This window comes from Roseateles sp. GW823-FHT07B05 (genome assembly GCF_058794515.1).
The window spans coordinates 56,327-113,001 of the sequence record NZ_JBXAGX010000006.1 but is presented as its reverse complement, the minus strand read 5'-3'; the positions used below and the strand labels follow the sequence as shown (position 1 = coordinate 113,001).

Genomic DNA, 56,675 nt, shown 5'->3' with positions numbered 1-56,675 from the left:
CCTCCTCGCCGCCGCGGCCGAAGACGAACGGGTCGCCGCCCTTGAGGCGCACGACGCGGTGGCCGGCTTTCGCCTCACGGATCATCAGTGCGTGGATGAAGTGCTGGTCCGTCGAGATGCAGCCGCCGCGCTTGCCGACGCGCAGCAGCCGGCCCTTCACCAGCGCCAGCATGCGTGGATCGATGAGGTCGTCGGCCAGCACGACGTCGGCCGCCTCGATGCGCTTCACGGCGCGTACGGTCAGCAGTTCCGGGTCGCCGGGGCCGGCACCCACCAGCGAGACGACGTGGCTCATGCCGGCACCTCCTCGGGTGTCGTGGCAACCAGGCGCCGCAGCGCCGGCAGGCAGGAGCCGCATTGCGTGCCGCACTTCTTCTCGCCCTGCAACTGCGCCAGCCGCTCGGCCGGCGTGCCGCTGCAGCGCTGCAGCGTGAAGCGGATGACGTCCTCGCGCACGTCGAAGCAGTTGCAGACCTGCGGGCTGGCGGCCGCCGTCGTGGCGGGCGGCGCATCGGGCGACAGCAGCCAGCGGCCGGCGGCGCTGGCGGCCGCGCGCTCGCGCCACAGGTCCACCAGCCAGGCGCCTTCATGCTGCAGGCCCACGCGCAGCAGTGCCCGCAGCGGTGCGGCCTGCGGCTCGCCCGCGTCCAGCGCCAGCAGGCGCAGGCGGCGGCGCTGCGCGTCGGCATAGCGCAGCACGTCGGCGCCGGTCAGGCCCAGCAGCGCGGCCAGTTCGTCGACCAGCGCCGGCGCGGGCGCGTCGGCGCTGGCGGCCTCGAAGGCCCAGCCGACCCGTCCATCCCCGCCCGGCTCGGGCAGACAGTGCGCGTAGCCGAATCGCGGCATCAGCGCGCGCAGCCGCTCGCGCAGGCGCGGGCCGTCTTCGGGTGCCACCCAGGCGCAGGCGCTGACCCGCCACGGCAGCGCGGCTGGCTCGATGGCGACGGCGCTGAACTTCAGCTCGGGCTGCTTGGAGTCGGGGCAGAAGGCACCCTGCGTGACGGCGTTGATGCCCAGCTGCGCGCCGAGGAACTCGTCGCCCCAGTGCATTGCGATGTCGGCGCCGCCCGGCGCGATGTTGGCGTCCAGTCGCACCGGCAGCACCACCTCGCCGCGCACGGAGCGCACGCGGGCCAGCGCGCCATCGGCCAGCCGGGCGTGCTCGGCGTCGTCGGGGTGGATGCGCACCAGCGGCCGGCCCTCGTGCGCGAACAGCCGCGGCACGCTGCCGCTGCGGCTCATGCCGTGCCACTGGTCGCGCAGCCGGCCGGTGGTCAGGCCGAAGGGGCGGTCGGGCGCGGTGGCTTCGGCGGTGGGCAGGTAAGGCTTGGCGATGAAGCGGGCCCGGCCGTCGGCGGTCGCGAAGCGGCCGTCGGTGTACAGCCGCGGTGTGCTGCCGGTGACGAAGGGCCATTGCTGCGGGCCGTCCGCGTCCAGCGTGGCCCAGCTGAGGCCGGTGATGTCGAGGTCGCGCCCGCGCGTGGCGGCGCGGTGCTCCAGCCACAGGTCTTCGGCGTTGCCGGCGTTGAGGCGCGTGGCGTGGCCCAGGCCGGCGTCGATCAGCGCGGCGATGTCGCGGGCGATGCGCCAGTCGGCACGGGCCTCGCCGGCGGCCGGCACGGCGGCGCGCACGCGGCTGATGCGGCGCTCGCTGTTCGTGACGGTGCCGTCCTTCTCGCCCCAGGTGGCGGCGGGCAGCAGGTAGTCGGCGTACCGGGCCGTGGCCGTGTGGGCGAAGGCCTCCTGCAGGATGACCAGCTCGCAGCGCTCCAGCGCCGCACGCACGGTGGCCTGGTCGGGCATGGACTGCGCGGGGTTGGTGCAGGCAATCCACAGCGCCTTGATCTCCCCGCGCGCGGCGGCCTCGAACATCTCGACGGCCGTGTGGCCCCGTTTGCCGGGCAAGCCAGGAACGCCCCACAGCGCCTCGATCTCGGCCCAGTCTGCGGCCTGGCCCGGGTCGCGGTGGCCGGGCAGCAGCGTGGCCATGCCGCCGCTCTCGCGGCCGCCCATCGCGTTGGGCTGGCCGGTCAGCGAGAACGGGCCGGCACCGGCGCGGCCGATCTGGCCGGTGGCCAGGTGCAGGTTGATGAGCGCGGTGTTCTTGGCCGTGCCGGCGCTGCTCTGGTTCAGGCCCTGGCAGTACAGGCTCAGCGAGGCGGGCGACGTGGCGAACCATTCGGCGGCCTGCCAGATGTCGGCCTCGGCCACGCCGCAGACCTCGGCCGCGCGGGCGGGCGGCCAGTCGGCCACCAGCGCCTGCAGCGCATCGAAGCCGGTGGTGGACGCCGCGATGAAGGCCTCGTCCACCCAGCCCCGCGCGATGACGGCGTGCAGCAGCGCGTGGCTCAGCGCCACGTCGGTGCCGTGGCGGAGTTGCAGGTGCAGGTCTGCCAGCTCGGCGGTCTCGGTGCGGCGCGGGTCGATGACGATGAGCTTGTGCGCGGGCTTGCCGTTGCGCGCGGCTTCGAGCCGGCGGAACAGGATGGGGTGGGCCCAGGCCGGGTTGGCGCCGCTGACGAGGATGCAGTCCGCCAGCTCGATGTCTTCGTAGCTGCAGGGCGGCGCATCGGCACCCAGCGACTGCTTGTAGCCGACGACGGCCGAGCTCATGCACAGCCGCGAGTTGGAGTCGATGTGCGGCGTGCCGATGACGGCGCGGGCCAGCTTGTTGAACGCGTGGTAGTCCTCGGTCAGCAGCTGTCCGGAGATGTAGACGCCGATGGCCTCGGGGCCGTGCTGTGCGCGGATGGCCAGTAGCCGGTCGGCGATCTCGCGGTTGGCCTGGTCCCAGCTGATGACTTCGGGCGTGGCGCCGCGGGCCGCGCGCCTGGCCGGCTCGCGCAGGCGCTGGTGCTGCAGCACCACCGGCGTGGCCGTCAGGTGCAGGTTGGTGCCCTTGGTGCACAGCCGGCCGAAGTTGGCCGGGTGGTCGGGGTCGCCGCGCACGCCGGTGATCTGCGCGCCGTCATGCTCGATGACAACGCCGCAGCCGACGCCGCAGTAGGGGCAGGTGGAGCGGGTCTCGCTCATGGCCGCGCTCCCGCGGCCAGGCCTGAGCTCAGGCGGCCAGGCGCAGGCAGTGCTCGGTCATCGCGTCCATGACGGTCAGCAACTGCTCGCTGGCCATGAACACCGGCACCGCGCGGCGTGTGCTGGCACCGTCCTTCAGCGGCTCCCAGGCGGCCTCGGCCTGCGCCAGGCCGGCGCGCAGCGTGGGGCTGCCGGCGCTGCGCAGCGTCTGCAGGCCGGCCTCGAACTCGTAGATGGCCGACTGGCGCTCGCGGCGCACCGTCTCGGCCCCGGGGCTCAGCAGCCCCAGCAGCGCCACGCGTTGCGACAGCAGCCGCTGGCGCGAGGCCATGCGTGCCTGCCAGGGCAGGTCGGCCCGCGAGCCGTTGGCCAGCATGGCCAGCGTCAGCATCTCGTTGGCCACCGACAGCAGCGCCCGGTGCGCCTCGACGCTGGGCGTGCCGGCCAGCAGGGCCTGGTAGTCCTCGTAGCGGCGCGCCAGTGCGCGCAGGCTGCCGGCCTGCTCCGGCGTGCCCGGATTCAGGCTCATCTGCGCCAGCTGCTGCCCAAAGGCGGTGCAGCTGGCGGCCAGCGTGTCCCGTGCCGGTGCTTCCAGCGCCGGGTCGGCCATGCACAGCCAGGCCTTGCCCATGCGCTGGCTCAGCGCGGCGAGGCTGGGGGGCGTGCGTGTGGCGGGCTGACACAGGGCGGAGAGCGGGGTGGTGGCACCGACGGCGCTGATGGCGCGGAGGAACAGGCGACGCGAGGCTGGCATGCGGGCTGGGGTGAGCTGCGGGGGGCGAGCCGAAGGGTGTCGGCTCCTCCCTCACATAGCAGGGTTCGTACCAGGTAGGCATCGCCGTCCTCATGCCGCCACCTCGCCGAACATCAGCCGGTCGCGGATGTCGTCGATGCGGCGGCCTTCGCGCAGCAGCCGGAAGTACCAGGGGCCGTCCGCCGTGTCGCCGTACAGGCAGGCGCCCACCAGCCGGCCGTCCTGGATCACCAGCTTCTTGTAGACCTTGGCCGGCGGGTTGCTCAGCACGATCTCCTCCGTGCCCGCGCCGCCCGTGAAGTTGCCGGCGCTGAACAGGTCGATGCCGGTCACCTTGAGCTTGGTGCTGATGTCCGAGCCGCGGTAGCGGCCGGTGCCGACCTGCGCCAGGTGCGTGGCCAGCACGCGGCCCTGCTCGAACAGCGGCGCCACCAGCCCGTAGGCCACGCCGCGGTGCGCGGCGCATTCGCCCACCGCGTAGATGCGCGGGTCGGTGACGGTCTGCATCGTGTCGGTGACGACGATGCCGCGCTGGCACAGCAGCCCGGCGCGCTCGGCCAGCGCGGTGTTGGGGCGGATGCCCGCGGCCATGACGACGAGATCGGCCGGCACCTCGAAGCCGCGGCCCTGCGCGTCCTGCAACTGCACGGCGCGCACGCGGCCCTCGTCGCCGGCCAGCAGCGCCTGCGTCTGCGCGGCCAGCTCGAAGCGCAGGCCGCGCTCCACCAGCGTCTGGCGCAGCAGGTCGCCGGCCGCGGCGTCCAGCTGCCGCTCCATCAGCGTCCCGCCCAGATGCACGACGGTCACCTGCATGCCGCGCAGCAGCAGCCCGTGGGCGGCCTCCAGGCCCAGCACGCCGCCGCCGATGACGACGGCATGCCGGTACTTCGCGGCCGCCTCGATCATGGCCGTGGTGTCGGCGATGTCGCGGTAGCTGATGACGCCGGCCAGCGCGCGGCCCGGCACCGGCGGCACGAACGGCGTGGAGCCGGTGGCGACGAGCAGGCGGTCGTAGTCGGCCGTCACCGGGCGGCCGTCAGCGTCCGTCGCGTGGACTCGGCGGTGCACGCGGTCGATGTCGGTCACCGTGGTGCCCAGGTGCAGCGTGATGCCGTGCGCCTCGTACCAGGAGCGCGGGTTCAGGATGATCTCGTCCAGCGTCTGCTCGCCCGCCAGCACCGGCGACAGCAGGATGCGGTTGTAGTTCGGGTGCGGTTCGGCGCCGAAGACGGTGATGTCGTAGAGGCCCGGGTTGATCTTCAGCAGCTCCTCGAGCGTGCGCACGCCGGCCATGCCGTTGCCCACCATCACGAGCTTCATCTTCTTCACGCGAGTCCCCTTGCTGCAAAAGCTGGTCTGACCCTTGCATCGCAAGCGATGTGCCAGCGAAGAAGCTGGCCTCCAGACGGCCGCAGCGTGAAAAACGCCTGGCGGCGCCCCACGCCGAAGCCCAATTCAGCCCGGTGCGGGTGCACTCATCCCAAAAATGGTGCCCCTCGCTCAGCCCGCGCCTGCTGAACGCAGGCGGGCTGATCGGTCCCCCGAGGGGACGGCGATGCTTGTGGCGTTGAGCCGCAAGCACATCGCCTGAGCGGGCCGGCTTGGGAGCGGCCCGGCGCTCGGCCCGCACAACGCAGAGACCATCCACACCCATGCGCTTCGAACTCGATACCGGCCTGTCCAGCCTGCAGGGCAAACGCGCGCGCAACGAAGATTTCGCGGGCGTGCAGGCGCCCGCCGCGCACGAGGCCGAGCGTGGCTGGGTGGCGGCGCTGGCCGACGGCGTCAGCGGCGGCGAGGGCACCGCGGGCGATGGCCTGATGGCCGCGCAGACCTCGGTGATGAGCCTGCTGCGCGACTTCCACGGCGTGCCGGCCGACTGGGACACCAGCGTTGCGCTGGACCGGCTGCTGGGCCACCAGAACGCCTGGCTGGCCTCGCACAACCGCCGCCCCGGCCCCGACGGCCAGCCGCGCGAGGCGCTGACGACGCTGACCGCCGTGGCGTTGCGCGGCCGCCGCTACGCGCTGGCCCACATCGGCGACAGCCGCGCCTGGCTGCTGCGCGATGGCCAGTGCCTGCTGCTGACGCAGGACCACCGCCTGGAGCGGCGCGACTTCGCCGGCCTGACGCGCGCGCTGGGCCTGGACGATGCGCTGCGGCTGGACCACAGCGAGGGCGAGCTCAAGGTGGGCGACCGCCTGCTGCTGACCAGCGACGGCGTGCACGGCGCGCTGCGCAGTCGCCAGATCGCCGACCTGCTGCGCGCCACGCCCGGCGCACAGGCGGCCGCCGACGCGCTGACCGCCGCGGCGCTGGCCGCCGGCAGCCACGACAACGCCACCGCGCTGGTGCTGGACGTCAAGGATCTGGCCGACCCCGGGCTCAACGACCTGGCCGCGCTGGGCCGCACGCTGCCCAGCCCCGGCCCGCTGGGCGTGGGCGCCCAGCTGGACGGCTACCAGGTCACTGCGCTGGTGGCCGACAACGGCGTGCACCGGCTGCTGCAGGCGCGCGAGCTGGCCACGGGCCGGCTGGTGGCGCTGAAGATGCTGCGCCCGGGCCGCGCCGACGACCCCGAGGAGCGCGCCATGCTGGCCCACGAGATCTGGCTGGGCCTGCGGCTGGCCGAGGCACCGCGCAACCGGCGCGGTGGCGGCGGTGCCGGCAGCGGCTTCGTGCGCGTGCACGCGCCGGCCGATGGCGCCACGCACTTCTACGCCGTGTTCGACTGGCACCAGGGCCACACGCTGGAGCAGTTGCTGGCCAAGGGCCCGCTGGACGCCGGCCAGGCACTGGCGCTGGGCACGGCGGTGGCGCGGTCCCTGAGTCTGCTGCACGCAGCCGGCGTCGTGCACCGCGACTTGAAGCCGGCCAACCTGCACCTGGGCGACGACGGCCAGTGGCGTGTGCTGGACCTGGGCGTGGCGCTGAGCCGCCGCTCGTCGGCCGCCGCGCGCGAGCTGCATGCCGGCACGCCCAGCTACATCAACCCCGAGCAGTGGCAGGACCCGCCGGCGCCGCCGGACGCGGGTTCGGACCTGTTCGCGCTGGGCGTCACGCTGTACCAGGCGCTGACCGGCCGGCTGCCCTATGGCGAGATCGAGCCCTACCAGCTGGGCCGCTACCGGCGCGAGCCGCCCAGCGTCAGCCGGCTGCAGCCCAGCGTGCCCATGCCGCTGGACCGCGTCGTCATGCGCGCCATCGCGCGCGAGGCCCGGGCGCGCTTCGAGACGGCCGAGGAGCTGCTGCTGGCGCTGGAGCGGCTGGCTGCGCGCGACCAGCCGGCGGACCCGCCGCGGGCAACCCGCGCCGCGCGCGAGGTTGTGTCGGGCTGGCAGATCGCGTTCGGCGTGTCGGTGCTGTTCAACCTGCTGCTGATCGCGTGGCTGGTGTTCCTGCCGCGCTGAACTGCGCGGGGCTCAGACCTCAGACGCGCTGGTAGTGCGTCGGCTCGGCGTCGGCGGCCACTGCCGCGCGGCGGGCGCGGCCGCCCTTCTCGGCCCAGGTGCGCGTCCAGCGGATCTGCATCACGCGCATGACGCCCAGCATCGCCACGGCCAGCACGGCGAAGATGACGAAGCCCCACAGGTAAGTGCCGGCGTGCTGCTTGGACAGGCCCATCAGGTTGGGCACCAGGCCGCCGCCCAGGGCGCCGATCTCGCCGATCATCGAACCCGCCACGGCCGTGGCCGCGGGCCAGCGCAGCGGCACCAGCTGGAACAGCGCGCCATTGCCGGCGCCGAGGGCCGCGAAGCAGACGATGAGCAACAGCGTCGTCAGCACCAGCGAGCCGCTGGCCAGGCCCACACCGGTCAGGCTGATGGCGACGACGACGAGCACCAGCGTCAGCACGTTGACGCCGCCCAGGCGGTCCGACAGCGCGCCGCCGACGACGCGCACCGCCGCGCCCATGAACGCCGCCAGCATCGTCAACTGGCCGGCCTGCACCTTGGAGACACCGAACTGGTCGTAGTAGTAGGTGGGCAGGAAGGTCGTCAGGCCGATGAAGCCGCCGAACGTCACGCCGTAGATCAGGCTGAAGGCCCAGCCGTCCTTCTCGAACAGGCAGGCGACGTGCTCGCGCATGGAGGCGTGGGCGTCGACGTCGGGCGGCTCCTTGGCGAACACGATCATGACGATCATCGGCAGCAGGATGGCCGCGGCCGCGATGGCGTAGACGGTCTGCCAGCCATAGGCCTGCGCCAGCGGCGGCGCCACCAGCACCGACACCGCCGTGCCCACGTTGCCCGCGCCCACCAGCCCCATCGCCAGGCCCTTGTACTGCGGCGGGTACCAGCCGGAGCCCAGGCTCAAAGCGACGCCGAAGCTGGCACCGGCGATGCCCAGCAGCACGCCCATGGCCAGCAGGTCGTCGTAGCTCTTCACCATGAAGAAGCCGTACAGCATGGCCACGGCGATCATGCCCATCTCCACCAGCGTCGCGTTCTTGCGGCCGATGTACTGCGACAGCAGCCCCAGCGGGAAGCGCATCAGCGCGCCGGCCATGATGGGGATCGACAGCATCAGCCCCTTCTGGGCCGGCGTCAGGTTGTAGGCCTCGCTGATGAAGGGCGCGAGCGCGCCGTTGAGCACCCAGATGCAGCAGGAGAACGCGAAATACAGGAAGGCGGCGAACAGCGTGGGGCTGTGGCCGGCATTTTTGAAACTCAGCGGTGCGGACATCTTGGGCTCTTCGGGCTGGCTGCCACGCGAGCCTGCCCCGCAGTCGTGCCAGGGCGGCAGGACGGTGCAGCGGGAAGGCGGCCTGCACCATTGCAGGCGCCACGACCGCTACTCGCAAACCTCATGCCTGAGGGCTGGCAGCGACGCTGGCCTGTTTCTTGCGCCGTTTTGGGGCGTGAACCCCGAAGCCATGTCCGAACCGTCTTCCGCCCCTGCGCTGCCACTGCTGCTCTGCAGCCCCGAACCCCCGCCGCAAGCTGCGTCCCTGCAGACCTTGGGCTGGGCCACGTGCACCGTTTCAGAGCCTGCGCCGCCCGACCAAGGGTCGGCGCTGGGCCTGCTGTGGTGCCCCGACCGCACCGCCTTGGCGCAGTTTCTGCACTCCGAACGGGCTTTCGGCCTGCCGGTGGTGCTGCTGTCGCCGGCACCCGGCGCCGCCGAGCGCCAGAAGCTGCTGGCCCGCGGCGTGCTGCAGTGGCTGCCGCCCGAGGCCGACGCGGCTGCGCTGGAACAGGCGCTGTTGTGGGCCCGTGACCTCGCCGCCCAGCTGCAGGCGCGCGACAGCGCCGCGCAGGCCAGGCTCGACGAGCGCAAGTGGACCGAGCGCGCCAAGGGGCTGCTGATGCAGGCGCGCGGCATCGACGAGGCCGCCGCCTTCGCGCTGCTGCGCAACACGGCGATGCAGACGCAGTCCAAGCTGCCCGAGGTGGCGCGGGGCGTGGTGCACACCAGCGAGCTGGCCGAGGCGCTGGAGCGCGCCGGCGCGCAGCGCATGCTGAGCCAGCGCCTCGTCAAGCTGCAGGCGCTGCGGGCCTGGCCCAAGCTGGCGCCGCCGGAGCGCCGCGAGGCTCAGGCGCTGCTGGACGCCTCCGCCGAGCGTGTGGCCGCCAACCTGGCGCGGCTGAACGAGCTGCTGCGCAACGACCTGGTGGAGGAGCTGGCCGCCGTGTCGGGCGCCTGGGCGCAGCTGGACGCGGCGCTGTCCGCCCGCCAGCCCGACCTGGCCCGCAGCGACCGCGCCGCGCAGCGCCTGCTGGAGAGCAGCGAGACGCTGGTGGCGCGCCTGTCCGAGCGCGCCGGCCAGCGGCCCGTGGGGCTGCTGGCGCAGGTCACACGGCTGCGGCTGCTGAGCCAGCGGCTGGCCAAGGAGGGCCTGCTGGCGCAGGTGATGCCGGGGCATGACGCCAGCGGCCTGGCCGCGGGGCTGGACGAGTTCATCAAGGCCTACGACGAGGTGCGCGCGGCGCCGCTGGCCGGCCCGGCGCTGCAGCCGGCGTTCGCGGCGGTGGACGAGGCCTGGCTGGTGCTGCTGCGCGGCCTGCGCGTGGAGCAGGGCGATGCGGTGCAGCGCATGCACCAGGGCAGCGAGCGGCTGCTGCAGGCGCTGGAGGCGCTGATCCGGGCGTTGCAGGGGTCGCTGCAGCTGATCCTCGGGTGACGGGCCGCGCTTGCCGTTGCTGCAGCGGGCGCGTCCCGCGAACAGCGCGCGTCACCGCCGCTCGACATAGCTCTCCCCATCCAGCCACAGCGCGCCGCCCGGCTTGTCCGGGTCGGTGATCAGCACGCGTTGCTCGCGCGTGCCGTCGTCGTAGTCGATGCGCAGCAGCAGCCCGTCCACGCGGTAGCGGCCTGAGCGCTCGCCGGGCCCGCCGCGGGTGGCGACCGATGTGTCGCCCGCCGCCGCCGTGCTGCCCACTGCGCCGCTGCGCACCACGCGGCCGTCGGCGCCGAAGCGGTATTCGTCCACCACGGTCACCGACTGCGCACCGCCCACGGCGACGTTGCCGGTGCCGCCGACGCTGCGAAAGCGCCCGGCCAGGCGCAGGTCGGCCGGCAGCGTGGCGTAGGTCTGCTTGAACGGCAGGTTGGCCCACTGGCCCGCCTTCAGCTGCTGCAGCTGGCCGCCGTCGCGGCGCCAGCGGGTCCAGGCGCCGGGCTGCGCCGCACGGTGCGCGTCCAGCCCGCCGGCAAAGCGCAGGCCGCGCACGTCGGTCAGCAGCTCGCCGTTCCTGAACAGCACGACCGGGTAGATGTCCAGCGCGATGAAGCCGCCCAGGCCCATCTTCGGGCGGGTGGCGAACGCGAAGCTGTCGATCTGCTGCAGCGTCGCCGCGGGCACCGGCGCGGGCGCTGCCACGGCGGGCTCGCGTGGCGACGGCGACGCGTGCGCCGTGGTGCGGGTCAGCGCGAGCCGACCGAACTGCGCGTCCGGCAGCTTCGTCAGCGAGGCCGCGGCCGCGCAGTCGCTGGCGCCCTTGCTGCGGGCGACCTGCACGATCTGCTGCGCGGAGCGGTCCAGCTTGGCGGCCAGTGCCGCATCGGCGCGCAGCTCGGGCAGTTTGGCCCGCAGCGCGTCGACATCGTTGGCGGCCTGCCAGCGCTGCAGCTGTTCGCGCTGTTCGTCGCTGTAGCGGCCGGCGCAGCCGCCGTCCAGCCGGTCGAAGATGGTGAGGATGACGGCCGCCTGCGCGAGCGCGGCGGGGGTGTCGTCGGCGGCCGCGGCCAGGGGCAGCAGCAGGGTGGGCAGGGCCATCAGCCAGGGGCGCATCGTCGGGCGGCAGGGGTCACGGCAAGGCCGCCAGTGAACCGCCGCGGCTGCACAGCGGCAAGCCCTAGTTCGGGAACACCGCCTTCAGCACGAAGGCCAGCCGCGCGCCGGCCTGCGTGAGCTGCTGGCGCTTGATGGCATCGGCCTTGGCGCTGTAGCCGCTGGGCAGCACGACGGTCCAGTGGCTGCCCTGCTTGGGCCCGAACTTCAGGCCGTCGAACACGGGGCCGCGCGCCAGCTCCAGCGACTGCGTGGCCCAGCGGGCTGGCCAGTCGAGCGGGTCGCCCTGGTTGGTGCGCACCTTGCGCGCCTCGGCCAGCCAGGCGACGTTGACGCGCTCGGGCCTGAACTTGTCGGGCACGCCGTCCCAGATGGTGTGCAGCTTCACGGGGCCGAAGCCGGCCGTCACGGGCTCGCCCGGGCCGCCGGCGGGCCCGGTGACTGGCGCCGGTGTGGGCGCTGGCGGCTTGGGCGCGCCCACCACCCACAGGCTGTTGCCGCCGACGGTGAAGGTGGCGGGGTCGAAGCCCCTCTTGTCGGGGTCCACGCGCTGGCCCTGCGCGTCGAGGTAGGGCGCGGCGATGTGCAGCGGCTGGTGGATGTCGCCCACCAGGTGCGTCAGCACGATGAGCGCCTCGCGCGGGCTCTTGAAGTGCGGCGGCCCGTCGGCGGGCTTGCCCTGCAGCACCAGGATGGCGGTGCGCAGCGCGCCGACGACGTCGTCGTCGCGCGTGCCGACGAAGCCGCGCAGGTAGCGGCTGCGCTGTGGTGCGATGTCGGCGTAGTGCGTCTGCCGGTGGCAGCTGTCCTCGTCCTCGCCGATCTCGCACTGGCGGTCGTTGCGCTTCACGTAGTCGGCCATCTCGGCGATGCGCGCGGGTGTTTCCAGCGGCGCGCATTCGGCGTACTTGCCGGGCGACGGGTAGGTGTAGCCCTTGCTCGGCACGATGCCCTTGGCGCAGTCGGCCCACAGCGCGGCCTGCGCCAGCGTCATGTCGCCCAGCAGCGCGGCCACGCGTGCCTCGGCGGGCGTGCCCTTGATGAGGCCGGCCGCAATCGTGGCGACGGTCTGGTGGCCGTCGGCCCCCCAGGCGTGGGCGGCCACGGGCAGTACGGTCAACGCGGCGATGAGCAGTCTGCGCATGGCAGTTCCTTCAATCGATCAATGCCGCGATCTTGCCCGGTTGGAAGTGCAGGTCAATGAAATCCGCGAGGCCGTCGAACACCGCGTCCAGCGGCCGGCCTGCCTGGCCGAACAGCGCCTGCAGCACGGCCGGCTGCTCGAACAGGCCGTGCGCGTACACGCCCAGCACACGGCCGGCCTGCCAGCCGATGGCGTCACCGGCGGCGTTGCGCAGTGCCACCTGCGGCGCCGGCAGGCCCGGGTGCGGCTGCGTGCGGCCGTGGCGGATCTCGTAGCCCTCGGTGCGCACGCCGGCCAGCGCGGCCCACGGGCCGTCGACGGCGTCGAAGCGCAGCGCCGTGTTGCTGAGCAGCTTCTCGGGCTCGAACACGGTGACCAGCGGCAGCAGGCCCAGGCCCGGCGCGTTGCCGTCCACGCCGTGCGTGTCGATGAGCGCCTCGCCCAGCATCTGCAGTCCGCCGCAGATGCCCAGGATCCGGCCGCGGTGGGCGCTGATGGCCAGGTCCAGCTTCTGCGCGCGCAGCCAGGCCAGGTCGGCCGCGGTGGCCTTGCTGCCGGGCAGGATGACCCAGTCGGCGCCCGCCAGGTCGCGCGGTTCGCGCGCCCAGCTCAGCCGCACGCCGGGCAGCTGGCGCAGCGGCTGGAACTCGTCGAGGTTGGACAGCCGCGGGTAGGCGATGACGGCGATGTGCAGCCCGCCGCCGCTGCCGGTGCTGGCGTCGTCGAACACGCCGTCCTCCTCGGGCAGCCCGTGGCCGCGCCACATGGGCAGCGTGGCGATGGTGGGCACGCCGGTCAGCCGCTCCAGCTGCTCGGGGCCCGGCGCCAGCAGGCCGGCGTCGCCGCGGAAGCGGTTCAGCACGAAGCCCTGGACCTGCGCGCGCACGTCCTCGGGCATCAGCTGGTGCGTGCCGTACAGGTGGGCGAAGGCACCGCCGCGGTCGATGTCCGTCACCAGCAGGCAGGCCGCGCGGGCGTCGCGCGCCGTGCCCAGGTTCACGTAGTCGCTGGGCGCCAGGTTGATCTCGGCCGGCGAGCCCGCGCCCTCGATGACGACGACGTCGTTCTCGCTCAGCAGCTCGTGCAGCGCGGCGCGGGCGCGGGGCTTCAGCAGCGCGCTGCGCTCGCGCCACGGCATGCGGGAGAGCTGCGCATCCACCTCGCCCAGCACGACCACCTGGCTCTGCGTGTCGGCCTCGGGCTTGAGCAGCACAGGGTTCATGCGCACCTCGGGCACGCGCTTGGCGGCCAGCGCCTGGAAGTACTGCGCGCTGCCGATCTCGCCCATCAGGCCGTTCAGCCCAGGGACGACACGCGCGTTGTTGCTCATGTTCTGCGCCTTGAACGGCGCCACCTTCAGGCCTTGCCGCGCGTACCAGCGGCACAGCGCCGTGGCCAGCCAGCTCTTGCCTGCGCCGCTGGTGGTGCCCAGCACCATGACTGCCTTGCCTCGGCTCATGCGTCTTCTCCCTCGATCTCCAGCAGCGCCTGCTGCAGGGCTTGTTGTGCGGTCGGTGGCAGGGCCGCGATGCGCACCCAGCCGGGCAGGCCGAAGCTGGTGGCGTCGCGCACGCGCAATCCGCGCTCACGCAGCCGCAGCGCGTAGTCCGCACGTGGTGGGCGGGCCAGCCAGAAGTTGGTGGTGCTGGGCTGCTGATGCCAGTCCACATCGGCGAGCAGCGCCCGTTGCGCGGCGGTCCAGTCGCGCAGCGTGGCGCGGGCCTGGGCCAGCCAGGCCTGCGTGTCGTCGTCCAGCCAGTGCGTCAGCATCGCGACGCCTTCTGCCGACAGCACCCAGCTGGGTGCCAGCGACAGCGCGTGGCGCCACACGTCGTCGGCCGCCGGCGCCACCGCGTAGCCGGCGCGGATGCCGGTCAGCCCCAGCGCCTTGTTGGGGCAGTGCAGCTGCCACGCGCCGGGCGGCAGCGCGGGCGTGTCGCCCTGCAGCCGCAGCGGCTCGTAGGCGCGGTCGACGATGACGAGGTGCCCGCCCAGGTCGGGCCACGCGGCCACGCTCGCGCCGGTCGGGTTGCAGGGCTCGCAGATCCACACGAGCGCTGGTGCCGTGGGTGCGATGTCCGCGGGCTGCGCGTAGGGCTTCACGGCCAGGCCCAGCGCCTGTGCGGCCAGCGCGTAGTCGCCGAAGCCCGGTTGCGGCACCCACACCTCGCGGCGGCCGGCCAGCAGCGCGGCCAGCGTCAGCCGGCGTATGCCCTCGGCGCCGCCTGCCGTGGGCAGCACCAGCTCGTCATGGCCCAGCCGGCGGCGCAGCGCGCGGTAGGCCGGGTCGGGATAGGCGCGCCGGTCGGCGGCCTGCACGGCGGCCAGCAGCGCGGGCGGCGGGCCCAGCGGGCTGGCGTTGGTGGAGAAGTCGAAGGTCGCCGCCGGCCCGTCGTCGGGGCCGCCGTGTTCGGGCAGCAGGGGAGGGTTCATGACCGCAATGTCCAGGCGAGCAGGGCGATCAATGCGGCGCCCAGGGCCACAGCGTGCCACGCCGCCGTGCGCGCGGCGTGCAGGTCATCGGGCGCGGGCTGCCGGCCGTCGGCGTTCAGCGTGTAGACGCCCGGCTTGCCCAGCCGCAGGCCCAGCCGCAGCGCCATCGCGGCCATGGGCCAGCCGCTGTTGGGCGACGGCGTGCGGCGCGCTTCGCGAAGCAACTTCAGCGATGGCGGTGCGATGACCAGCGCCGTCAGCCGCGCGGGCAGCCACGACAGCACGTCGTCCGCCCGTGCCGCCCACTTGCCGCTCCACTCGCGCTCGTCGCGGTAGCCCCACATCGCGTCCGCCGTGTTGGCGAAGCGGTAGATCGCCGCGCCGGGCAGGCCCAGGATGGCGAACCAGAACAGCGGCGCGATGACCGAGTCGTTGAGGTTCTCGGCCAGCGTCTCGATGGCCGCCTCGCGCACCTCGGTGGCGGTCAGCGCCGACGTGTCGCGGCTGACCAGGCGCGACAGCCGCGCGCGGCCGGCGTCCAGCGACTCGGCCAGCGCCGTCTCCACGGCCATCGCTTCGTCGGCCAGCATGCGCCAGGCGAGCAACGGCTTCAGCAGCAGGCCCAGCAGCACCGCGGCGCCGAGCAGGCGCGCCCACGATGCCGAGGGTTGCAGCGCGATCAGCACCCAGCCCGCCAGCCACAGCGCAATGAAGCCCACGAGCGCGGCGCCCACCAGCCAGACCAGCGCGCCGGCGATGAACGCGAGCGCCGGCGGCAGCCGGGTCAGCTTGAACGCGCCGAGGTAGCGGCCCATGCCGACGACCGGATGCATCCACGCCGGCGGCTCGCCGAGGCGGTCCACCAGCAGCGCGACGAGGATGGCCAGCGGCAGCAGCAGGCTGATCACAGCGGCGGCAGCCGGGCGATGAGCCCGGTCTTCAGGCAGGCGGGCCGGCGGCTCCAGGCCAGCAGCCCGTCACCCGGCTCGGCATGCTGGCCGGCCACGTCCAGCAGCGCGTCCACGCTCGCCGCGTCGGGCGCGAGCTGCCCGAACACATAGCTGTGCTTGCCTGCGCCCATCAGCGCCGCCGTGCAGCTCTGCTTGCAGGCCGCCAGGCAGGCCTGGCCGCGAATGGCCAGCGGCAGATCGCGCGCCAGCGCCTCGTTCTCGGCTGCCTCCAGCAGCAGCTGCCCCTGGCCGTCATTGCAGGTCGTGCAGATGACGAGCCTTGATCCGACAGTTGACCGCTCGCTATTCATCGCAGTTCTTTGCTTTCTGGTCCTTGGTGATGCCGCCGTGTCCACCACTTCGGTGAACAGCGCTGCACGCCCGCTGGGCCGGCGCTTCGGGCCGCTGGCAGCGTTGCTTCTCCTTGTGGGCACGAGCCCACTGCGTCGGCGCGCCTTGCCAGCCACCCGCCTCGCCGGCCCCTCGGGCGCGCCCAACTGCCGGATCAAGGCCGCTCAATCCTCTATCCCCCGCTGCGCCGGCACGCCGGCCTTGTAGTGGTGCTTCACCAGCGTCATCTCGGTCACCGTGTCGGCCAGCTCGATCAGCTCGGCCGGCGCGCCGCGGCCGGTCAGCACCACGTGCACGTGCGAGGGGCGTTCGCGCAGGCAGGCGAGCACGCCGTCCAGCGGCACCCAGCCGTAGCGCAGCGGGTACATGATCTCGTCCAGCACGACGAGGAAGTGGTCGCCGCTGCGGATGGTGGCCTCGGCGCGAGCCCAGCCCTCGCGGGCCAGTTCGGCGCTGTGCTCCAGGTCCTTGCTCTTCCACGAGAAGCCGTCGCCCAGGCCGATGATGGGCACGCCCAGCTTCTCGAAGATGCGGTGTTCGCCGAAGCGCGCGCTGGGCACCTTCATGAACTGGTAGATCAGCACCGGCTTGCCGCGGCCGTGCGCGCGCAGCGCCAGGCCGAAGGCGGCCGTGCTCTTGCCCTTGCCGTCCCCGGTGTTCACCAGCACCAGGCCGCGGCGCTCGCCGGTGGGAATGACGCGCTCGCGGTCGACGGGTGGTTTCTCAATGTCCATGGGGGCTCTCTCTCCAGAAGTCGTGCATCACCACGTCGGCCAGCGGCCGGCCCTGGCGCCATTGCTGCTGTTCCAGCAGCGGGGTGTCGTAGAAGCGCTCCACCGGGCCCAGGCACAGCAGCCCCAGCGGCTGCGCGCCCGCGGGCAGGCGCAGCAGATCGGCCAGCGGCGCGGGCTCGACCATCGAGACCCAGCCCAGGCCCAGATTCTCCGCACGCGCGGCCAGCCACAGGTTCTGCACCGCGCAGCCGGCCGAGCACAGCGCCATCTCGCGCGGCAGCGTGCGGCGGCCGAACACGGTGCCGTCGTCCGGCGGCAGCACCAGCGCCAGCAACTCGGCGCAGTCGCGCAGGCCTTCGACCTTCAGGCGCAGGAACTCGGCGCTGCGCTCGCCAAGCGCTGCGGCGGTGGCCTGGCGCTCGGCTTCCACCAACGCGGCGATCTGCTCGCGCCGCGCGGCGGCGGTGATGCGGATGACGCGCCACGGCTGCATCAGCCCCACCGACGGGCCCTGGTGCAGCGCCTGCAGCAGCCGCTGCAGCTGGGCCTCGGGCACGGCCTGGCCGGGCTTGAAGTGGCGCGTGTCGCGGCGCAGCGCGATGGCGCGGTAGACCGCGTCGCGCTGCTCGTCGTCGAACTGGTGCTGTGCGTCCATCGTCGGGCTCAGAAGGCGGCGCGCCAGTTGACGCGCACGGCGCGTGGCTCCATCGGGTGCACCAGCCGGCCGGCAATGCCGTCGCCGCCACCGCAACCGGCGCCCTCGGCCCGCGTGCAGGCCTCACCCCAGTACTCGATGTCGTTGGCGCGGCGGTCGAACAGGTTCAGCACGTCCAGGCTCAGCTCGTGGCCCGCGGCGAAGCGCCAGCCCATCTTGAGGTTGGCCGTCCAGTTGGCGCGCGACTTCTCCTGGCCGGTTTCCTCCAGGTCGTAGCTGCCGATGTAGCGCAACTTGACGCCGGCGAACCACGGGCCGGACGGCTTCACGGTGGCGGCCAGCGACGCGTTGAAGGGCACGGCATTGGGCACGCGCGTGCCGCCGTTCTCCGCGTCGACGAAGCGCGCGCGCGACCAGGCCATGTCGGCATCCACCAGCAGCCACGGCCAGGGCGCGAAGTCGTTGGACCACTCCAGCCCGCGGCGGCGCGACGCGCCCCGCGCCTCGGTCACGCCGGCGTCGCCGACGAACACCAGCTCCGACGCCAGCCTGGCCTGCCACAGCACGAGGCTGCTGTTCCAGCCGCGCGCCGGCTGCGTGCGCAGGCCCACCTCCTGGCTCTGCGTGCGCGCCAGCAGCGGCAGCAGGGCCTGCGCCTCGCCGTCGTTGGGATTGGTGGCGCTGGTGGCGCCGCGCACGTCGTTGGAGCGGAAGCCCTTGCTCCATTGCGCGTACAGCTCCAGGTTGGGGGCGGCGCGGGCGATCAGGCCCAGCTTGGGGCTCCACAGCGTCTTGCTGGCGCGGCCGCCGTTGTCGGCGTTGAACTCGCCGGACAGCGCCTCGTTGCGCGTCTTCAGGCGGTCCCAGCGCAGACCGGCGTGGGCGCGCAGCCAGGGCGTCACGCGCCAGCGCGCCTCGCCGAACAGGCCCAGCAGATCCTGCTCGACACGGTCCTCGCGCACGGTGTGCGTGCGCTGGCGGTTCACCGTGTCGTACAGGCCCAACTGGCCGATGCGGTCATGGCGCCATTGCAGGCCCCAGCCCAGCTCCAGGTTGGGGGCGGGGGCCAGCAGCGTGTGCTTGAGCTGGCCGCCCCACAGCCTGCGGTGGTCGGCCTGCTCGTGCTGGTCGCCGTCGGCGCCGTTGATGAAGCCGGACGGGCCGGAGAACAGGTTCAGGCCGTAGTCGACGACGTAGCCGCTGGCGCGCCACTCCTGCGTGGCGTCGCTGCGTGCCCATTCGGCGCTGAGGCTGTGGCGGTGCGTCTCGCCGCCGTCGTTGGCGAGCAGCGTGCCGTAGCGCCCGATCTCGCCGTTGGCTATGGCGCGCTCCGGCACATGCTCGCTGGCGCGCCAGCGGGCGCTGTAGCTCATCAGGCTGATCGCCAGGCCGTTGTCGGCGTCACCGCGGGACAGGCGCAGCACGCCGTTGCCGCGGTGCAGGGCTTCGGGCTGGGCCCAGGGGCCGTCGTAGCGGCTGGCTTCCAGCGCGCCAAGCAGCCGCCATTCGCCCGAGGGGCCGAGGGCCGTGTCGGCTGCCACCAGGCCGCGGCGGTAGCCGTGCTCGCCCAGCGAGGCCTCGACGAACGGCGCATCGAGCCGGCGCTTGTAGGCCATGCGGGCCGAGCCGGTGGTGACGAAATCGCCGTCCTCGGCCGCGTAGCTGCCCTTGCGGTATTGCAGGCTGGACACCAGCTCCGGGATCAGGAAGTTCAGGTCCATGTAGCCCTGGCCGTGGGCATGGCTGGCCATGTTGACCGGCATGCCCAGCACACTGGTCGCGAAGTCGCTGCCGTGGTCGAGGTTGAAGCCGCGCAGGAAGTACTGGTTGGCCTTGCCGTCGCCGCTGTGCTGCGTGACGAGCATGCCGGGCATGGCCTCCAGCAGTTCGGCGGGGCGCAGCAGCGGGCGGCGCTCCAGGCGCTCGGCCTTGACCTCGCCTTCGGACGCGCTGTCGGCGGCGCCCAGCCGGGCGCGGCCTTGCACCTGCACGGCGTCGAGTTGTTCCTGGGCCTGGGCGGTGCTGATCAGCAGCAGCGCGGCCAGGGCGATGGGGTGGGGGTTTCTCATGCGGTCGTGGCCGGGCGGCGGCGGTGTTGCCAGGCGGCGCCCAGGCTCATCAGCAGCGCCATCGCGACCCAGGCAAGCGCCTGCGACAGGCGGTCGGCCAGCGGCGTGGCTGGCGGTGGCGGCGGTGCCTGGCGCTCCAGCAGCAGGCCGCGCGTGGGCGGCGGCTCGGCGGGGGCGGGTGGCTTGGCTTGCGGGGCGGTTCGGGGCGTGGCGCGGGCCGGTTCGATCACGGGCGCCAGCGTCTGGTCGGCGGCCCACTGGCGCACGCTGTGCAGCTCCTGATGCAGCGGCGCGTCCTTTGTCAGCGTGCGGTAGGTGGCGGCGAGCTGCTCTCGCGTGACTTGATCGGGCTTCCAGTAGCCCAGCCGCTCGGCCTGGATCATGCGTTCCAGCGCCTGCGCGTAGGCCTGTTTGTTCTGCTGCAGCCATTGCGGCAGGCCGAGGTTCTGCTTGTCGCGCACGAGGTTGTCGAACAGGCTCTGCCAGTGGTCGGGCCGCACCGTCTCGGGGGCGATGGCCTGCCAGCCGAAGGTGTACTGCACGGCCTTCAGCACCTGCAGCGTGCCGGCCCAGCCCTCGGCCTGCTGGGCCTTCAGCCAGCCGGGGTGCAGGTAGCGCGTCTGCATCTCCAGCGCGATGCCGCGGGACGCACTCTCGGTGTGCGTCTCACTGGCGTCCTGCAGCTGGCTGACGTGCAGCGACAGGCCCTCCTTGCGGCCGGCCGCGCGCGCCGCGGCGGACAGGCCGCCGAGGTACTGGAACGGGTCGTCCGAGCTGAGCATCGAGTACAGGTGCGAGCTGCGCGACATCAGCGCGGCGTCGCTGCGCTTCAGGTGCGCGCCCAGCGCCTGCGCGGCCGCGGCGGGGCGGCTCAGCTTCAGCGGCTCGCCGTTCACATAGGGCTGGCTCATGCGCTGCAGGAACATCTGGCCCAGCCGCGCATCGCCGGCTTTCAGGCCGTCGGCCTGCGCGGCCTCGGCGATGCCGGTGCCGTAGTCGCCGGTGGCGTTGCCGAACACGCGGGCGCGGCCCAGCGCCTGCGCGTCGGCGGCGGGCACGCCTTGCTTGCGCAACTCGGCCGCGACGGCGGCGCTGTGGCGGGCGACGTTGCCATCAGGCTCGGCCGTGGCGACGGCCGCGACGGCCTGGTCCAGCAGGGCCATCAGCGCGGGGAACTGGTCGCGGTAGGAGCCGGTGATGCTGAGCAGCACGTCCACGCGTGGCCGCCCGCCCTTCAGCTCCGCGGCGGGCAGCAGCTTCACGCCGGTCGGCCGGCCGCTGTCGTCCCACACCGGCGCCACGCCTAAAGCGACGAAGGCCTGCGCCTCCATCAAGCCCTGGTGGCGTAGCGTCTCGCCGGCCCACAGGCTCAGCGCGAGGCGGCTGGGCGCGTGGCCTTGGCTTGCCTGCTCGGCATACCAGGTCTCGAACAGCGACTTGGCGACCTCGTACGCCTGCTTGGTCGGCAGCCGATTCGGGTCCAGCCCGGCGAGGTTGCGGCCGGTGGGCAGGCTGTCGGGGTTGCGCAGCGGGTCGCCGCCGTAGGCCGCGGGCAGGAAGCGCCCGTCCAGCGCCGCCAGCAGGCCGGGCATCTCGCCCTCGGTGGCCAGGCGCCGCTCCAGTTCCTGCGCGCGCTCGGCGAGCTTGAAGAGGGCGGGGCTGTCGATCGGCTTGCGCGCGGCGCGGTTCGGCACGTAGCCGTCGGGCTCGGGCGGGCGCAGGTCCAGCACGCTGGCGGCATGGGCATCCTTCAGCGCGACCTCCAGCCAGCGCCCGGGCCGCGAGCCGGCCACGCGTTCGTGGTCGATGAGGAAGGCCTCGTCGATGTCCTCGCCCAGCGCGGCTATCAGCGGCTGGCGCAGCATCTGCAGGAGGGTCGTGCGGCGCGCGGCCACGTCGGGCACCTGGCCGAACACCGCCAGCCCTTTAGGCTGCGAGCTTTGCGCCAAACGGTCCAGCCAGGGGTGCAGCAACTCCAGGAAGCCGGCGAAGTTGGCGGCGATCTGCTCGGCCGTCCAGCCCAGGTCGCGGTGCAGCTGGTGCTCGACGAACTGCGCCACCATCTGCCGCTCCAGCGCCTGGCGCGTGGGGCCGGCGTCGACCGTCTCCCATTCGTGCATCAGCTCGTGCATGTGGGCCATGCGCGCGTTGAAGCCGGCCGGCGCGAAGCTGGGCGTGCGGTGGCTCACCATCACCGCGCGGCCGCGGCGCTTGGCGGTGAGGCCTTCGCCGAGGTTGTCGACGATGTAGGGGTAGATGACCGGCACGTCGCCCAGCGGCAGCAGCGCCTCGTCCATCACGTCCAGCGCGCGCAGCTTGCCGGGCGCCCATTCCTGCGTGCCGTGCGTGCCGAAGTGGATCAGCGCGTCGGCCCGGCGGGCCCACAGGTAGGTGGCCAGGTAGTGGTGCGACAGCGGCGTCTTGCTCTTGTGCATGAACGGGTCCTGCCCGCGCTTGAGCGTCTCCTCGCGCGGCGGCTGCGGCAGCACGCTCAAGTTGCCGCGCTGCAGCCGCGGGATGACGAAGACCTTTTGGCCCTGGTAGTCGATGACGTAGCGGCTGCTGCCCGGCGCGCCCCACTGGGCCTGGATGCGCTGGCGCAGCGCGACGGGCAGCGTCGCGAACCAGGCCTCGTACTCGGCCACCGGGAGTGCTGCGGCCTGGTCGGCGGCCAGCAGCGCGCGCAGGTCGGCGCCGGGGTAGTAGGCGGCGATCAGCGGCTTGAGACCGCTGATCCATTCGCCTTCGGCCAGCGGCTGCACACGGTAGCCGGCGGTCAGCAGCCCCTGCGACACGTTCTCCAGGCTGCGCGGCACGTTCAGGAAGCTGGCGCCGAAGTGGTCGCCGCCCGGCGGGTAGTTGTAGACGAAGGCCACCAGCCGCTTGTCGGCCACCGGCTTGCGCTGCAGTGCGATGAGGCCGCGGGCCTTGGCCGCAACGGCGTCGGCTTGCCGCGTGATGAGCCGCGGCTCGCGGCCGCGCTCGCCATGGGCCACCACCAGCAGCGGGTCGATGGCGCCGGCGCCCTCGGGCTGCGCGAAGTAGAAGGGCAGGTCGCTCATGCCGAGGCCGGTCTCGCTGGCTTCCCAGTCGGCGGCCGGGCCGGCGCGGTAAGGCAGCGTCTGCAGCACCGGCACGCGCCAGCGCTCGAACAGCGGCTGCAGCGCGCCGGCCTGCGGCAGCAGCGCGTGGTTGACGATGACGCGCGCCAGCGGCTCGCCGCCGGGCTGCTCGATGAGCGGCGCGAGCGCGTCGCCCGCGAGGTGGGACGAGAACACCGCGTAGGCGAACAGGCCCTGGCGCTCGAAGCGGCGCAGCCAGTCGTCCACCCAGCCGGTGGCGCCCTGCACGAAGTGGTAGCGGTGCAGCAGCAGCGCGACGGCGGGGCGGTCGCCGGCCAGCCGGGTCAGCGCCGCGGTGCTGGCGGCCAAGTGCTGCGGGCCGGGCAGGTTCGGGTGGTAGAGGCCGCGTTGCGGCAGCAGCGCCGGCGCGGGCAGGCTGTCGGGTGCGGCACCCTTCAACAATGCAAAGGCGGCGCGCGTGTTGGCCACGCCGCCGGCCTGCAGGTAGGCGCGCAGGCTGCGGTCGCCGGCCGCGGGCTCGCCGGCCGGCACCCAGGTCGTGGGCTTGCCGGCGCGCGTGACGGCGTCGCCGACGAGGCTTTGCAGCTTGGCCTCCACGCTGGCGTGGGGGGCGTCTATCCACACCGCGTTCGCGGCCTTCAGCGCACGCTGCAGCTCGCGGGTTTGGGCGTCATCCAGCGCCGTGGTGCGCAGCGGGTAGTCCAGCGACTGGACCGTCATGCCCGCCGCTGCGGCCTCGCGTTCGATCAGCGCATGGCGCGTCTGCGGCGTCACGTCCAGCGTGATCCACAGCAGGTTCGTCGCGGCCTGTGCGGTGGCTGCCGCCAGCGCGAGGGCGGCGGCCAGGAACAGGCGCTTCACGGCTGGCTGGCGCCTGCTTCAGGCACATAGATGATGTTGCCGTCCTTCAGCTTGTAGGCCACGCCGGCGCGCACGCCCTGGCCCTCGCTGCTGCCGCCGTTGCCCTTGTAGCGGATCTCCTGGCCCTTCTCGCGCACGACGATCTCCATGTCGGGCTCGCCGGGGCGCTTGATGATGGTGACGTTCTCGTCCGCCGCCGCCTGCTGCTGCAGCGCCACGGCGGTCAGCAGCGCCACCACCAGCACGAGGAACACGTCCACGAGGTTGACGGCCGACAGCATCGGGTCGTCGTCTTCCTCGGCGAGGATGGAGAGGTGCTTCATGCCAGGCCTCTGGCACTGCGGATGGACACCAGCTCAGCCATCAGCCAGCGGCGCTTGACCGAGTACGCCACCAGCCCGATGGCCGCCGCGGCCAGCGCCAGCACGACACCCGCGAACGCGCTGCTGAACACGGCCAGCGCCTGCTGGCCCTGGCCGGCGGCCACGCTCTGCAGCGCCGGGCCCAGCGGCACCATCGTTGCGATCAGCCCCAGCAGCGGGCTCACGCGGCCCAGCAGCCGCAGCGGCTCCAGCTGGTGCAGCACCGCCAGCTCGATCTCCTCGAACGGCTTGTCTGCGTGCCGGGCCAGCGCGCGGTAGCCAGGGCGGCGGCGCTGCAGGCTTTCCATCAGCGTGCCGCCGGCCACCCACAGCGCGTAGACGAAGCTGCAGGCCACGAGGATGAGCACGGGCCACAGCAGGGCCTGGGCGATCTGGGCGAATCCTTGTTCGAGCATGACGGTCAGGCCTTGGCGTTCAGGAAGAAGGCCGCGATGGCCTCGGGGTTGGACGGGAAGTAGTGGTGCACATAGCTCGCGCGCAGCGAACCCTGCTGGTACAGCGCCTCGGCGGCGCGGCCGGCGTTGGGGTTGGTGGCGCGGGCCAGCGGCGCGAGCGGCGTGTCCAGCGTGGAGTAGTGGAAGGTGTGGCCGCGCAGCGGGCCTTCCGGCCAGTCGATGGCCTGCAGGCCCAGCGCGGCCAGGCGCTGCTGCACATGGGCGCGGCCGGGCATGACCCCGGCCATGCGGTAGGTGTCGCCGGCGGCGTCGGTCAGCGTGTCCAGCAGCGCCAGCATGCCGCCGCATTCGGCCAGCAGCGGCTTGCCCGCGGCCACGTGGGCGGCCAGCGCGGTGGCCCATGTCGGGTGCGCGCCCAGCGCGGCGGCGTGCAGCTCGGGGTAGCCGCCCGGCAGCCACAGCGCATCGCAGTCCGGCAGCGCCTCGTGCGCCAGCGGCGAGAAGAAGCACAGCTCGGCGCCCAGCGCACGCAGCACGTCGACGTTGGCGGGGTAGATGAAGCCGAAGGCCGCGTCGTGTGCGATGGCGATGCGCCGGCCGCGCAGCAGCGGTGGCAGCGGCGGCTCGGGCTCGGCGTGGAAGGCCACGTCGCTGAACGCCAGCCCGGGCCGCAGCGCGGCCTCCCACGCGTCTGCCCAGGCGTCCAGCTGCGCGTCCATGCCGGGCTGTTCCAGCGCCTGCACCAGCCCCAGGTGCCGCTCGGGCAGGCTCAGGCCGCCGTCGCGCGGCAGCGCGGCGATCAACGGCAGGTCGGCCGGCAGGCCTTCCAGCAGCATGCGGCCGTGGGCCGGGCTGCCCACACGGTTGGCGATGACGCCGCCATGCCGCACGTCGGCGCGAAAGCGCTGCAGCCCCGTGGCCAGCGCCGCGAAGGTCTGAGCCATGGCCGACGCGTCGATGACGCACACCACCGGCAGGCCGAACGAGGCGGCCAGGTCGGCGCTGCTGGGGTTGCCGTCGAACAGGCCCATGACGCCCTCGACGAGGATGAGGTCAGCCTCGCGCGCCGCTTCGGCCAGCAGTGCCTGGCAGTGCGCGACCCCGCCCATGAACAGGTCCAGCTGATAGGCCGGGCGGCCGCTGGCAAGTGCCAGGATGCCGGGGTCGAGGAAGTCCGGCCCGGTCTTAAAGACGCGCACATGCTGGCCGCGGCGCGCGTGCGAGCGCGCGATGGCGGCGGTCACGCTGGTCTTGCCGGAGCCCGACGACGGCGCGCTGATGAAGAGGGCGGGGCAACGGGCCATGGAGGTCATGCGTTCAGGGCGATCCAGCGGTTCTGGACTTGCAGGATGGAGAGGCGGTGCTGGAACACCTGTTGCAGCGCGGCGTGCGTGGCGGCGTCGTGCGGCGCGCCCTGGTGGACGATGCGGCCGGCATCCATGACGACGAGGTGGTCGGCCTGCAGCGCGATGTTCAGTTCGTGCAGCACCGACACGACGGTGCCGCCGTCGTCGGCGATGCGGCTGCGCACGATCTGCACCCAGTCGCTCTGGTGTGGCGGGTCCAGGTGGGCCAGCGGCTCGTCCATCAGCAGCAGCGGCGACTCGACGGCCAGCGCGCGGGCCAGCAGCACGCGCTGGCGCTCGCCGCCGGACAACTGGCCCAGCGGCCGCGCGCGCCAGTCCCAGCTCTGCGTCTGGCGCATCGCGCGTTCCACGGCGGCGTCGTCGGCAGCGCTGGCCGGCGCCAGCCAGGCCTGGTGTGGCAGCCGGCCCAGCAGCACGACGTCCAGCGCGGAGAGGTCGTCCGCGCCAGCCTCGTTCTGGCCCAGCCAGGCGACCAGCCGCGCGCGTTCGCGGGCCGGCCATTGGGCCCACGCGCGGCCTTGCAGCGTCAGCGTGCCGTCGAACGGCAGCAGGCCCGACAGCGCGCGCAGCATCGTCGACTTGCCGGCGCCGTTGGGGCCGACGACGGCCGTCCACGCGCGCGCCGGCGGCATCAGCGCCAGTGGCTGCAGGATGGGTGTGCCGCCCAGGCGCAAGCCCTGCAGATCCAGCGTCAGCAGCGCGGCGCTCACCGGGCACCTCCGCGGGCCTGGCGCCGGTGCATCAGGACCAGCAGATAGCTGCCGCCCAGCAGCGCCGTGACGATGCCGACCGGCAGCTCCTGCGGCGCGATGACCCAGCGCGCGCCGATGTCCGCCGCCAGCAGCAGCATGCCGCCGGCCAGCGGGCTGAGCAGCAGCAGGCCGCGGTGCGTGATGGCGCCCCAACTGCGCACGAGGTGCGGCGCGACGAGGCCGACGAAGGCCACCAGCCCGCATTGCGCGACGGCGGCACCCGTGGCCAGCGCCAGCGTGCCGATCAGCAGCAGCCGCACCGTCGCCAGCCGCACGCCCAGCGAGCGTGCCGTCGCTTCGCCCAGGCTGAGTGCGTCCAGCGTGCGGCTGCAGCCCAGCGCCACGCCCATGCACAGCACGAGGACGGCGGCCATGATCTGCACGGCGCTCCAGCCCACGTAGCCGGTGCTGCCCAGCATGAAGGCCTGCATGGCCCGCATGATGTCGGGGTTCATCAGCGTCAGCAGCGCCGAGCCGGAGCCCAGCACGACGCCGACGACGACGCCGGCCAGCAGCAGCCGCAGCGTCTGCTCCACGCCGCGCGCCAGCAGCAGCGTCAGCAGCACGGCGCCCACCGCGCCGGCAAAGGCCGCGCCGGTCATGCCCACGCGCAGCGCCAGTGCCGTCGCTGCAGGCGACAGGCCCATTGCGAACAGCAGCACGGCCACGCCCAGCGATGCACCGGCCGAGCAGCCCAGCAGGTAGGGGTCGGCCAGCGGGTTGCGGAACAGGCCCTGCGCCACGGCACCCGCCAGCGCCAGCAGCGCGCCTGCCGTCCACGCGCCCAGCGAGCGCGGTGCGCGGATCTCCCACAGGATCAGCGACATCGTCGGGTCGCTGTTCAGCCAGGGGCTCCAGCCGGTGCTGCCGATGGCCAGCCCCAGCGCCAGCAGCGCCGCGCTGCCTAGCAACAGCGCAACCAGCCAGAGGCGGTGACGGGATGTCATCAGCGCATGCCTCCGGCGGGCGCGTTGAACGGCGTCGTCGGCAGCGGCACCGGCCCCGCTGCGGCCTGGCGCAGGCAGCGTGCCATCAGCGCGGCGGCCTCGCCCATGCGCGGGCCGGGGCGCACCAGCACGTCCGACTCGGCGGGCACCCAGACGCAGATCTTCTTGTCCTTGACCGCGCGGATGCCGGCCCAGCCGGGGCGCTGCGGCAGGCCGCCGGCGCTGCGCTGGCCCACCATGATGAGCTGCGGGTCGGCGCGCACGACGAACTCGGGATTCAGCTTGGGGAAGGGGCCCAGCTCGGGCGGCACGATGTTCCTCGCGCCCAGCCGCTCCAGGATCTCGCCGATGAAGCTGGCGCGGCCGGCCGCGTAGGGCGCGGCGTCGACCTCGTAGTACACGCTCAGCGCGCGCGCCGCCGGCGGCAGCTGCTGGGCGCTGAACGAGATGGCGCCGTCGATGCGGTTCCAGATGCGGCGCGCGTCGTCGGGCTTGCCCAGCACCTGCGCCACCTTGCCCAGCACGCGCTGCACGTCGGCCATGCTCCTGGGCTCCAGCGCGATGACCTTGACGCCCAGCGCCTCCAGCCGGTCGATGACGCGGGCCGACACGCCCAGCAGCACGACGTCGGGCTTCAGCGCGACGAGGGCCTCGATGCCGGTGTCGTCCAGCCCGCCCAGCTTGGGCAGCGCGCGCACGGGGGCCGGGTAGTCGGAGAAGCGGTCCACGCCCACCAGCTTGGCGCAGTCGCCCAGCTCACAGACGGTCTCGGTCAGCGACGGCAGCAGGCTGACGATGCGCTTGGGCGTGTCGGGCAGCGTGATGCTGGCGCCGCGGTCGTCCTTGATCGTGATCGGCGCGGCCGAGGCCCAGCCCGCCCAGGCCAGCAGCGCCGCCGCCAGGAGTTGTCGCGTCATCGTCATTCCTCTTCCTTCTCCACCGCCCGGGTCCAGGCCTGGCCGGCCACCATCAGCGTCAGCTGCTGGCAGCGGCTGGCCACGGCCTGGTTCAGCCGGCCAAGTTCGTCCACGTAGAAGCGCGCCTCGCGCGACATCGGGCTGACGCCCCAGCCGACCTCGTTGGACACGAACACCACCGGCGACGGCAGTGCGGGCAGCGCGTCCAGCAGCGCCTGGCGTTCGGCCTGCCAGCCGGCGAGGTCGGGCGCGTTGTCCATGGGCATCAGCCAGTTGGTCAGCCACAGCGTCAGGCAGTCCACCAGCAGCAGCCGGCCCGGCACGGCGGCCTCGCGCAGCGCCGCCGTCAACGCCAGCGGCGCCTCGACGGTGGCGAAGCCCGCCGGCCGGTCGGCCTGGTGGCGGGCGATGCGGGCCTGCATCTCGTCGTCGAAGGCCAGCGCTGTGGCCACCACGGTGACCGTGTGGCCGGCCCCGGCGCGCAGCCAGGCCTGCGCCACGCGCTCGGCGTGGCGCGACTTGCCGCTGCGCTGGCCGCCGACGATGAGGTGATGCGGGCTCATGGCCTCAGCGCCCGCCCGGCCGCCCGAAGGGCGCTGAACGCCCCCTCGGGGGGCAGCGAACGGAGCGAGCGTGGGGGCTCATGTTCATCAGAGCTGCGGCGTGAAGCGCAGGCCGACGAAGACCTGGCGCGGCGTGGCCGCGTAGGTGCGGGCGGTTTCGTACTTGCGGTCGAACACGTTGTCGACCTTGAACTGCAGGCTCAACTGGTGCGAGAGGGCGACTTGGGCGTCCAGGTCCAGCATCGCGTAGCCGCCCAGTTGGTAGCCGGTGCTCAGGTTGTCGGTGCGCTTGCTGCTGGCCAGCACCTGGCCGCCCAGCGTCCACGCGCCGATGTCGGTCTCGGCGCGTACCGTGCCGTGCGTCTTGGCCCGGCGCGCCAGCAGCTTGCCGTAGTTGGCCGAGGCCTTGTCGCTGTCCTTGGGGGCCTGCAGGTCCAGCGTGCCGGACAGACGCACCGCGCCCAGCGCCGTGGCGCCGCGCAGGCTCAGGCCCTGCAGCCGGCCTTCGCTGACGTTGTCGTAGCAGCCGTAGAGGTTGGGGCAGGGGCCGGCGACGCCGGACACGGGCTTGGACACGTAGACGATGAGGTCGCGCACCAGGTTGCGGTAGGCGGTGATGCTGAACTCATCGCGGCCCGACGCGTAGTGCAGGCCCAGCTCGGCGTTGCGGCCCTGCTCGGGGCGCAGGCTGGCCTTGCCGCTGTCGGAGAAGCGCTGGTACAGCGACGGCGCGCGGAACGACGTACCCGCCGACGCCTGTACGCGCCAGCCGGCGCCCAGCCGGTAGCCGCCGGCCACCGCGCCGGTGCTGGTGCCGCCGAACTCGCTGTCGCGGTCGTGGCGGGCGTTGAGCTGCAGCGACAGCGGGCCGCTGGCCCACGACCAGCCGGCACCGACGGCGTCCTGGTGGCGCTTGCCGTGGCCGCCGATGACGCCGGTGTTGTCGAGCTGGTCTTCACGCCGCTCCAGCAGGCCTTGCAGCGTGCCGGCCGTACCGAGGTTCCAGCTCGTGTTGAAGCCGTAGGTGCGCACGCGCGTCTTCGTCACGTAGGGGCTGGGTTGGGTCTCGTAGCGCTCGCTGGACTCGCCCACGCTCAGCTCGCTGCGCACGTCGCTGCTCCACTGCGCGGCCCAGGCCAGCCGCATGGCGCGGGTGTCGGAGATCGTGCGGTCGTCGGTCTTGGCGGTGGCGCTGGAGTCGTAGTCGGCGTCGACATGGCTGGTCAGCGCGCTGACCTCCAGGCGGTGTTCGGCCGCCAGCTGCACGCCCAGGCGCAGGCTGGCGTTGCGGCTCTGGTAGCCGTCGTCGTCGGGCGTGAAGGTGGGCGTGGCCGGCGCCGGGCGGGCGTTGAAGCCGTTGCTGCCCTCGGCGGCGACGGACAGCGCGTAGTCGACGATGCCGGTGCGGCCGCTGACGCTGGCGTCCGCCTTCACGAGGCCGCGGTTGCCGCCGCCGATGCCGAGGTCGACGACCGGCTTGCCGTCGCCCTTGCGCGTGAAGATCTGCACCACGCCGCCGATGGCGTCGGAGCCGTACAGCGCGCTGGCCGGGCCGCGCACGATCTCGATGCGATCGATCTGCGCCAGCGGGATCGCGTTCCACGACGCGCCGCTGCTGGCCTGGGAGTCCACGCGCACGCCGTCGATGAGCAGCGTGGTGTGGCGCGTGTCGGCGCCGCGCACGAACAGGCTGGTGTTGGCGCCCGGGCCGCCGTTGCGGATCATCTCGAAGCCCACCTGGCGGCGCAGCAGGTCGGCGACGCTGCCGACGGCCTGGCGCTCGATGTCGTCGCGCGTGAGGACCGTCATGTCGGACAGCACGTCGGAGAGTTTCTGCGGCGCGCGGGTGGCGGTGGTGACGACGGTGTCGAGCCGGGTCTGGGCGTGGGCGGACGCGGCCAGGGCCAGCATGGACAAGGCGAACAGCGGCCGACGGGCCGCGAGGATGGACTGGGACATGGAAGAAACGCAAACGAACCACCAGCCGTGCTGACCCCCGCAGCAAGGCTGAAAACGGCTTGCCGCTGGTTGCGCGACAAGCCCCGTCGTTGGCCGGTATCCGGGCTGATGGACATCCGCTCGACGCCTTCCCGGTGCAGGGCACCAGTGGCTTGTGAGTCGAGCAGCGAGGCGGGTGAGCCTCGTCCACTTACCGTTGCGGGGACAGCTCAGGTTAGGCGCACCGCGTGGCGGCTTGCCCTCCTGATTCCCGTTGAACTGCGCCTGCCGTGGAGACCGGCGCGAGCACCAACAGCGAGCATTCTATCGGCGCGCGCTGCTGGCGGCCGGCTTGGGCGGCTTGGCGGGCTTCGCCACCTTGGGCGGTTTCAGGTAGGTGACCTGCGGCGCACTGGCGGCCGCGGCGGGCGCGGGCTGCAGGCCGATGTGCGAGGCCTTCTGGTGGCGCGCCTCGGCTTCGCTGGCGCGCCGGGCCGAGGCCAGTGCCGCGGCCTGCCGGGCATCGGCGAGGTGGCGGCTGCGCGCGGCGCGGCTGTCCGCGTCGCTGGGTTCGTCGTAGTCGACGCTGCTGGCGCCGGTGCCGCCCGGGCAGGGCGAGTCGCGCAGGTCACGGCCCTCGGGGCCGCAGCGGTAGACCTGCGCACGCCGGCTCTGCGTCTGCGCCATCGCGGGCAGCGCGATGCTCAGGGCGAGAGCCAGCAGCAGCGGTTTCATGAGGCCGGAGTTTCCGCTGGCGGCTGCGGTTTGGGGGGCTTGGGCCGCGGCGGCTTGGCGTGAATTTTGGCGAGCGCCTTGTCCATGTCGCCGCGCAGCATCAGCTCGACGGCGGCGTAGCTCTTCTCGATGCAGTCCTCCACCGCCTGGCGCTCCGCCAGCGGCGGCTTGCGCAGCACGTAGTTGGCCACCTCGGCCTTGTGGCCCGGGTGGCCGATGCCCAGCCGCAGCCGCCAGAAGTCGCCGCTGCCAAGCTGGGCGCGCATGTCGCGCAGCCCGTTGTGGCCGCCGTCGCCGCCGCCCTTCTTGAACTTCATCTCGCCGGGCGGCAGGTCCAGCTCGTCGTGCACGGCCAGGATCTCCTCCGGCGCGATCTTGAAGAAGCGCGCCAGCGCCGCCACCGACTTGCCGGAGACGTTCATGTAGGTCATGGGCTCCAGCAGCCAGATCGGGCCGCTCGCGCCGGGCGCCTGGTTCACGCGCGCCACGAGGCCGTGATAAGCCTTGTCGGGCGACAGGCTCACCTTGAGCCCGCGGGCCAGGCCGTCAATCCACCAGAAGCCGGCGTTGTGGCGGGTGTCTTCGTATTCAGTGCCGGGGTTGCCCAGGCCGACGAGCAAGCGAATCATGGGGCGGGATTATCGAGGTGAGCAGAAACGGCAAAGGGCTCCCGAGGGAGCCCTTTGCGTTGGCAGGAAGCCGGGAAGAAATTACTTCTTCTTCTTCTTCTTACCGTCGTCGGCGGCCGGAGCGGCGGCGACGATGATTTCTTCAGCCACCGGGGCGACCGGCGTGGCGACGACCGGGTTCGGCTTGCCGTGCGTGACGACCTTGATGCCCGCGGGGATCTTGATGTCGTTGACGTGCAGCGAGTGGCCAGCGGTCAGGCCGGACAGGTCCACCTCGATGAACTCGGGCAGTTGCTGGGCCAGGCAGGTGATTTCCAGCTCGGTGATGACGTGGTTGACCGTGTTCTTGTCGGTCTTGACGGCCACGGAGTTTTCTTCGCCGATGAAGTGCAGGGGCACCTTCTTCGTGATCTTGGTCGTGCCGTCCACGCGCTGGAAGTCAATGTGATTGACTTGCGGCTTGTAGGGGTGCATCTGGAAGTCGCGCAGCAGCACTTGCGTGACCGAGCCGTTCAGCTCCATGTCCAGCAGGGAGCTGTGGAAGGCTTCCTTCTTCAGGGCGTGGTACAGCGCGTTGTGATCGAGCTCGATCAGTGCGGGCTCACCGGCGCCGTAAACAATGCCGGGCACCTTGCCGGCCACTCGCAGGCGGCGGCTCGCTCCGGTCCCCTGCAGCTTGCGCTCAAAAGCGACGAACTTCATGGTTTTCTCCAAAAAGAGAAACGGCACCCGCGACCAGGCGCCGTTGAAAAAGCGGCCTTGCGGCCGCCACGAATACCCCGATCAGAAGTTGTTGTTCTGCTCGGAGAAAAGGGAGGTGACCGACTCGCCGTCAGAGATGCGGCGGATGGTCTCGGCGAACAGGAAGGCCACCGACAGCTGGCGGATCTTCTTGCAGGCCTTGGCCGCGTCGGTCAGCGGGATGGTGTTGGTGATGACGACCTCGTCCAGCTGCGAGGCGGCGATGCGCTCGATGGCCGGGCCCGACAGGATGGGGTGGGTGCAGTAGGCGAACACGCTCTTGGCGCCGCGCGACTTCAGCACCTCGGCCGCCTTCACCAGCGTGCCGGCGGTGTCGATCATGTCGTCCATGATCACGCAGTTGCGGCCGTCGATGTCGCCGATGACGTGCATCACCTCGGACACGTTGGCGGCCGGGCGGCGCTTGTCGATGATGGCCAGGTCGCAGCCCAACTGCTTGGCCAGCGCGCGGGCGCGCACCACGCCGCCGACGTCCGGGCTCACGACCACCAGGTTGCTGTAGTTGCGGCTCTTCAGGTCCGACAGCAGCACGGGCGATGCGTAGATGTTGTCGACCGGGATGTCGAAGAAGCCCTGGATCTGGTCGGCGTGCAGGTCCATCGTCAGCACGCGCTCGACGCCCACGGTCTCCAGCAGGTTGGCCACGACCTTGGCCGAGATGGGCACGCGGGTGGAGCGCGGGCGGCGGTCCTGGCGGGCGTAGCCGAAGTAGGGGATCACGGCCGTCACGCGGCGGGCGCTGGAACGCTTCAGGGCATCGGCCATGATCAGCAGTTCCATCAGGTTCTCGTTCGTCGGCGCGCAGGTGGGCTGGATGACGAACACGTCACGGGCACGCACGTTCTGCTGGATCTCGACGGCGACCTCGCCATCGGAGAAGCGGCCGACCACGGCCTTGCCCAGCTCGAGGCCGAGGTGGGTGGCAATTTCCTGGGAGAGGACCGGGTTCGCGTTGCCGGTGAAGAGAACCGTGTTGAGCAGCACTTGGAGCCTCTGGATCAGTCAGTGGCTCGCTGACGCGCGCCGGTTCAGCGAAGTATCAGAAGAATTTGGCAGGGGAGGAAGGACTCGAACCCTCGCATGTCGGAATCAAAATCCGATGCCTTGACCAACTTGGCGACTCCCCTACACAGGACACAGCAGAGCTGCTGCACCCCAAAACTTTCTCAATCTGCCCAGCCCGCGAGCGGGTGTTGAGCCAGACTGCGGCAGATTCGACCGGTCCACTCTGAAGGCTGGGCCTTCAGCAATGTCGCCAGGGACTGGTCGTCCTTGCCATCTTTTCCATCCCCGGCAAGTATCGAGAAGACTGCTGCCCCCGAACCCGTCATCCGGGCGTTGCCGAAGGTTTTCGACAACAGGGCCAACGCATCTCGCACTTCGCTGCTGATCGATTCTGCTGCGGGCTGCAGGTCGTTGCGACCGAAGTCTTGACCGTTGCCTTCGCAGATTCTTTCTGCAACTCCTGCCGAAGCGGGAAAGCCAGCGACTATAGCCAGCTTTTCGGACCTTGCCAAGAGATTACTTGAAAAAATCTCTTTGGTCGCCAGTCCGGCCGGTCCCTTGACGACGGCGAAACGCTGTTCGGGCAGCGTGATGGGGTGCAGGATTTCGCCGATGCCTTCGACGAAAGCCGGCCCGCCGCCGAGGAAGAACGGCACGTCCGCGCCCAGCTTCAGCCCCAGCGCGAGCAGGCGCGGCAGCGGCAGCCGCAGGTCCCACAGCCGGTTCAGCGCGAGCAGCGTGGTGGCGGCGTCGGACGAGCCGCCGCCCATGCCGGCGCCGGCGGGCAGGCGTTTTTCGAGGTGGATGTCGGCGCCCAGCGTGCAGCCGGTCTCCTGCTGCAGCAGCCGCGCGGCGCGCAGGCACAGGTCGTCGGCCGGCAGGTCACCGCCGAGCACGTCGTGGCGGGCGAGGCGGCCGTCGGCGCGGCGTTCCACGTGCAGCGTGTCGGCCCAGTCGATGAGCACGAAGACGGACTGCAGCAGGTGGTAGCCGTCGTCGCGCTTGCCGACGATGTGCAGGAAGAGGTTCAGCTTGGCCGGCGCGGCCAGGTCATGGAGTGCTTTCATCGCCTCCGTCCAGTTTGGCGCGCAGCGTGACGACCGGCGCGGCCAGCCGCGTGGCGACGAGGGCCGGCAGCTTGGGCTCGATGCGCCAGCCCAACTGCTCGAAGCCGTTGGCAGTCTTCTCGTGCGGCGCGGCGGGCCAGGGGCGGGCGCGGAGCCAGTCGAACAGCGCCGCCACCGGCACGGCCTCGCCCAGCAGCTCGCGGGTCAGCGCGTCCAGGGTGTCGAAGCGGCGTTCGCCGTCGGGCGTGGTCAGCGCGACGAGGCCGGGCGCCCAGGCGGCGCGGGCCACCAGCGTGCCCAGCGGCGAGGTCAGCTCCAGCCGGCCGGCGTCGGGCCCGCCGAACAGCTCGAAGCTGGCCGCACCGCCGGTGCCGCGGTTGTGCTGGTCGCCGGCAACGGTGACGCTGATGCGCCCGCCCAGGCGGGCCTCGGTGGTGTCGGCGGGCGGGGCCTTGGGCAGCTGCGCGCAGCCGGCCAGCGCCACGGCCAGCAGCAGGGCGGCGGCCCTCACGGCGTGACCTTGAGCCGCTTCATCGCGTCGCGCAGCGCCTCGTTGTCGGGCTCGCGCTGCAGGCCTTCGGCGAAGACGCGGCGGGCCTCGTCCTGCGCGCCGCTGGCCCACAGCACCTCGCCCAGGTGGGCGGCGATCTCGGCGTCGGGGCGGCCGGCGTGGGCCTGGCGCAGCAGCCTGGCGGCTTCGGGCAGGTTGCCCTGGCGGAACTCCACCCAGCCCATGCTGTCGACGATGAAGGACTCGCCGGGCGCGAGTTTGAGCGCCTGCGCGATGAGCTGCCTGGCCTCGGGCAGGCGCACGTTGCGATCGGCGAACGAGTAGCCCAGCGCGTTGTAGGCGTGGTGGTGGTCGGGCTTGAGCTCGATGACGCGGCGCAGCTGCGCCTCCATGTCGTCGAAGCGGCCCAGCTTCTCGCTCATCATGGCCTGCTCGTACAGCAGGTCGGTGTCGTCCTTGAAGCGCTCGGTGCCGGCCTTCAGCACGGTGGCGGCACCGGCGAAGTCGCGCTGCTCGCGCAGCAGCTGCGACTCGGCCAGCAGCGCGGCGCGGGCGTCGGCGTCGCTGGCGTCGGCGGCGGGCTTGAGCAGCTTGCGGGCGTCGGCCAGCTTGCCCTGGCGGGCCAGCAGGCTGGCGCGGCGGAACCTGACGTCCAGGCCGCTGCCGTCGACCTTCTGCAGCGCGGCCTCGGCGGCCTTCAGGTCGCCGCGCTGCTCGGCCACCTGCGACAGCATCAGCCATGCGTTCTGGCGGCCGTCGGCGCGCGCCTTGATCTCGGCGTCGGTGCCGGCGGCGGGCAGGTCCAGGCGCTTCAGGCTCTCGCGCAGCGCGGCCTCGGCGGCGGGCAGGTGCCTGAGCTCCAGCTCCAGCGCGCCCAGCGCCAGCCAGGCGGCGGGGTTGTCTGGCGTGGCCTCGGTCAGCGTGCGGAACTCGCGCGCCGCGTCGGCCGGGCGCTGCGCCTTCAGCAGCGTGCGGGCGTAGGCCTGGCGCAGCGCGTGCTGATCGGGCTTCTGAGCCAGGCGCTCGGTGATGAGGCTTTCGGCCTGCGGCTCGGCGGGCATCAGCTCAACGGCCAGCTGCATCGCGTCGTCGCCGTCGGGCATGGCCTGGTTGAGCTCGCGCGTCAGCGCCAGTGCGCGCGCGTTCTCGCCGGCGTTCAGCGCCAGCCGGGCCTCGGTGTAGAGGGCCGCGGGCTTGAGCGGGCCGGTCTGCGCCTGCAGCACCGGGGCCAGCGCGGTGAGCACGGCCTTGGGGTCGGGCGCGCGCTGGAACAGCCGCGGCAGCGATGCGATGAAGCCGGGGCGCTGGTCGGCGGGCGCCAGTCGCAGCAGCGCGCGCAGCGGCTGGGGCACCTCGGCGGGCTTGTTCAACAGCGCCAGCAACTGCACGACGGTCTGGTGCGCCTCGACCGACGTGGGCAGCGTGTCGCCCCAAGCGCGGGCGGCCAGCAGCGCCTGGTCGCCGGCTCGGGCCTGCAGCGCGATGTTGACGACGCGCTTGAACAGGGCCTCGTCGCCGGTGCGCCGGGCGGCATCCAGCAGCACCTGGAAGGCGACGCCGGCCTGGCCGTTGTTGAGCTCCAGTTCGCCGATCAGCAGCTGATAGAACAGCGGCGCGTCCATCGTGGAGTTGGTGAACGACGAGGCGGGGGCGGGCGGGGCCTCCTCGGCATGGGCATGCAGGCCCAGCAGCAGGGCGGCGGCGCAGGCGATGCGGCGGACGGTGAACGGCATTCAGACTCCAGGCCCGGGGGGCGAGGCGCTGATTATGATTTCCGGCAAATGCCCGAGTTACCTGAAGTCGAAGTCACGCGCCGCAGCTTTGCGAACGCCATCCAGGGGGCCCGGGTGACGGGCCTGCGCCTGGGAAAACCGCTGCGCTGGCCCATCGGCGTGGACCCCGAAACGCTGCTCGGCGCCCGCGTCGGCAGCGTGCAAAGAAGGGGTAAATATTTGTGGCTCCCGCTTGATAACAGCGGCGGGCTGCTGATGCACCTGGGCATGTCGGGCTCGCTGGCGTTTCTTGAAACCACGCCGGCGCCCGGCGCGCACGACCATTTCGACCTGCATACCGACCGCGGCCTGCTGCGGCTGACCGACCCGCGCCGCTTCGGTGCGGTCGTCTGGGGCGCGGCGCTGGACGCCGACCCCGTGGCGACGCTGCTCGCCGGCCTGGGCCTGGAGCCGTTCGACGAGCGCTTCGACGGCCTGCATCTGCACGCCGGTCTGAGCGGTCGGCGCGTGCCGATCAAGCAGGCGCTGCTGGCGGGCGACATCGTCGTCGGCGCCGGCAACATCTACGCCTGCGAGGCGCTGTTCATGGCCGGCATCGACCCGCGCCTGCCCGCCGGCAAGCTCAGCCGGCCACGTGCCGACAAGCTCGCCGCCGCGGTGCGCCAGGTGCTGGGCCAGGCGCTGGAGGCGGGCGGCACGACGCTGCGCGACTTCCGCGACGCGCATGGCGTGGCCGGCAGCTTCCAGATGCAGGCGCAGGTCTACGGCCGAGAAGGCGAACCCTGCCGGCGCTGCGGCACGGCCATCAAGCGCATCGTGCAGGGGCAGCGTTCCACCTTTTTCTGCCCGTCATGCCAGAAGCGTTGATCGAGGATTTCGGCCAGACCGTCGTCGCCTGGCAGAAGCGTCACGGCCGGCACACGCTGCCCTGGCAGAACACGCGCGATCCTTACCGCGTGTGGCTGTCCGAGGTCATGCTGCAGCAGACGCAGGTGACGACGGTGCTGGGCTACTACGAGCGCTTCCTCGCGCGCTGGCCCCGCGCGACGGACCTGGCAGCCGCGACGCTGGACGAGGTGCTGGCGCAGTGGGCCGGCCTGGGCTACTACAGCCGCGCGCGCAACCTGCATGCCTGTGCCAAGGCCGTGGCCGAGCTGCATGGCGGCGCGTTCCCGGGCAGTGCCGCGGGTCTGCAGACGCTGCCGGGCATCGGCCGCTCGACGGCGGCGGCCATCGCGGCGTTCTGCTTTGGTGAGCGCGTCGCCATCCTGGACGGCAACGTGAAGCGGGTACTGTCCCGCGTGCTGGCGTTCGACGGCGACCTGGCCAGCAGCGCGGCCGAGAAGAAGCTGTGGGACCACGCCACCGCGCTGCTGCCCGAGCACGACGTGGACCGCTACACGCAGGGCCTGATGGACCTGGGCGCGACCGTCTGCGGCGCACGCTCGCCCGACTGCCTGATCTGCCCCGTGCAGCCGCTGTGCCGCGGCCAGCAGCAGGGCGACCCGACGCGCTACCCCGTCAAGACGAAGAAGCTCAAGCGCGGGCGGCGCGAGAACTGGTGGCTGTGGGTGGAGAAGCAGGGCCAGGTCTTGCTGCAGCAGCGGCCGGCCACCGGCGTGTGGGCGGGGCTGTGGACGCTGCCCATGTTCGACGACGAGGCCAGCGCCCGTGCGGCGTTGCCTGGCAGCGAGCCGGCGACGCTGCCGCGCATCCAGCATGCGCTGACGCATTTCGACTGGGTGCTGCACACGCTGCGCGCCGAGGCGCCCGAGGGGCCCGAGGGGCCGACGCCTGGCGGCACCTGGGTTGCGCGCGAGAGAATCGCGGACTACGCGCTGCCGGCGCCGCTGAAGAAGCTGATCGAGGAAAGCTGACCATGAGACCTGACATCAAGAGCGGCGTCGAGTACGCACTGATCACGCTGCTGGTGGCCGGCGCGTGCCTGTGGCAGCTCATCAGCGGCGCCAACGAGCCCGACCCGCCGGCGGCCAGGATCGCCATCATGGGCCTGGGGATGCTGGTGGCTGGCGCCATGCACTGCGTCTTCATGATGCAGCTGGTCAAGCGCACCGGCCGGGCGTTCGCGCCGTGGTTCGTCGCCATCGTCATCTTCATGCCGGTGGGCACGGCGGTGCTGCTGGCGCTGCTGCTCAGCGAGTCGGATTCGGCGCAAACCTGACAGCGGGCGGACAGGCCGCCCCCCCGCATTGCCTCCCCCTTGCGAAAGGGGCAAAGTCTTCTGAACAACTACAGGAGACAGCCTTGGACGCCTTGAAGAACCTGCGTGTCGGAACCCGGCTGGGCCTGGCCTTCGCGGTGCTGCTGGCCTTGCTGCTGGTGATGGCCGGCATCGGCGCGCTACAGGCCAAGTCCATCAACTATTACGCCGAGTACTACCCCCAGAACATCCTGCCGTCGCTGCGCGCCATCCACCAGATCGATGGCGCGCTGTCGGATGCGCGGCGGCTGGAGCAGCAGCACATCCTGACCGACGACGACAAGGAGAAGAAGTCGCTGTCGGCGCGCATCGCCAAGGCGCGAAGCGATCTGCAGCAGCGGCTCAAGGACTACGAGCCTCTCGTCACGGACGACCAGGACCGCGCGCTGCTGGGCAAGGTGAGCGAAGGCCTGAAGGGCTACCTGGCCGCGCAGGACAAGGTGCTGAAGGCGTCGGAAGACGGTGCGGCCGACCCCACCCAGGCCACCGCCGCGCGCGACCTCACCTTCGGCCCCGCCCGCGCCGCCTTCACGCCGGTGCGCGAGACCATCAACGAGTGGTGGATCTACAACGAGAAGCTGGCGGCCGGGACGACCGAGTCCGCCGCCGCGGCGTATGTGCGCGTGCTGTGGGTCTTCGCCATCGTCTCCGTCGTCGCGCTGCTGATCGGTGCGTTCGCGGCGCTGGTCATCACGCGCTCCATCACCGTGCCGGTGCAGCGCGCCTCGGAGGCCGTCCGGGCCGTGGCCGGCGGCGACCTGACGCAGCGCGTGCACAGCAGCAGCCGCGACGAGCTGGGCCAGCTGCTGTCGATGCTGGACGACATGACACAGAACCTGGCACGCATGGTGTCCGGCGTGCGTCAGGGCTGCGAGCAGATCAACGTCGCCGCGGCCGAGATCGCGCAGGGCAACGCCGACCTGTCGGCGCGCACCGAGAGCCAGGCCTCCAGCCTGGAGGAGACGGCCGCATCCGTCGAGCAGATGGCCGCGCAGATCAAGGCCAATGCCGACAACGCGCGCCAGGCCGACCAGCTCGCCAACCGCGCGTCCGAGGTGGCGCAGCAGGGCGGCACGGCGGTGGGCGAGGTGGTGTCGACGATGGACGGCATCTCGGCCGCCAGCCGCAAGATCGGCGACATCATCGGCACCATCGACGGCATCGCGTTCCAGACCAACATCCTGGCGCTGAATGCGGCCGTCGAGGCGGCGCGGGCTGGCGAGCAGGGGCGCGGCTTCGCGGTCGTGGCCGGCGAGGTGCGGCTGCTGGCCCAGCGCAGCGCCGAGGCGGCCAAGGAGATCAAGAGCCTCATCGGCGACAGCGTTGCGAAGGTCGAGAGCGGCAGCGCGCAGGTGCTGACGGCGCGCGAGACTATCGGCCAGATGGTCAACGAGGTGCGGCGCGTGACCGACCTCGTCGCCGAGATCACCGTGTCCAGCCGCGAGCAGAGCGAGGGCGTGGGGCAGATCAACGCCGCCGTCAGCCAGCTGGACCAGGCCACCCAGCAGAACGCCGCGCTGGTGGAGCAGACGGCCGCCGCGGCCGAGAGCATGCGCATGCAGACCACCAAGCTGAACGAGGCGGTGGCGGCCTTCCGCGTCGATGCGGGCCAGGCCGTGGCCACGCGCGCCGCGCCCAAGCCGGCGCCCCGGCCGGCGGCGACGCCCAGGCCGGCCATGCACAAGCCCGCCGTGAAAGCCGCGGCCGCCAGGCCGGCAGCAGTGCCGGTCGCAGCAGTGCCTGTCCCCAGGCCGGTCGCACCGGCCCCGGCGTCCAGCGACAGCGACTGGGAAACCTTCTAGCCGAACAGCGCCGCGAGGCGCCGCACGGCGTCCTCGGAGTGCTCGCGGTCGGGTCGCAGGTCGGCGTTTCCGAAGTCGTGCTCGCCCATCGCGGCAACGAGCAGACCGTCGCGGCGCGGCAGCGCGACGACGTTGTGGCCGCGGTAGATGACCGCGTAGTCCACCTCGGGCTGCGGGACGAGCCGGGCGGTCTGCCCGCGCACCGGCGTGAGGCTGGCGTCGCCCAGCAGCGTGCGGGCGCCGTCGCCGGTGCAGTTGGCGACCAGCGCCTCCGGCAGCCGGGCCAGATCGCGCGGCGTGCGGAACTCGCGCTGCACCAGCTCGCCGCCGTCACGCGCGAAGTCGTCCAGCAGCAGGCGCTGGTAGGCCGGGATGTTGAAGACCAGCTGCGTGAAACGGCGTGCCTGCACGTCGCGGAACGGGTGCTCGCCCGGCTGCAAGGCCTTGCCCTGCGGACGCAGGTCGGCCACGCGGGGGTAGAGGTCGGGGTAGTCGGGCTCGCCGACGTGGCCGGGCAGCGGCTGCTCGAAGCCGTCGTCGGAGACGACGTAGCCGTCATGCCATTCGACCGGCCCGGACGGCAGGCCGAGATAGCTCTGGTGCATCTTGAACGACGCCCGCGCCATCGCCTCCCAGTCGGCGCGCCAGGCCTCGGTGGCGTGCGCGCTGGTGGCAATGCGCGACTCGGGCGTCCACAGCCCCGTGGCGGCCGACGAGTGCACGCGCGGCGGCCGGTCCCGGGCGTAGAGCCGCACCTTGAAGCCGGCCAGCTGCGCGGTGCGCGCGGTCGTCAGCCCGATGGCGCCGGCGCCGATGACGGCGATGCGCGTGCCCGGTTTCGCGTGGGCCTGGATCAGCGCCAGTGCGCGCTGCGCCGAGCCCCAGCTCAGCGACCAGCCGCTGCCGCCGTGGCCGTAGTGATGCACCACGGTCTTGCCGTGCAATCGCTGCGCCTCGATGCGCGGCCCCTGGGCGCGGAACGGGCGGATGCCGACGGCGATGTCGATGATGCGGTCGGTGCTGACGCGCATGGCCGCCGGCGCGCGCGGCGCGGCGAAGTCCAGCGCGGCGGCGGGCAGGGCGCAGGAGGCGGAGCCCGCCGCGAGCAGTTCGCGCCGGCGCATCACAAGGCCTGCTTGGCCAGCGACTTGCGGATCAGCGCCGCGTCGCGCAGCCGCTGGGCCGAGCCGTCGGCGTCCAGCAGCACGACGGTGACGGGCCGCTTGCCGTCGAGGATGCGCATCGCCAGGCAACGGCCGGCTTCCTCCGTGTAGCCGGTCTTGGAGACGCGGATGTTCCAGCCCTTGGTGCCCACCAGCCGGTTGGTGTTGCGGATCTCGCGCGGCCGTCCGTCCACCGGCACCTTGGCCTTCTTCACGCTGGTGATGCGCTCGATCTCGCCGTAGCGCGCGGCGGCTGCGGTGATGGCCGCCATCTCGGTGGCCGTGGACGTGTTGGCCGGCGACAGCCCCGTGGGCTCGGCGATGGCCGTGCGGCTCAGGCCCAGCGCGCGGATCTTGGCCTGCATCGCCTTGACGAAGCCGGTCTCGCCGCCGGGGAAGGTGCGGGCCAGCGCGGCGGCGGCGCGGTTCTCCGACTCCATCAGCGCCATCTCCAGCGCGGCCAGCCGCGTCATCTGCGTGCCGACGCGCACGCGCGACTTGCTGTGCTTGAGCGTGTCGACGTCGTCGTTGGTGATGCGCAGCTTCTCGTTCGGGTCCAGCTTCGCGTCCAGCACCACCATGGCCGTCAGCAGCTTGGTCAGCGACGCGATGGGCACGACGGCATCGGCGTCGCGCGACATCAGCACCTTGCCCGTGGCGTCGTCGATGACGACGACATGCTTGGCGTTCACCGGCAGGCGCAGCTGCGGGGCGGGCTGCGGCGCGCTCCTGGCCTCGGTGGCTGTGGCGGCGGGGGGCGGCTCGGGCGTGTCGCGGCCGCGGGCCTGCACGACGAAGCTCGTTGCCGCGATCAGCAGCGCCGGCAGCGCCAGCTTCCAGCCGGTGGCCTGCGGGCGTGGCGCCAGCAGGCGCTCGATGCGGCGCAGCAGGTCGCCGCCTTGCGCGGCCAGCGCGACGTTCGGCATGTGGCCCTGCGGCACCTCGCTGAGCGCGTGCAGCGCGAGCGCCATGCGGCGGGAGTCACCCAGCAGCTCGGCCGAGATCTCGTCGGCCACCAGCTCGCGCTCGGCGCGCAGGCGGGCCGACAGCCACCACACCACCGGGTGGAAGAACAGCAGCGCCTCGACGACGCTCTGCAGCAGGTTGGCCACGTAGTCCCAGCGCCGCACATGCGCCAGCTCGTGGGCCAGCAGCGCTTCGAGCAGGTCCACCGGCAGGCGGCTCAGCAGCGCGGCGGGCAGCAGCACGCAGGGCCGCAGCATGCCCAGCGCAATGGGGCCGGCCAGGCCGGGCAGCAGGCGCAGCGGCACGGGGCGGCGCAGGCCCAGGCGGCGGGCGAGCGCATCCAGCCGCGCCTGCCACTCGGCCGGGGCCGGCGTGCTGCGCCGGCGCGCGCGCGCCACCCAGGCCAGGCCCAGCGCCAGCCGCGCCAGCATCAGCGCGGTGCCCAGCGCCCAGGCGCCGACCAGGGCCGGCATCTGCTCTGCCAGCGGCGGCAGCTGGCCGACGAACTCGACCTCGGCGGGCGCGAGGTCCAGGCACTGCGCCAGCGGCAGCCCCAGGCACAGGCCCAGCGCGGCGGCGCAGACGCCGTAGCGCCAGCGCGCCGACGCGCCGCGCAGCAGCGCCAGCAGCAGCGCGGCCACGCCGCCCACGATGGCGCCTTGCCAGATGAAGTTCAACAGGGCCCAGCCCCAGGCATTCATGGCGATGTCCAGATTCAAGGCTGATCTCCGTTCCTTGCCAGCAGCTGGCGGATCTCCGCGCGCTCCTTGGCACTCACATGGTTCTTCAAGGCGGCTAGCACCAGGGCCTTGCCCGAGCCGGCGAACGCCTTGGCGATGAAGTCCTTCACCAGCGACTGCTGCAGCTTGTCCTGCGCCTGCACGGGCGCGTAGCGCTGCGGGCGCAGGCTCTCGTCGCGCGTCAGCAGGCCCTTGCCGTGCATGACCTGTAGCTGGCGCAGCACGGTGGCGTAGGTGGCGTCGGGCCGGTCGGGCAGCAGGGCCTCGTGCACGGCCTTGGCGTCGGCCGGGCCCAGGCGCCACAGCACCTGCAGCAGGTCCAGCTCGGCCGCCGTCGGGCGGGTGGGGGTGGGGGGCGTCATGAATTCAGAATAACCGTTCTAGAACTCGATGTCTAGAACGATTGTTCTGAAATTGTGGGCGCGCCCGTCCGGGCCGGCCCGCCGCGCGCGGCGGCTCACATCACTTGGCGTCCAGCTCGCGGTGGCGCTTGAGCACGTGGCCGTGGTGGCCGAACTGCCGCGCCAGCATCTCGACGAGATACACCGAGCGGTGCTGCCCGCCCGTGCAGCCGATGGCCACGGTCAGGTAGCTGCGCTGGTCGGCCGCGAAGTTGGGCAGCCAGCGCGACAGGAATCCGGCGATCTGGCCCATCATCAGCCCCACCTCCGGCTGCGCGGCCAGGTAGGCGGCCACCGGCGCATCGCGCCCGGTCAGCGGGCGCAGCTCGCGGTCGTAATAGGGGTTGGGCAGCACGCGCACGTCGAAGACGAAGTCCGCGTCGCTGGGCACGCCGTGCTTGAACGCGAAGCTCTCGAACACCAGCGTCAGCTGGTTGCTGGCCTCGGGGCCCACCAGGTCACCCAGCCACGCGCGCAGCTGCGCCGGCCGCAGCTGGCTGGTGTCGATGACGGTGGACTCGGCCTTCAGCCCGCCCAGCAGCTCGCGTTCCAGCTTGATCGCGTCCAGCAGCAGTCGGTGCTTGTCCTCCTCGGCGTTGCTGTCCAGCCCGCCGAAGCCGGTGTCGCGGCCCTGGTGGCGCAGCGGGTGCGGGCGGCGCGTCTCGGAGAAGCGGCGCATCAGCGCCTCGTTGCTGGCGTCCAGGAAGATGGAGCGCACCCGCACGCCGCTGGCACGCAGCTGCTTGAGCAGCGGCAGCATCAGCGGCAGCGAGCCGACCGAGCGCACGTCCACCGCGATGGCGACACGGCGCTCGCCGCGCTGCTGCTCCAGGTTCAGGAAGTCCAGCAGCAGCTCGGCCGGCAGGTTGTCGACGCAGAAATAGCCGGCGTCCTCCAGCGCATGCATGGCCACCGACTTGCCGCCGCCGGACATGCCGGTCAGCAGCACGACGTCGCCCTGCAGCTCTTGTTCCAGGCTCATGATCGGGCCTTCTTCGCCTTGGTCGTGATGGTGGAGGCCGCCAGCATCTCCTGCGCATGGGCGAGGCTGGTGGACGACAGCCGCTCGCCGCCCAGCATGCGCGCGATCTCGGCCACGCGCGCCTCGCCGGATACCGGCGCCACGCGGCTGGCGGTGGCGCCATCCTGCAGGCTCTTGGCGACCACCAGATGACGGTCCGCGCAGGCGGCCACCTGCGGCAGGTGCGTGACGGCCAGCACCTGGCGCTGCCCGTCGGCCGCGTGCCCCAGCTGCTTCATGAGCCGGCCCACGGTCTCGGCCACGGCGCCGCCGATGCCCACGTCGATCTCGTCGAAGATCAGCGTGCCCGGTGCGTGGCCGGTGTCGGCCTGGCTGGTCGTCACGGCGATGGCCAGCGCGATGCGCGACAGCTCCCCGCCCGACGCCACCTTGCCCAGCGGCCGCGGCGTGCTGCCGGCATGGCCGGCGACGAGGAACTCGGCGGACTCGGCGCCCCAGCTCTGCGGCCCGTCGGTGGGCGGCAGCGCGATGTCGAACTGGCCGCCGGCCATGCCCAGCTGCTGCATCGCCGCCGTGACGGCCGCGGCCAGCTGCGGTGCGGCCTGCTTGCGCGCGCGGCTGGCGGCGGCGGCTTCGGCGTCGAAGGCCCGGCGCGCGGCGGCCAGCGCGGCTTCCAGCTGCGCGGGGTCGCTGGCAGCGTCCAGTGCGGCCAGCTCGGCACGCCACTGTGCCAGCAGCGCGGGCAGCTCCTCGGGCAGGCGGCGGTAGCGGCGGGCCAGCGTCATCCACGCCGACACGCGCTCGTCCAGCTCGGCCAGCCGCTCGGGGTCCAGGTCGGTCTTGTGCAGGTAGCCGGCCAGCGTGTGGCTGGCGTCGGCCAGCTGCGCCTGCACGTCGCGCAGCGCCTGCACGGCGGGCAGCAGGCGGGCGTCGTGGTCCAGCACGCGCTCCAGCTGGTCCAGCGCCCCGGCGGCCAGCGACTGGGCGCTGGGCTCGGCGTCGTCCAGCGCGTCCAGCGCCGACTTGGCCGCGTCGATCAGCGACTGGCCGTGCGACAGCCGGCCGTGCTCGGCGTTCAGCTCGTCCCACTCGCCGTCGGCGGGCGCCAGGCGGTCCAGCTCGGCGATCTGCCAGGCCAGCCGCTCGCGTTCGCGCTGGGCGTCGGCCTGCAGGCCCTGCGCCTTCTGCAGCGCCTCCAGCGCCTGCTTCCACGCGGCATGGGCGCGCGCCAGTGGCGCCGTGTCCAGCCCGGCGAAGCCGTCCAGCAGCTCGCGCACGGCGGCCGGGCGGGTCAGGCCTTGCCAGGCGTGCTGGCCGTGGATGTCCAGCAGGTGGTCGGCCAGTTCGCGCAGCTGGGTGAGCGTGGCGCTGCCGCCGTTGATCCATGCGCGGCTCTTGCCCGCCGCGTCGATGACGCGGCGCAGCAGCAGGTGGTCGTCGACGTCGAAGCCGGCCTCGTCCAGCCAGCCGCGCAGATGCGCCGGCGTGTCGAACTCGGCCGTGATCTCGGCCTTGGCCGCGCCCTCGCGCACGACGCCCGCGTCACCCCGGCCACCCAGGGCCAGCTGCAGCGCGTCGATGAGGATGGACTTGCCCGCGCCGGTCTCGCCGGTCAGCACGGCAAAGCCGGGCTCGAAATCGAGCTCCAGCGTCGGGACGATGACGAAATCCTTGAGGCTGAGATGCCGCAGCATGGTGAGTGAGAGCTAGAGATACCAGCGGAGCTTGCGACGCAGCGTGGCGTAATAGCTCCAGCCCTGGGGGTGCAGGAAGCGGACCTGGTACTGGCTGCGGCGTACCGTGATGGTGTCGCCGTGCAGCAGGCTGGCCAGGCTCTGCATGTCGAAGTTCACCGACGCGTCACGGCCGGCCACGATCTCCAGCCGCACCTCGCCGCTGTCGGGCAGCACGATGGGGCGGTTGGACAGCGTGTGCGGCGCGATGGGCGCCAGCAGCCAGCCGGCGATGCTGGGGTGCATGATGGGCCCGCCGGCCGACAGCGCGTAGGCCGTGGAGCCGGTGGGCGACGCGACGATGAGGCCGTCCGCACGCATGTTGGCGACGAACTGCTCGCCCACCGACACCTTCAGCTCCACCATGCCCGACGTGCCGCCGCGGCTGACGACGACGTCGTTCAGCGCCAGCCCCGAGAAGATGGACTCGCCGTCGCGCAGCACGCCGCCTTCCAGCATCGCGCGCGACTCGACCTCGTAGTCGCCCGCCAGCACCGGCGCCAGCGACTCGCGCCAGCGCTCGATCGGGATGTCGGTGATGAAGCCCAGGCGCCCCTGGTTGATACCCAGCAGCGGCACGCCGTGGCGGGCCATCTCGCGGGCGAAGCCCAGCATCGTGCCGTCACCGCCGACGACGACGGCCAGGTCGCAGACGCGGCCCATCTCGTCGTGCGACAGCGCGTCGTAACCTGTCATGCCGGTGTTCTGCGCGGTCTCCGCTTCCAGTGAGACATCGACGCCGTGGGTGCACAAAAACTGGGCAATCTCCTCCAGCACCGGCTTGATGCCCGGCGCCTGATGCTTGCCCACGATGGCGACATGTCTGAAGCGCTCGGCCATGCGGCAAATTACACCACAGGGGTTTTGCCCGCCAAGGCAGTGCGCGGGAGCTTCCTACAATGGAGAGATGCTCGACGAGCGCTCCAAATCCCTGCTGAAGACCCTGGTCGAACGCTACATCGCGGACGGCCAGCCCGTTGGCTCGCGCACGCTGTCCAAGGCCTCCGGTCTGGAGCTCAGCCCCGCGACCATCCGCAACGTGATGGCCGACCTGGAAGACCTGGGCCTCATCGCCAGCCCGCACACCAGCGCTGGCCGCATCCCGACGCCGCGCGGCTACCGCCTGTTCGTCGACACCATGCTGACGGCCCAGCCCGGCCGGCTGGAGCTGGAGGCGCAGCTGCAGCCCGACCAGCCGCAGCGCGTCATCGCCAGCGCGGCGCAGATGCTGTCCAACCTGTCCAGCTTCGTCGGCGTCGTCACGTCGCCGAAGAAGCCCAGCGTGTTCCACCACATCGAGTTCCTGCGCCTGGGCGAGCGGCGCGTGCTGGTCATCCTCGTCTCGCCCGACGGCGACGTGCAGAACCGCGTCATCTTCACCGCGCAAGACTTGACCCAGCCCGAGCTGGCCGAGGCCAGCAACCGGCTGAACGCCGGCTACGCGGGCCTCACGCTGGAGGCCGTGCGCGAACGGCTGCGCAACGAGGTGGACGCGCTGCGCGGTGAGATCGCCGGGCTGATGAGCGCCGCCGTGCAAGTCGGCACCGAGGCGATGGAACAGCAGGACGAGCAGGTCGTCGTGTCCGGCGAACGCAACCTGCTGACCGTGCAGGACTTCAGCCACGACATGGGGTCGCTGCGCCGGCTGTTCGACCTGTTCGAGCAGAAGACGCAGCTGATGCGCCTGCTGGACACCTCCAGCCGCGCCGAGGGCGTGCGCATCTACATCGGCGGCGAGAGCCAGGTCGTGCCTTATGAGGAGCTGTCCATCGTGTCGGCCCCGTACGAGGTGGACGGCCAGGTGGTCGGCACGCTGGGCGTCATCGGCCCCACGCGCATGGCCTACGACCGCATGATCCAGATCGTCGACATCACGTCGCGCATGGTCGGCCAGGCGCTGTCTCAGCGTTGAGCCAACGCTGACTAGAATCGCGGCCTTCTTCCGGCATGGAAGAAATTGTTCAGTGGGCCGTTAGCTCAGTTGGTCAGAGCAGAGGACTCATAGCGAAAGTTGTGCACCGGGCGGCGAAAGCGCCCGCGTGAATGGCGTCAAATTCGGCGAAACCTGACGGCCGCAAGGCACAAGGCAACGCCGAGCCAAGCCCCGCGAGGGGAAGGTGTAGAGACTAGACGGCGCCCGCCTACCGGCCTTGCTGGCCCATGGCGAAGGCATAGTCCAGGGAGCTCAGAAATGGGCGCAAACCGGAATCCTTTGGTCGCAGGTTCAAGTCCTGCACGGCCTACCACTCGACATCCGCCCGCGGCGTTGCGTTTTCGCCCCCGCGGCCGTGCTTGCCGGTCCAGCGGTGGCGCGATTAGGATGGTTCGGCACCGGCGCACCAAGCCGGTGTGAGCGAGGTTCCGCGATGCATGGCCGGTCGGCCATCCCACAGCGGCCAGACTCAGGCGAGGGGGGACGAAAACGCCCAACAGCATCCAGCTGCATCCGGGCGCTCGCGTCGGTGCCTTTGCCAGCCTGACGGCGCGGCACGCCTGGCTCCGAACACGAGACGGAGACATCGATGCTGCCTGGCCCTCGATCGTTCAGCCCCCTGGCGGTGAGCCTGTTGCTGCTGGCCTTGCCCACGCACGCGCAGACTCCGCCCACCGGCGAAGACCTGCTGCGGGAGGCCGAGAAGGCGGCCAACCGCGCGCGGCCCGGCGGGTTGCCGGCCCCGGCGCTGCCGGCGCCGTCGGCCGCGGTGGCCGCGGTGGCCGTCGTCGTGCAGCGCTTCGACGTGCAGGGCGCCACGCTGTTGGATGCGGACACGCTGCAGGGCGTGCTGCGGCCCTGGGTGGGGCAGCGGTCCGACATGGCCTCGCTGCGCCGCGCGGCGGATGCGGTGGCCCAGGCCTACCGGGCCCGCGGCCTGCTCGCCCGCGTCTGGCTGCCGGAGCAGGCGATCCGCGACGGCGTCGTGCGCATGCAGGTGGCCGAGGGGCGGCTGTCGTCGCTGCGCATCGAGAACCGCGGCGCGCCGCGCGCGCTGCCGGAGCTACGTGTGCGCGAGACCGTGCTGGCCCGCCAGCGCGAGGGTGAGGCGCTGCGCACCGACCAGGTCCAGCGCGCCATCACGCTGCTCAACGAGACGCCCGGCATGCATGCGGCCTCGGTGCTGGAGCCGGGCGACAAGGAGGGCGACACCCGCCTCGTCGTCGCGCTGACGGATGCACCGCTGTTCAGCGGCAGCGCGCTGCTTGACAACACCGGCGCGCGCGCCACCGGCGAGGCGCGGGCCTCGGTGAACCTGGCGTTGAACGGCCCGCTGGCACGCGGTGACCAGTGGTCGCTGGCGACCTTCGCCAGCAAGGGCTCCACCTATGCCCGTGCGGGGCTGTCGCTGCCGCTGGGCAACGACGGCCTGAAGGGCACGCTGCTGGCCTCGGGCCTGCACTACAGCTACGACCTGAACACGGTGCGCTACTCCGGCAACGCCAGCACGCTGGGCGCGGTGCTGAGCTACCCGCTGCAGCGCAGCGCGGAGCGCAACGCGGTCCTGCAGCTGTCGGCCGAGCGCAAGCGCTTCAAGAACCTGGTGGCCGGCGTGGAGCTCAGCCGCAAGCAGCTGGACCTGGTGACGTTCTCGGCCAATGCCGACCGCACGGACGACTGGGCCGGCGGCGGCGTCTGGATCCTGTCCGGCCAGCTGGTGCTGGGGCAGCTGGACCTGTCGGCCAACGCGGCGGACCTGGCCAACGACCAGGTGGCCGGCGGCCCGCGGCGCGACGGCCACTACAGCCGCATGAATGCGACGCTGACCCGCATGCAGCGGCTCAACGCGCAGCAGATGCTCACGCTGTCGGCCTCGGCCCAGAAGGCCAGCAGGAACCTGGACTCGTCGGAGAAGTTCCAGCTTGCCGGGCCGTATGCGGTGAGGGCGTACAGCGTGTCCGAGCCCAGCGTGGACACCGGCCTGCTGCTGAACGCCGAACTGAAGCACAAGTTCGGTGAAGGCTGGGCGCTGAGCGTCTTCCACGACCAGGCGCTGGGCTGGCGCGACCAGGACCCCAACGTCGCGACGCTGCAGCCCAACCGCCTGCACCTGAGCGGCTCGGGGCTGGAGCTGAGCTGGGAGGGACCGGCGGCGCTGCAGGTGCGCGCCGCGCTGGCCCACCGCCATGGGCGCAACCCCACCCGCAACCCGGTGACCGGGCTCGACGCCGACGGCACGCACCGCGAGACGCGTGCGCTGCTGTCGCTGTCCAAGTGGTTCTGAGGCCGCCCGCGCAGCGCAGGCAGGCTTTCCGAGGCAAGACATTCGTCGAGGTACGACATGAAGCATCGTGGTCCGGGTTCGATGAACCGAGCGTTCAGGCTGGTGTGGAACGAAGCTGCGGGCGCCTACGTGGCCGTCGCGGAGCTGAGCCGCTCGCGCGGCAAGGGCCGCGCCGGCGGCGCCAGCGCGTTGGCGGGTGTCGTGCTGGCCGGGGCGTCGCTGGCGGCGCTGGCGCAGGCGACGCCGCCGCCCGTGACGGCGCTGCCCACCGGCGGCACCGTCACGCAGGGCCAGGCCCAGCTGGCGCAGAACGGCGCGCGGCTGGACATCAGCCAGGGCAGCGACAAGGCGGTCATCAACTGGCAGAGCTTCAACATCGGCGCGCAGGCGCAGGTGAACTTCCAGCAGCCCGGCGCCAGCTCGGTGGCGCTGAACCGCGTCGTCGGCGCCGACATGTCGCAGATCCTCGGCCGGCTGTCGTCCAACGGCCGGGTGGTGCTGGTCAACCCGAACGGCATCGTCTTCGGCCAGGGCGCGCAGGTGGACGTCGGCGGCCTCGTCGCGTCCACGCTGAGCCTGGCGGATGAGGACTTCATGGCCGGCCGCATGCGCTTCACGCGGGGCGCGGCGGCGGGCATCGTGAGCAACCAGGGCCGGCTGACGGCGGCGGAAGGCGGGCATGTGGCGCTGCTGGCGCCGGAGGTGCGCAACGAGGGCGTGGTGAGTGCGCGGCTGGGCACGGTGGCGCTGGCGGGCGGCGACGTGGTGACGCTGAACTTCGACGGCGCGCGCCTGCTGGGCGTGAAGGTCGAGCCGTCCACGCTGGGCACGCTGATCGAGAACCGGCAGGTGCTGGTGGCCGAGGGCGGCCAGGTCATCCTGGCTGCGGGCGCGGCGCGCCAGCTGATGCAGCAGGCCGTGGCCGGCAGCAGCGGCGCCAGCCAGCTGCTGGAGCAGGACGGCGTGCTGCGCCTGGTGGCCAACACGGGCAGCATCTCGGCGCAGGGCGGCCAGGTGACGGTCAGTGCCGGCAACGTGGAGCTGGCCGGCGAGATCGCGGCGCGTGACGGCGGCCGCATCCAGCTGCAGGCCGACTACGTGGGCCAGTCCGGCCGGCTGGACGTGTCGTCGGCGCAGGGCGCGGGCGGCACGGTGCAGGTGCAGGCCGAGACCGTGGTGCAGACGGCGCAGGCGGTCGTGGCGGCCGACGGGGGCACGCGCGGCGGCCGCATCGCGCTGACGGGCAGCACGGGCGCCCAGGCCGGCTCGGTGCTGTACAGCTCGGCGCGGATGAGCGCGCTGGGCGGCAGCGGCCGGGGCGGCGACATCGACCTCAGCGCCGCCAGCCTGCAGCTGCGCGCAGCCACGCTGGATGCCAGCGGCGCCGATGGCGGGCGGCTGCGCATCGGCGGCGGCTTCCATGGCGCCGATGCCGACCTGGGCAACGCGACGACGGTGGGCATCAATGCGTCGACGGTGCTGCGCGCCGATGCCGCCGGCGCGCGCGGCGACGGCGGCCAGGTGGTCGTCTGGTCTGACGTGAAGACGCTGTTCGCCGCCGGCCTCAGCGCCCGCGGCGGCTCGCAGGCTGGCGCCGGCGGGCAGGCCGAGGTGTCGGGCAAGCAGGATCTCGTCTTCCAGGGCCTGGCCGACCTCTCCAGCCGCGACGGCCGGCCGGGCCAGCTGCTGCTGGACCCGCGCAACATCCTCGTGGACAACGCGTCGGCCGCGCTGGCCACGCTGGCGATGAGCGACCCCACGCCCGGTAGCAACAACGGCTTCGGCAGCACCGTCAGCGTGCTGGGCAACGGCAATGTCGCCGTCACCGCGCCGCGTGCCAACACGGGCGGCACCCTGTCCACGGGCGCCGCCTACCTGTTCAACAGCCAGACCGGTGCGCTGCTGGCCAACCTGCGCGGCACCAACGTGGGCGACAAGGTCGGCAGCGGCGGCATCAAGGTGCTGGGCAACGGCAACTACCTGGTGCTCAGCCCCGACTACGGCACGACGACGGCCGACAAGACCATCACGTCCTACGACTCGCAGGACAGCAACGGCAGCGGCGCCGCGCCCGCCGCCAGCCGCGCCTATGCGCTGCTGGACAACGTGGCGGCATCGGCCGGCGCCATCACCTGGCAGAGCCTCAGCGGCAGCGGCTCGCACAGTGTCAACAGCGGCAACAGCCTGGTGGGCAGCACGTCCAACTCCGACAGCATGACCCGCTACGGCTACAACAGCCTGGCGGTGTCCAACCAGGGCGCGGTCACCGTTACGGCCAGCGACCGCGTCGGCGACGTGGACATGCTGGATGCGAACGGCAGCTACATCGTGCGGCCGGGCACCAGCATCACCGAGCTGACCGACGGCAACCTGGCGATCGGCGTGTCGACCTGGTTCAACGGCCGCGGCGCCGTGGCCTGGATGAACGCCAGCAATGGCCAGCTCGCCACCGGTGCCGCCGGCGGCGTGATCTCGGCCAGCACGGCCCTCGTCGGCGCAACGCCCAACCGCACGCTGGCGCTGCTGGAAACCGCGCCCAGCGACGTCAACCGGGCGGTGTTCGTGCTGGGCCAGCGCACGCCCGGCAACCCGCTCTACACGCCGGTGGACCTGGACCGCTTCGGCGCCACGCTGTACGGGCAGTACAGCGACGGCGGCACGAACCGGCGCACCACGCCGCCGGGCGGTGCGGGCGACCTGGTGGGCCAGCTCGTCACGGCGCTGCCGGGCGGCGCCTACGTCATCAATTCCCCGCTGTGGAGCAACGGCGGCGCGGCCTATGCCGGCGCCGTCACCTGGGGCGCGGCGGGCGGCGCGGTGGGCACCGTCGGCGCCGGCAACAGCCTGGTGGGCAGCAGTGCCTTCGACTTCGTCGGCAGCGGCGGCATCACGCGCGTGGGCAGCGGCGGCCAGCACTATGTCGTCAACAGCCCCTCCTGGAGCGGCAACGGCAACGCCGATGCGGGCCGCTTCCTGGAGAACAACCCCAATGGCGCCGTGACCTGGGTGGATGGCAGCAACGGCCAGGTTTTCGGCGCGGGCGCGGCGGGCGCCGCGGTGGGCGTGACGAACAGCCTGATCGGCGGCGACGGCGACGGCGTCGGCTTCTACTCGCTGAGCAGCGGCACGCTCTACAGCAGCTACGACTACAACTCCGGCAACAACACGTCCAACACGGTCACCGTCACTCGCAAGCTGGGGGCCACCACGGGCGGCGTGCGGTGGCTGGGCAGCGGCAACTACCTCGTCGACGCGACCTCCTGGAGCAACGGCCGCGGCGCGGTCGCGTTCGGCGATGGCTCGACGGGCCTGGCCGGCGCGGTGTCCTCGTCCAACAGCCTGGTGGGCTCGACGGTCAACGACCAGGTCGGCAAGACCATCGTCGAGCTGGCCGGCGGCAACTACGCGGTCGTCTCACCCACCTGGGACAACGGCGGCAGTACCGACGCCGGCGCCGTGACCTGGGGCAGCGGCACCACCGGCCGCACGGGTGTCGTCAGCAGCAGCAACAGCCTGGTGGGCTCCGACGCCTACGAGAGCGTCGGCTCCGGCGGCGTGCTGCCGGTGGGCGCGCTGGGCGCCTACGGGCAGCGCACGAACTACATCGTGCTGAGCCCGCAGTGGGGCAACCGCAGCGGCAACCAGCAGACCACCGTGGCCTACGGCGCCGTGACGTGGGTGGACGGCAGCAACGGCCAGCCGTTCGCCGCCGGCGCCACCGGGGCGGTGCTGTCGTCGTCCAACAGCCTGGTGGGCAACCAGGCGGGTGACTACGTCGGCAGCGTGCATTACGCCGACTACCGCAGCAACACCTCCAACTCCAGCGCCAACGGCACGTACTACACGTTGCTCGGCAGCTGGGATGCCCAGCTCGTCGCCGCGGTCAGCGTGCTGTCCGACGGCAACTACGTGGTGCGCAGCCCCAGCTGGGACAGCGGCAAGGGCGCCGCCACGCTGGGCACCGGCGGTGTCGGCCTGGCCGGCACCATCAGTGCCAGCAACAGCCTGGTGGGTGCCACGTCGGACGTCACCAGCGTCTCCACCACCAACCAGACCCGCGGCGGCGTCAGCTGGACCGACGTCACCACCTACCTCACCACGACGGGCGACCACGTCGGCCTGCTGGGCGGTGCGCTGAACGGCGGCAGCTACCTCGTCGTGAGCCCGTTCTGGGGCTCGGGCAAGGGCGCCATCACCTGGCTGGGAAGCGGCAACACCACCGGCACGGTGAGCAGCAGCAACAGCCTGGTCGGCAACACCGCCGACACCTTCAACAACGCCAACCACACGGCCATCACCGCCGTGGGCGACCGCCTGGGCACGCTGGCCACCACGGCCTGGGCGACGCCCACGGTCTCTTCCGGCACCGTGAGCGGCAACGCGGCCAGCACCACCACGCTGCGCCCGGTCGGCCCCTACGTCGGCACGGCCACCACCGCCACCTTCGGCAGCAACTACTCGGTGCCCCAGCCGCAGCCGCTGTCCTCGCTGATCGACGTCTACGGCATTGCCGCCGGCTTCGTGCTCAACGTCACGCCGATCTACCAGCAGCTGTCCAACGGCAACGTGCTGGTGGCCAGCCCGAACTGGAACAACACCGGCGCGGCCCAGGCCGGCGCGGTGACGTGGATGAACGGCAGCAACGGCCAGCTGGTGGGCGGTGCCAGCGGCGGCGTGCTGTCGGCCAGCAACAGCCTGGTGGGCAGCCACGCCGGCGACTACATCGGCTTCCGCCTGCCCATCGACGGCGTGACCGAGCTGACCAACGGCAACTTCGTGCTGTCCAACTCGCAGTGGTGGAGCGAGCGCGGTGCCGTCACCTGGGGCAGCGGCACGGCCGGCGTGACCGGCACCATCTCGGCCAGCAACAGCCTGGTCGGCACGACGCCGTCCACCAGCGTGCAGGAACCGACAGCCAACCAGAAGCTGCTCGGCATGACCGACGCATCCGACTACATCAGCCGCTACATCGACGGCAAGGGCTTCAACACCGACTGGCCCGACCGCGTGACGACGAAGGACGGCGACCGCGTCGGCTGGGGCGGCGTGAAGGCGCTGGGCGATGGCAATGCCGCCGTCGCCTCGCCGTTCTGGGGCTCCACCGCCGCGTGGGACCAGTTCAGCGCCCCGTCCGCCAAGGGCGCGGCCAGCTGGATCAACGGCAGCAACGGCCAGCTCCAGGACGGCAGCGCCGGCGGTGCCGTCAGCGCGGTCAACTCGCTGGTGGGCGCCGTCGCGGGCGACGCCGTCAGCTACGCCGCCTTCATCGACCCCAACTCCGCGCAGCACGTCGCCTACGGCGGCATCACGACGCTGGGTGCCGGCAATTACGCGGTGGCCAGCCCGTGGTGGTCCAACGGCGCGGCGACCGGGGCCGGCGCCGTCACGTTCGGGCCGGCGGGCGGCGTTGCCGGTGTCGTGTCGGCCAGCAACAGCCTGGTCGGC

General features: G+C 72.3%; 44 protein-coding genes, 1 tRNA gene, 1 pseudogene and 1 riboswitch (2 of these 47 running past the window's edge). Of the genes and pseudogenes, 9 read left to right on the top strand and 37 right to left on the bottom strand.

The window, feature by feature from the left end; all coding sequences use genetic code 11:
- The 4 genes and pseudogenes from cobA to AC1Q7O_RS14840 all read right to left on the bottom strand — a co-directional run.
- A protein-coding gene (gene cobA / locus AC1Q7O_RS14855) for a uroporphyrinogen-III C-methyltransferase (RefSeq protein WP_492657871.1) crosses the window boundary here: on the bottom strand, window positions 1-295 show its beginning. Its footprint begins 452 nt before the window's first position; the window shows 295 of its 747 coding nt (coding positions 1-295); the start codon lies at window positions 293-295; the stop codon falls past the left edge of the window.
- Window positions 292-3,033, bottom strand: a complete 2,742-nt coding sequence (locus AC1Q7O_RS14850) for a nitrate reductase (protein ID WP_492657870.1) — start codon at window positions 3,031-3,033, stop codon at window positions 292-294. The genes cobA and AC1Q7O_RS14850 overlap by 4 nt, the downstream gene beginning before the upstream one ends.
- A gap of 28 nt (window positions 3,034-3,061) precedes the next feature.
- Complete coding sequence (locus tag AC1Q7O_RS14845) at window positions 3,062-3,787, bottom strand: hypothetical protein (RefSeq protein WP_492657869.1); 726 nt, start codon at window positions 3,785-3,787, stop codon at window positions 3,062-3,064.
- A 102-nt stretch (window positions 3,788-3,889) separates the two neighbouring features.
- Window positions 3,890-5,116, bottom strand: a pseudogene (locus AC1Q7O_RS14840) (NAD(P)/FAD-dependent oxidoreductase); the annotation flags it as partial.
- A gap of 323 nt (window positions 5,117-5,439) precedes the next feature.
- On the opposite strand from AC1Q7O_RS14840, the gene AC1Q7O_RS14835 reads away from it, so the two are divergent.
- Window positions 5,440-7,197: a bifunctional protein-serine/threonine kinase/phosphatase gene (locus AC1Q7O_RS14835; RefSeq protein ID WP_492657868.1), complete on the top strand. Its 1,758-nt coding sequence runs from the start codon at window positions 5,440-5,442 to the stop codon at window positions 7,195-7,197.
- Between the two features lie 19 nt (window positions 7,198-7,216).
- Here AC1Q7O_RS14835 and AC1Q7O_RS14830 read toward each other — a convergent pair whose 3' ends face one another.
- The gene (locus AC1Q7O_RS14830) at window positions 7,217-8,473 is read right to left on the bottom strand and encodes an MFS transporter (protein WP_492657867.1); all 1,257 of its coding nucleotides are present in this window, start codon (window positions 8,471-8,473) and stop codon (window positions 7,217-7,219) included.
- A 364-nt stretch (window positions 8,474-8,837) separates the two neighbouring features.
- Between AC1Q7O_RS14830 and AC1Q7O_RS14825 the strand changes: the two genes are divergently transcribed.
- The gene (locus AC1Q7O_RS14825; protein ID WP_492657866.1) at window positions 8,838-9,911 is read left to right on the top strand and encodes an ANTAR domain-containing protein; all 1,074 of its coding nucleotides are present in this window, start codon (window positions 8,838-8,840) and stop codon (window positions 9,909-9,911) included.
- Window positions 9,912-9,962: 51 nt separating this feature from the next.
- On the opposite strand, the gene AC1Q7O_RS14820 is transcribed toward AC1Q7O_RS14825, so the two are convergent.
- The 26 genes from AC1Q7O_RS14820 to AC1Q7O_RS14695 form a co-directional block, all read right to left on the bottom strand.
- Window positions 9,963-11,021, bottom strand: coding sequence for a hypothetical protein (locus AC1Q7O_RS14820; RefSeq protein WP_492657865.1), 1,059 nt, complete (start codon window positions 11,019-11,021; stop codon window positions 9,963-9,965).
- A 64-nt stretch (window positions 11,022-11,085) separates the two neighbouring features.
- Entirely contained in the window at window positions 11,086-12,165 is a 1,080-nt protein-coding gene (locus AC1Q7O_RS14815; protein WP_492657864.1) for a S1/P1 nuclease, read from the bottom strand.
- 10 nt (window positions 12,166-12,175) lie between these two features.
- The gene (locus AC1Q7O_RS14810; RefSeq protein ID WP_492657863.1) at window positions 12,176-13,624 is read right to left on the bottom strand and encodes a cobyric acid synthase; all 1,449 of its coding nucleotides are present in this window, start codon (window positions 13,622-13,624) and stop codon (window positions 12,176-12,178) included.
- On the bottom strand, window positions 13,621-14,598 hold the full coding sequence (locus tag AC1Q7O_RS14805) for an aminotransferase class I/II-fold pyridoxal phosphate-dependent enzyme (RefSeq protein ID WP_492657862.1): 978 nt from the start codon (window positions 14,596-14,598) through the stop codon (window positions 13,621-13,623). Before AC1Q7O_RS14805 ends, AC1Q7O_RS14810 begins: the two co-directional genes overlap by 4 nt.
- Window positions 14,595-15,503 carry an adenosylcobinamide-phosphate synthase CbiB gene (gene cbiB / locus AC1Q7O_RS14800; protein ID WP_492658102.1) on the bottom strand — a complete coding sequence of 303 codons (909 nt, stop codon included), beginning with the start codon at window positions 15,501-15,503 and terminating at the stop codon, window positions 14,595-14,597. Before cbiB ends, AC1Q7O_RS14805 begins: the two co-directional genes overlap by 4 nt.
- Window positions 15,503-15,859, bottom strand: coding sequence for a DUF1636 family protein (locus tag AC1Q7O_RS14795; protein ID WP_492657861.1), 357 nt, complete (start codon window positions 15,857-15,859; stop codon window positions 15,503-15,505). Before AC1Q7O_RS14795 ends, cbiB begins: the two co-directional genes overlap by 1 nt.
- A 204-nt stretch (window positions 15,860-16,063) precedes the next feature.
- Window positions 16,064-16,633: a cob(I)yrinic acid a,c-diamide adenosyltransferase gene (gene cobO / locus AC1Q7O_RS14790; protein WP_492657860.1), complete on the bottom strand. Its 570-nt coding sequence runs from the start codon at window positions 16,631-16,633 to the stop codon at window positions 16,064-16,066.
- Window positions 16,623-17,288 (bottom strand): 5,6-dimethylbenzimidazole synthase, encoded by a 666-nt coding sequence (bluB, locus tag AC1Q7O_RS14785; protein ID WP_492657859.1) that lies wholly within the window; start codon window positions 17,286-17,288, stop codon window positions 16,623-16,625. The genes cobO and bluB overlap by 11 nt, the downstream gene beginning before the upstream one ends.
- A gap of 8 nt (window positions 17,289-17,296) precedes the next feature.
- The gene (locus AC1Q7O_RS14780) at window positions 17,297-19,357 is read right to left on the bottom strand and encodes a TonB-dependent receptor (protein ID WP_492657858.1); all 2,061 of its coding nucleotides are present in this window, start codon (window positions 19,355-19,357) and stop codon (window positions 17,297-17,299) included.
- A complete protein-coding gene (cobN, locus tag AC1Q7O_RS14775; RefSeq protein ID WP_492657857.1) occupies window positions 19,354-23,301 on the bottom strand; it encodes a cobaltochelatase subunit CobN in 3,948 nt (1,315 codons plus the stop codon). Before cobN ends, AC1Q7O_RS14780 begins: the two co-directional genes overlap by 4 nt.
- Window positions 23,298-23,624, bottom strand: coding sequence for a DUF2149 domain-containing protein (locus tag AC1Q7O_RS14770; protein ID WP_492657856.1), 327 nt, complete (start codon window positions 23,622-23,624; stop codon window positions 23,298-23,300). Before AC1Q7O_RS14770 ends, cobN begins: the two co-directional genes overlap by 4 nt.
- A complete protein-coding gene (locus AC1Q7O_RS14765; protein ID WP_492657855.1) occupies window positions 23,621-24,079 on the bottom strand; it encodes a hypothetical protein in 459 nt (152 codons plus the stop codon). The genes AC1Q7O_RS14770 and AC1Q7O_RS14765 overlap by 4 nt, the downstream gene beginning before the upstream one ends.
- A gap of 5 nt (window positions 24,080-24,084) precedes the next feature.
- Window positions 24,085-25,383 (bottom strand): cobyrinic acid a,c-diamide synthase CobB, encoded by a 1,299-nt coding sequence (locus AC1Q7O_RS14760; RefSeq protein WP_492657854.1) that lies wholly within the window; start codon window positions 25,381-25,383, stop codon window positions 24,085-24,087.
- A gap of 5 nt (window positions 25,384-25,388) precedes the next feature.
- Window positions 25,389-26,078: an ABC transporter ATP-binding protein gene (locus tag AC1Q7O_RS14755; protein WP_492658101.1), complete on the bottom strand. Its 690-nt coding sequence runs from the start codon at window positions 26,076-26,078 to the stop codon at window positions 25,389-25,391.
- A gap of 74 nt (window positions 26,079-26,152) precedes the next feature.
- Window positions 26,153-27,145, bottom strand: a complete 993-nt coding sequence (locus AC1Q7O_RS14750) for a FecCD family ABC transporter permease (RefSeq protein ID WP_492657853.1) — start codon at window positions 27,143-27,145, stop codon at window positions 26,153-26,155.
- Window positions 27,145-28,062 carry an ABC transporter substrate-binding protein gene (locus AC1Q7O_RS14745; protein ID WP_492657852.1) on the bottom strand — a complete coding sequence of 306 codons (918 nt, stop codon included), beginning with the start codon at window positions 28,060-28,062 and terminating at the stop codon, window positions 27,145-27,147. Before AC1Q7O_RS14745 ends, AC1Q7O_RS14750 begins: the two co-directional genes overlap by 1 nt.
- 2 nt (window positions 28,063-28,064) lie before the next feature.
- Window positions 28,065-28,625 (bottom strand): bifunctional adenosylcobinamide kinase/adenosylcobinamide-phosphate guanylyltransferase, encoded by a 561-nt coding sequence (cobU, locus tag AC1Q7O_RS14740; protein ID WP_492657851.1) that lies wholly within the window; start codon window positions 28,623-28,625, stop codon window positions 28,065-28,067.
- A gap of 87 nt (window positions 28,626-28,712) precedes the next feature.
- Entirely contained in the window at window positions 28,713-30,584 is a 1,872-nt protein-coding gene (locus AC1Q7O_RS14735) for a TonB-dependent receptor domain-containing protein (protein WP_492657850.1), read from the bottom strand.
- Between the two features lie 74 nt (window positions 30,585-30,658).
- Window positions 30,659-30,892, bottom strand: a riboswitch (cobalamin riboswitch).
- The gene (locus tag AC1Q7O_RS14730; RefSeq protein ID WP_492657849.1) at window positions 30,888-31,298 is read right to left on the bottom strand and encodes a hypothetical protein; all 411 of its coding nucleotides are present in this window, start codon (window positions 31,296-31,298) and stop codon (window positions 30,888-30,890) included. It overlaps the preceding riboswitch by 5 nt.
- On the bottom strand, window positions 31,295-31,927 hold the full coding sequence (gene pth, locus AC1Q7O_RS14725) for an aminoacyl-tRNA hydrolase (protein WP_492657848.1): 633 nt from the start codon (window positions 31,925-31,927) through the stop codon (window positions 31,295-31,297). The genes AC1Q7O_RS14730 and pth overlap by 4 nt, the downstream gene beginning before the upstream one ends.
- Before the next feature lie 81 nt (window positions 31,928-32,008).
- Complete coding sequence (locus AC1Q7O_RS14720) at window positions 32,009-32,629, bottom strand: 50S ribosomal protein L25/general stress protein Ctc (RefSeq protein WP_492657847.1); 621 nt, start codon at window positions 32,627-32,629, stop codon at window positions 32,009-32,011.
- An 81-nt stretch (window positions 32,630-32,710) separates the two neighbouring features.
- Complete coding sequence (locus AC1Q7O_RS14715) at window positions 32,711-33,673, bottom strand: ribose-phosphate pyrophosphokinase (RefSeq protein ID WP_394511924.1); 963 nt, start codon at window positions 33,671-33,673, stop codon at window positions 32,711-32,713.
- Between the two features lie 66 nt (window positions 33,674-33,739).
- Window positions 33,740-33,816, bottom strand: a tRNA-Gln gene (locus AC1Q7O_RS14710).
- 39 nt (window positions 33,817-33,855) lie between these two features.
- On the bottom strand, window positions 33,856-34,761 hold the full coding sequence (locus tag AC1Q7O_RS14705; protein WP_492657846.1) for a 4-(cytidine 5'-diphospho)-2-C-methyl-D-erythritol kinase: 906 nt from the start codon (window positions 34,759-34,761) through the stop codon (window positions 33,856-33,858).
- Window positions 34,745-35,272, bottom strand: a complete 528-nt coding sequence (locus AC1Q7O_RS14700; RefSeq protein WP_492657845.1) for an outer membrane lipoprotein LolB — start codon at window positions 35,270-35,272, stop codon at window positions 34,745-34,747. The genes AC1Q7O_RS14705 and AC1Q7O_RS14700 overlap by 17 nt, the downstream gene beginning before the upstream one ends.
- Window positions 35,269-37,005 carry a tetratricopeptide repeat protein gene (locus AC1Q7O_RS14695; protein ID WP_492657844.1) on the bottom strand — a complete coding sequence of 579 codons (1,737 nt, stop codon included), beginning with the start codon at window positions 37,003-37,005 and terminating at the stop codon, window positions 35,269-35,271. Before AC1Q7O_RS14695 ends, AC1Q7O_RS14700 begins: the two co-directional genes overlap by 4 nt.
- A 48-nt stretch (window positions 37,006-37,053) precedes the next feature.
- Here AC1Q7O_RS14695 and mutM point away from each other — a divergent pair, with 48 nt between their 5' ends.
- The 4 genes from mutM to AC1Q7O_RS14675 all read left to right on the top strand — a co-directional run bounded on the left by mutM (window position 37,054) and on the right by AC1Q7O_RS14675 (window position 41,028).
- Complete coding sequence (gene mutM / locus AC1Q7O_RS14690; RefSeq protein WP_492657843.1) at window positions 37,054-37,872, top strand: bifunctional DNA-formamidopyrimidine glycosylase/DNA-(apurinic or apyrimidinic site) lyase; 819 nt, start codon at window positions 37,054-37,056, stop codon at window positions 37,870-37,872.
- Window positions 37,857-38,882, top strand: a complete 1,026-nt coding sequence (gene mutY, locus AC1Q7O_RS14685) for an A/G-specific adenine glycosylase (protein WP_492657842.1) — start codon at window positions 37,857-37,859, stop codon at window positions 38,880-38,882. The genes mutM and mutY overlap by 16 nt, the downstream gene beginning before the upstream one ends.
- A 2-nt stretch (window positions 38,883-38,884) precedes the next feature.
- The gene (locus AC1Q7O_RS14680; protein ID WP_492657841.1) at window positions 38,885-39,187 is read left to right on the top strand and encodes a hypothetical protein; all 303 of its coding nucleotides are present in this window, start codon (window positions 38,885-38,887) and stop codon (window positions 39,185-39,187) included.
- Between the two features lie 83 nt (window positions 39,188-39,270).
- Window positions 39,271-41,028: a methyl-accepting chemotaxis protein gene (locus AC1Q7O_RS14675; RefSeq protein WP_492657840.1), complete on the top strand. Its 1,758-nt coding sequence runs from the start codon at window positions 39,271-39,273 to the stop codon at window positions 41,026-41,028.
- On the opposite strand, the gene AC1Q7O_RS14670 is transcribed toward AC1Q7O_RS14675, so the two are convergent.
- The 6 genes from AC1Q7O_RS14670 to AC1Q7O_RS14645 all read right to left on the bottom strand — a co-directional run bounded on the left by AC1Q7O_RS14670 (window position 41,025) and on the right by AC1Q7O_RS14645 (window position 47,853).
- Window positions 41,025-42,152, bottom strand: coding sequence for an FAD-dependent oxidoreductase (locus AC1Q7O_RS14670; RefSeq protein ID WP_492657839.1), 1,128 nt, complete (start codon window positions 42,150-42,152; stop codon window positions 41,025-41,027). The genes AC1Q7O_RS14675 and AC1Q7O_RS14670 overlap by 4 nt on opposite strands.
- The gene (locus AC1Q7O_RS14665; RefSeq protein ID WP_492657838.1) at window positions 42,152-43,876 is read right to left on the bottom strand and encodes a M56 family metallopeptidase; all 1,725 of its coding nucleotides are present in this window, start codon (window positions 43,874-43,876) and stop codon (window positions 42,152-42,154) included. Before AC1Q7O_RS14665 ends, AC1Q7O_RS14670 begins: the two co-directional genes overlap by 1 nt.
- Window positions 43,873-44,259: a BlaI/MecI/CopY family transcriptional regulator gene (locus tag AC1Q7O_RS14660; protein ID WP_492657837.1), complete on the bottom strand. Its 387-nt coding sequence runs from the start codon at window positions 44,257-44,259 to the stop codon at window positions 43,873-43,875. The genes AC1Q7O_RS14665 and AC1Q7O_RS14660 overlap by 4 nt, the downstream gene beginning before the upstream one ends.
- Before the next feature lie 100 nt (window positions 44,260-44,359).
- The gene (gene rapZ / locus AC1Q7O_RS14655; RefSeq protein ID WP_492657836.1) at window positions 44,360-45,280 is read right to left on the bottom strand and encodes an RNase adapter RapZ; all 921 of its coding nucleotides are present in this window, start codon (window positions 45,278-45,280) and stop codon (window positions 44,360-44,362) included.
- Complete coding sequence (recN, locus tag AC1Q7O_RS14650; protein ID WP_492657835.1) at window positions 45,277-46,974, bottom strand: DNA repair protein RecN; 1,698 nt, start codon at window positions 46,972-46,974, stop codon at window positions 45,277-45,279. Before recN ends, rapZ begins: the two co-directional genes overlap by 4 nt.
- 12 nt (window positions 46,975-46,986) lie before the next feature.
- On the bottom strand, window positions 46,987-47,853 hold the full coding sequence (locus tag AC1Q7O_RS14645; protein ID WP_492657834.1) for an NAD kinase: 867 nt from the start codon (window positions 47,851-47,853) through the stop codon (window positions 46,987-46,989).
- A gap of 67 nt (window positions 47,854-47,920) precedes the next feature.
- Between AC1Q7O_RS14645 and hrcA the strand changes: the two genes are divergently transcribed.
- From hrcA to AC1Q7O_RS14630, 3 genes are all read left to right on the top strand, one after another.
- Window positions 47,921-48,925 (top strand): heat-inducible transcriptional repressor HrcA, encoded by a 1,005-nt coding sequence (gene hrcA / locus AC1Q7O_RS14640; RefSeq protein WP_492657833.1) that lies wholly within the window; start codon window positions 47,921-47,923, stop codon window positions 48,923-48,925.
- 610 nt (window positions 48,926-49,535) lie between these two features.
- A complete protein-coding gene (locus AC1Q7O_RS14635; protein ID WP_492657832.1) occupies window positions 49,536-51,230 on the top strand; it encodes a ShlB/FhaC/HecB family hemolysin secretion/activation protein in 1,695 nt (564 codons plus the stop codon).
- A gap of 57 nt (window positions 51,231-51,287) precedes the next feature.
- On the top strand, window positions 51,288-56,675 hold the 5' portion of the coding sequence (locus AC1Q7O_RS14630; protein ID WP_492657831.1) for a YDG domain-containing protein. Its footprint extends 6,945 nt past the window's final position; 5,388 of the gene's 12,333 nt are visible here — the first part of the coding sequence; the start codon lies at window positions 51,288-51,290; the stop codon falls past the right edge of the window.

Excerpts from the sequence above, each read along its gene's own strand:
- AC1Q7O_RS14850 (WP_492657870.1), bottom strand. The coding sequence starts at position 3,033 with ATGAGCGAGACCCGCTCCACCTGCCCCTACTGCGGCGTCGGCTGCGGC.
- AC1Q7O_RS14845 (WP_492657869.1), bottom strand. The coding sequence starts at position 3,787 with ATGCCAGCCTCGCGTCGCCTGTTCCTCCGCGCCATCAGCGCCGTCGGT.
- AC1Q7O_RS14835 (WP_492657868.1), top strand. The coding sequence starts at position 5,440 with ATGCGCTTCGAACTCGATACCGGCCTGTCCAGCCTGCAGGGCAAACGC.
- AC1Q7O_RS14830 (WP_492657867.1), bottom strand. The coding sequence starts at position 8,473 with ATGTCCGCACCGCTGAGTTTCAAAAATGCCGGCCACAGCCCCACGCTG.
- AC1Q7O_RS14820 (WP_492657865.1), bottom strand. The coding sequence starts at position 11,021 with ATGCGCCCCTGGCTGATGGCCCTGCCCACCCTGCTGCTGCCCCTGGCC.
- AC1Q7O_RS14815 (WP_492657864.1), bottom strand. The coding sequence starts at position 12,165 with ATGCGCAGACTGCTCATCGCCGCGTTGACCGTACTGCCCGTGGCCGCC.
- AC1Q7O_RS14810 (WP_492657863.1), bottom strand. The coding sequence starts at position 13,624 with ATGAGCCGAGGCAAGGCAGTCATGGTGCTGGGCACCACCAGCGGCGCA.
- AC1Q7O_RS14805 (WP_492657862.1), bottom strand. The coding sequence starts at position 14,598 with ATGAACCCTCCCCTGCTGCCCGAACACGGCGGCCCCGACGACGGGCCG.
- AC1Q7O_RS14795 (WP_492657861.1), bottom strand. The coding sequence starts at position 15,859 with ATGAATAGCGAGCGGTCAACTGTCGGATCAAGGCTCGTCATCTGCACG.
- cobO (WP_492657860.1), bottom strand. The coding sequence starts at position 16,633 with ATGGACATTGAGAAACCACCCGTCGACCGCGAGCGCGTCATTCCCACC.
- bluB (WP_492657859.1), bottom strand. The coding sequence starts at position 17,288 with ATGGACGCACAGCACCAGTTCGACGACGAGCAGCGCGACGCGGTCTAC.
- AC1Q7O_RS14780 (WP_492657858.1), bottom strand. The coding sequence starts at position 19,357 with ATGAGAAACCCCCACCCCATCGCCCTGGCCGCGCTGCTGCTGATCAGC.
- AC1Q7O_RS14770 (WP_492657856.1), bottom strand. The coding sequence starts at position 23,624 with ATGAAGCACCTCTCCATCCTCGCCGAGGAAGACGACGACCCGATGCTG.
- AC1Q7O_RS14765 (WP_492657855.1), bottom strand. The coding sequence starts at position 24,079 with ATGCTCGAACAAGGATTCGCCCAGATCGCCCAGGCCCTGCTGTGGCCC.
- AC1Q7O_RS14760 (WP_492657854.1), bottom strand. The coding sequence starts at position 25,383 with ATGGCCCGTTGCCCCGCCCTCTTCATCAGCGCGCCGTCGTCGGGCTCC.
- AC1Q7O_RS14755 (WP_492658101.1), bottom strand. The coding sequence starts at position 26,078 with ATGCCGCCGGCGCGCGCGTGGACGGCCGTCGTCGGCCCCAACGGCGCC.
- AC1Q7O_RS14750 (WP_492657853.1), bottom strand. The coding sequence starts at position 27,145 with ATGACATCCCGTCACCGCCTCTGGCTGGTTGCGCTGTTGCTAGGCAGC.
- AC1Q7O_RS14745 (WP_492657852.1), bottom strand. The coding sequence starts at position 28,062 with ATGACGCGACAACTCCTGGCGGCGGCGCTGCTGGCCTGGGCGGGCTGG.
- cobU (WP_492657851.1), bottom strand. The coding sequence starts at position 28,625 with ATGAGCCCGCATCACCTCATCGTCGGCGGCCAGCGCAGCGGCAAGTCG.
- AC1Q7O_RS14735 (WP_492657850.1), bottom strand. The coding sequence starts at position 30,584 with ATGTCCCAGTCCATCCTCGCGGCCCGTCGGCCGCTGTTCGCCTTGTCC.
- AC1Q7O_RS14730 (WP_492657849.1), bottom strand. The coding sequence starts at position 31,298 with ATGAAACCGCTGCTGCTGGCTCTCGCCCTGAGCATCGCGCTGCCCGCG.
- pth (WP_492657848.1), bottom strand. The coding sequence starts at position 31,927 with ATGATTCGCTTGCTCGTCGGCCTGGGCAACCCCGGCACTGAATACGAA.
- AC1Q7O_RS14720 (WP_492657847.1), bottom strand. The coding sequence starts at position 32,629 with ATGAAGTTCGTCGCTTTTGAGCGCAAGCTGCAGGGGACCGGAGCGAGC.
- AC1Q7O_RS14705 (WP_492657846.1), bottom strand. The coding sequence starts at position 34,761 with ATGAAAGCACTCCATGACCTGGCCGCGCCGGCCAAGCTGAACCTCTTC.
- AC1Q7O_RS14695 (WP_492657844.1), bottom strand. The coding sequence starts at position 37,005 with ATGCCGTTCACCGTCCGCCGCATCGCCTGCGCCGCCGCCCTGCTGCTG.
- mutM (WP_492657843.1), top strand. The coding sequence starts at position 37,054 with ATGCCCGAGTTACCTGAAGTCGAAGTCACGCGCCGCAGCTTTGCGAAC.
- mutY (WP_492657842.1), top strand. The coding sequence starts at position 37,857 with ATGCCAGAAGCGTTGATCGAGGATTTCGGCCAGACCGTCGTCGCCTGG.
- AC1Q7O_RS14680 (WP_492657841.1), top strand. The coding sequence starts at position 38,885 with ATGAGACCTGACATCAAGAGCGGCGTCGAGTACGCACTGATCACGCTG.
- AC1Q7O_RS14670 (WP_492657839.1), bottom strand. The coding sequence starts at position 42,152 with ATGCGCCGGCGCGAACTGCTCGCGGCGGGCTCCGCCTCCTGCGCCCTG.
- AC1Q7O_RS14660 (WP_492657837.1), bottom strand. The coding sequence starts at position 44,259 with ATGACGCCCCCCACCCCCACCCGCCCGACGGCGGCCGAGCTGGACCTG.
- rapZ (WP_492657836.1), bottom strand. The coding sequence starts at position 45,280 with ATGAGCCTGGAACAAGAGCTGCAGGGCGACGTCGTGCTGCTGACCGGC.
- recN (WP_492657835.1), bottom strand. The coding sequence starts at position 46,974 with ATGCTGCGGCATCTCAGCCTCAAGGATTTCGTCATCGTCCCGACGCTG.
- AC1Q7O_RS14645 (WP_492657834.1), bottom strand. The coding sequence starts at position 47,853 with ATGGCCGAGCGCTTCAGACATGTCGCCATCGTGGGCAAGCATCAGGCG.
- hrcA (WP_492657833.1), top strand. The coding sequence starts at position 47,921 with ATGCTCGACGAGCGCTCCAAATCCCTGCTGAAGACCCTGGTCGAACGC.
- AC1Q7O_RS14635 (WP_492657832.1), top strand. The coding sequence starts at position 49,536 with ATGCTGCCTGGCCCTCGATCGTTCAGCCCCCTGGCGGTGAGCCTGTTG.